This is a genomic window from Rhodococcus sp. 14C212, from assembly GCF_011058195.1.
Taxonomy (GTDB): Bacteria; Actinomycetota; Actinomycetes; order Mycobacteriales; family Mycobacteriaceae; genus Rhodococcus; species Rhodococcus aetherivorans.
The window spans coordinates 1-56,806 of the sequence record NZ_JAALEH010000003.1 but is presented as its reverse complement, the minus strand read 5'-3'; the positions used below and the strand labels follow the sequence as shown (position 1 = coordinate 56,806).

Annotated in this window: 54 protein-coding genes and 1 pseudogene (1 of these 55 cut by a window edge); 37 read left to right on the top strand and 18 right to left on the bottom strand. The window is 70.9% G+C overall.

Annotation, left to right across the window (positions count from 1 at the left end):
- The 3 genes from G6038_RS02375 to G6038_RS02365 form a co-directional block, all read right to left on the bottom strand.
- Nucleotides 1–272, bottom strand: the 5' portion of a protein-coding gene (locus G6038_RS02375) for an SDR family NAD(P)-dependent oxidoreductase (protein WP_165035740.1). 493 nt of this gene lie to the left of the window's left edge; the window shows 272 of its 765 coding nt (coding positions 1–272); it begins with the start codon at nt 270–272; the stop codon falls past the left edge of the window.
- 37 nt (nt 273–309) lie between these two features.
- Nucleotides 310–1,440, bottom strand: a complete 1,131-nt coding sequence (locus G6038_RS02370; protein ID WP_165035739.1) for an acetyl-CoA C-acyltransferase — start codon at nt 1,438–1,440, stop codon at nt 310–312.
- A 128-nt stretch (nt 1,441–1,568) separates the two neighbouring features.
- Nucleotides 1,569–2,909: an MFS transporter gene (locus tag G6038_RS02365; RefSeq protein WP_165035738.1), complete on the bottom strand. Its 1,341-nt coding sequence runs from the start codon at nt 2,907–2,909 to the stop codon at nt 1,569–1,571.
- 313 nt (nt 2,910–3,222) lie between these two features.
- Between G6038_RS02365 and G6038_RS02360 the strand changes: the two genes are divergently transcribed.
- The 3 genes from G6038_RS02360 to G6038_RS02350 are packed head-to-tail and all read left to right on the top strand — an operon-like array spanning nt 3,223 to nt 6,873.
- Nucleotides 3,223–4,491, top strand: a complete 1,269-nt coding sequence (locus tag G6038_RS02360; RefSeq protein WP_165035737.1) for a CoA transferase — start codon at nt 3,223–3,225, stop codon at nt 4,489–4,491.
- Nucleotides 4,488–5,681 carry an acyl-CoA dehydrogenase family protein gene (locus tag G6038_RS02355; RefSeq protein ID WP_165035736.1) on the top strand — a complete coding sequence of 398 codons (1,194 nt, stop codon included), beginning with the start codon at nt 4,488–4,490 and terminating at the stop codon, nt 5,679–5,681. Before G6038_RS02360 ends, G6038_RS02355 begins: the two co-directional genes overlap by 4 nt.
- 34 nt (nt 5,682–5,715) lie before the next feature.
- Nucleotides 5,716–6,873 carry an acyl-CoA dehydrogenase family protein gene (locus G6038_RS02350; RefSeq protein ID WP_165035735.1) on the top strand — a complete coding sequence of 386 codons (1,158 nt, stop codon included), beginning with the start codon at nt 5,716–5,718 and terminating at the stop codon, nt 6,871–6,873.
- A 98-nt stretch (nt 6,874–6,971) separates the two neighbouring features.
- Here G6038_RS02350 and G6038_RS02345 read toward each other — a convergent pair whose 3' ends face one another.
- The 8 genes from G6038_RS02345 to G6038_RS02310 form a co-directional block, all read right to left on the bottom strand.
- Nucleotides 6,972–7,802 carry a TIM barrel protein gene (locus G6038_RS02345; RefSeq protein WP_165035734.1) on the bottom strand — a complete coding sequence of 277 codons (831 nt, stop codon included), beginning with the start codon at nt 7,800–7,802 and terminating at the stop codon, nt 6,972–6,974.
- Nucleotides 7,799–9,529, bottom strand: coding sequence for an FAD-dependent oxidoreductase (locus tag G6038_RS02340; protein WP_165035733.1), 1,731 nt, complete (start codon nt 9,527–9,529; stop codon nt 7,799–7,801). Before G6038_RS02340 ends, G6038_RS02345 begins: the two co-directional genes overlap by 4 nt.
- Nucleotides 9,526–10,620: a Gfo/Idh/MocA family oxidoreductase gene (locus G6038_RS02335; protein WP_165035732.1), complete on the bottom strand. Its 1,095-nt coding sequence runs from the start codon at nt 10,618–10,620 to the stop codon at nt 9,526–9,528. Before G6038_RS02335 ends, G6038_RS02340 begins: the two co-directional genes overlap by 4 nt.
- Nucleotides 10,620–11,456 (bottom strand): aldo/keto reductase, encoded by an 837-nt coding sequence (locus G6038_RS02330; protein WP_165035731.1) that lies wholly within the window; start codon nt 11,454–11,456, stop codon nt 10,620–10,622. Before G6038_RS02330 ends, G6038_RS02335 begins: the two co-directional genes overlap by 1 nt.
- Nucleotides 11,453–13,405 carry an FAD-dependent oxidoreductase gene (locus G6038_RS02325; RefSeq protein ID WP_165035730.1) on the bottom strand — a complete coding sequence of 651 codons (1,953 nt, stop codon included), beginning with the start codon at nt 13,403–13,405 and terminating at the stop codon, nt 11,453–11,455. Before G6038_RS02325 ends, G6038_RS02330 begins: the two co-directional genes overlap by 4 nt.
- Nucleotides 13,402–14,340, bottom strand: coding sequence for a shikimate dehydrogenase (locus tag G6038_RS02320; protein WP_165035729.1), 939 nt, complete (start codon nt 14,338–14,340; stop codon nt 13,402–13,404). Before G6038_RS02320 ends, G6038_RS02325 begins: the two co-directional genes overlap by 4 nt.
- Before the next feature lie 66 nt (nt 14,341–14,406).
- Nucleotides 14,407–15,771, bottom strand: a complete 1,365-nt coding sequence (locus tag G6038_RS02315; protein ID WP_165035728.1) for an MFS transporter — start codon at nt 15,769–15,771, stop codon at nt 14,407–14,409.
- Between the two features lie 146 nt (nt 15,772–15,917).
- Nucleotides 15,918–16,811 carry a LysR family transcriptional regulator gene (locus G6038_RS02310; RefSeq protein WP_165035727.1) on the bottom strand — a complete coding sequence of 298 codons (894 nt, stop codon included), beginning with the start codon at nt 16,809–16,811 and terminating at the stop codon, nt 15,918–15,920.
- A 132-nt stretch (nt 16,812–16,943) separates the two neighbouring features.
- Here G6038_RS02310 and G6038_RS02305 point away from each other — a divergent pair, with 132 nt between their 5' ends.
- On the top strand, nt 16,944–17,636 hold the full coding sequence (locus G6038_RS02305) for an SDR family NAD(P)-dependent oxidoreductase (protein ID WP_165035726.1): 693 nt from the start codon (nt 16,944–16,946) through the stop codon (nt 17,634–17,636).
- A gap of 153 nt (nt 17,637–17,789) precedes the next feature.
- On the opposite strand, the gene G6038_RS02300 is transcribed toward G6038_RS02305, so the two are convergent.
- Entirely contained in the window at nt 17,790–18,974 is a 1,185-nt protein-coding gene (locus tag G6038_RS02300) for a 4-hydroxybenzoate 3-monooxygenase (protein ID WP_165035725.1), read from the bottom strand.
- Between the two features lie 98 nt (nt 18,975–19,072).
- Nucleotides 19,073–19,813, bottom strand: coding sequence for an IclR family transcriptional regulator (locus G6038_RS02295; protein WP_346772727.1), 741 nt, complete (start codon nt 19,811–19,813; stop codon nt 19,073–19,075).
- Between the two features lie 81 nt (nt 19,814–19,894).
- Between G6038_RS02295 and G6038_RS02290 the strand changes: the two genes are divergently transcribed.
- From G6038_RS02290 to G6038_RS02250, 9 genes are all read left to right on the top strand, one after another.
- Nucleotides 19,895–20,515, top strand: coding sequence for an AIM24 family protein (locus tag G6038_RS02290; protein WP_006944059.1), 621 nt, complete (start codon nt 19,895–19,897; stop codon nt 20,513–20,515).
- An 11-nt stretch (nt 20,516–20,526) separates the two neighbouring features.
- On the top strand, nt 20,527–21,243 hold the full coding sequence (locus G6038_RS02285; RefSeq protein WP_206024179.1) for an AIM24 family protein: 717 nt from the start codon (nt 20,527–20,529) through the stop codon (nt 21,241–21,243).
- Nucleotides 21,240–21,995 carry an AIM24 family protein gene (locus G6038_RS02280; protein ID WP_165035723.1) on the top strand — a complete coding sequence of 252 codons (756 nt, stop codon included), beginning with the start codon at nt 21,240–21,242 and terminating at the stop codon, nt 21,993–21,995. Before G6038_RS02285 ends, G6038_RS02280 begins: the two co-directional genes overlap by 4 nt.
- Before the next feature lie 195 nt (nt 21,996–22,190).
- Nucleotides 22,191–22,388: a (2Fe-2S)-binding protein gene (locus G6038_RS02275; RefSeq protein WP_003938724.1), complete on the top strand. Its 198-nt coding sequence runs from the start codon at nt 22,191–22,193 to the stop codon at nt 22,386–22,388.
- 45 nt (nt 22,389–22,433) lie between these two features.
- Nucleotides 22,434–22,910, top strand: a complete 477-nt coding sequence (gene bfr / locus G6038_RS02270; protein WP_165035722.1) for a bacterioferritin — start codon at nt 22,434–22,436, stop codon at nt 22,908–22,910.
- A complete protein-coding gene (locus tag G6038_RS02265; protein ID WP_165035721.1) occupies nt 22,907–23,371 on the top strand; it encodes a carboxymuconolactone decarboxylase family protein in 465 nt (154 codons plus the stop codon). The genes bfr and G6038_RS02265 overlap by 4 nt, the downstream gene beginning before the upstream one ends.
- Nucleotides 23,372–23,416: 45 nt before the next feature.
- Nucleotides 23,417–23,878 carry a MarR family transcriptional regulator gene (locus G6038_RS02260; protein ID WP_165035720.1) on the top strand — a complete coding sequence of 154 codons (462 nt, stop codon included), beginning with the start codon at nt 23,417–23,419 and terminating at the stop codon, nt 23,876–23,878.
- 17 nt (nt 23,879–23,895) lie between these two features.
- The gene (locus G6038_RS02255) at nt 23,896–24,186 is read left to right on the top strand and encodes a GNAT family N-acetyltransferase (protein ID WP_165035719.1); all 291 of its coding nucleotides are present in this window, start codon (nt 23,896–23,898) and stop codon (nt 24,184–24,186) included.
- A 17-nt stretch (nt 24,187–24,203) separates the two neighbouring features.
- Entirely contained in the window at nt 24,204–24,986 is a 783-nt protein-coding gene (locus G6038_RS02250; protein WP_165035718.1) for a putative protein N(5)-glutamine methyltransferase, read from the top strand.
- Nucleotides 24,987–24,996: 10 nt separating this feature from the next.
- Here G6038_RS02250 and G6038_RS02245 read toward each other — a convergent pair whose 3' ends face one another.
- On the bottom strand, nt 24,997–25,518 hold the full coding sequence (locus tag G6038_RS02245) for a CGNR zinc finger domain-containing protein (RefSeq protein WP_165035717.1): 522 nt from the start codon (nt 25,516–25,518) through the stop codon (nt 24,997–24,999).
- A 26-nt stretch (nt 25,519–25,544) separates the two neighbouring features.
- Between G6038_RS02245 and G6038_RS02240 the strand changes: the two genes are divergently transcribed.
- The 4 genes from G6038_RS02240 to G6038_RS31775 all read left to right on the top strand — a co-directional run bounded on the left by G6038_RS02240 (nt 25,545) and on the right by G6038_RS31775 (nt 27,800).
- On the top strand, nt 25,545–25,715 hold the full coding sequence (locus tag G6038_RS02240; protein WP_165035716.1) for a hypothetical protein: 171 nt from the start codon (nt 25,545–25,547) through the stop codon (nt 25,713–25,715).
- Between the two features lie 32 nt (nt 25,716–25,747).
- Nucleotides 25,748–26,269, top strand: coding sequence for a DUF1992 domain-containing protein (locus G6038_RS02235; protein WP_165035715.1), 522 nt, complete (start codon nt 25,748–25,750; stop codon nt 26,267–26,269).
- Between the two features lie 369 nt (nt 26,270–26,638).
- On the top strand, nt 26,639–27,220 hold the full coding sequence (locus tag G6038_RS02230; RefSeq protein WP_165035714.1) for an AAA family ATPase: 582 nt from the start codon (nt 26,639–26,641) through the stop codon (nt 27,218–27,220).
- 187 nt (nt 27,221–27,407) lie between these two features.
- A complete protein-coding gene (locus G6038_RS31775) occupies nt 27,408–27,800 on the top strand; it encodes a sigma factor-like helix-turn-helix DNA-binding protein (protein ID WP_276613793.1) in 393 nt (130 codons plus the stop codon).
- Here G6038_RS31775 and G6038_RS02220 read toward each other — a convergent pair.
- Both G6038_RS02220 and G6038_RS02215 read right to left on the bottom strand, forming a co-directional pair.
- Nucleotides 27,724–29,352, bottom strand: a complete 1,629-nt coding sequence (locus G6038_RS02220) for an MDR family MFS transporter (protein WP_165035712.1) — start codon at nt 29,350–29,352, stop codon at nt 27,724–27,726. The genes G6038_RS31775 and G6038_RS02220 overlap by 77 nt on opposite strands.
- A complete protein-coding gene (locus tag G6038_RS02215) occupies nt 29,349–29,963 on the bottom strand; it encodes a TetR family transcriptional regulator (protein ID WP_165035711.1) in 615 nt (204 codons plus the stop codon). The genes G6038_RS02220 and G6038_RS02215 overlap by 4 nt, the downstream gene beginning before the upstream one ends.
- 171 nt (nt 29,964–30,134) lie before the next feature.
- Between G6038_RS02215 and G6038_RS02210 the strand changes: the two genes are divergently transcribed.
- Nucleotides 30,135–31,310 carry an ATP-binding protein gene (locus G6038_RS02210; protein ID WP_165035710.1) on the top strand — a complete coding sequence of 392 codons (1,176 nt, stop codon included), beginning with the start codon at nt 30,135–30,137 and terminating at the stop codon, nt 31,308–31,310.
- A gap of 5 nt (nt 31,311–31,315) precedes the next feature.
- Here the strand turns inward: G6038_RS02210 and G6038_RS02205 are convergent, their stop codons facing one another.
- Entirely contained in the window at nt 31,316–32,500 is a 1,185-nt protein-coding gene (locus tag G6038_RS02205) for an ROK family protein (protein WP_165035709.1), read from the bottom strand.
- A 168-nt stretch (nt 32,501–32,668) separates the two neighbouring features.
- Here G6038_RS02205 and zwf point away from each other — a divergent pair, with 168 nt between their 5' ends.
- The 15 genes and pseudogenes from zwf to G6038_RS02130 all read left to right on the top strand — a co-directional run bounded on the left by zwf (nt 32,669) and on the right by G6038_RS02130 (nt 50,911).
- Nucleotides 32,669–34,132 (top strand): glucose-6-phosphate dehydrogenase, encoded by a 1,464-nt coding sequence (gene zwf / locus G6038_RS02200; RefSeq protein WP_165035708.1) that lies wholly within the window; start codon nt 32,669–32,671, stop codon nt 34,130–34,132.
- Entirely contained in the window at nt 34,129–35,961 is a 1,833-nt protein-coding gene (gene edd, locus G6038_RS02195) for a phosphogluconate dehydratase (protein ID WP_165035707.1), read from the top strand. Before zwf ends, edd begins: the two co-directional genes overlap by 4 nt.
- 12 nt (nt 35,962–35,973) lie before the next feature.
- Nucleotides 35,974–36,597 carry a bifunctional 4-hydroxy-2-oxoglutarate aldolase/2-dehydro-3-deoxy-phosphogluconate aldolase gene (eda, locus tag G6038_RS02190; RefSeq protein WP_165035706.1) on the top strand — a complete coding sequence of 208 codons (624 nt, stop codon included), beginning with the start codon at nt 35,974–35,976 and terminating at the stop codon, nt 36,595–36,597.
- Between the two features lie 179 nt (nt 36,598–36,776).
- Nucleotides 36,777–37,943 (top strand): ROK family transcriptional regulator, encoded by a 1,167-nt coding sequence (locus tag G6038_RS02185; protein ID WP_165035705.1) that lies wholly within the window; start codon nt 36,777–36,779, stop codon nt 37,941–37,943.
- Between the two features lie 213 nt (nt 37,944–38,156).
- Nucleotides 38,157–39,599: a sugar porter family MFS transporter gene (locus tag G6038_RS02180; protein WP_165035704.1), complete on the top strand. Its 1,443-nt coding sequence runs from the start codon at nt 38,157–38,159 to the stop codon at nt 39,597–39,599.
- 44 nt (nt 39,600–39,643) lie between these two features.
- Nucleotides 39,644–40,630, top strand: coding sequence for an ROK family glucokinase (locus tag G6038_RS02175; RefSeq protein WP_165035703.1), 987 nt, complete (start codon nt 39,644–39,646; stop codon nt 40,628–40,630).
- Nucleotides 40,631–40,828: 198 nt separating this feature from the next.
- Nucleotides 40,829–42,100 (top strand): aldolase, encoded by a 1,272-nt coding sequence (locus G6038_RS02170; protein WP_165035702.1) that lies wholly within the window; start codon nt 40,829–40,831, stop codon nt 42,098–42,100.
- Nucleotides 42,097–43,431: an allantoinase AllB gene (gene allB / locus G6038_RS02165; protein ID WP_165035701.1), complete on the top strand. Its 1,335-nt coding sequence runs from the start codon at nt 42,097–42,099 to the stop codon at nt 43,429–43,431. Before G6038_RS02170 ends, allB begins: the two co-directional genes overlap by 4 nt.
- A complete protein-coding gene (gene alc, locus G6038_RS02160) occupies nt 43,428–44,396 on the top strand; it encodes an allantoicase (protein WP_165035700.1) in 969 nt (322 codons plus the stop codon). Before allB ends, alc begins: the two co-directional genes overlap by 4 nt.
- A gap of 175 nt (nt 44,397–44,571) precedes the next feature.
- Nucleotides 44,572–45,954 carry a nucleobase:cation symporter-2 family protein gene (locus G6038_RS02155; RefSeq protein ID WP_165035699.1) on the top strand — a complete coding sequence of 461 codons (1,383 nt, stop codon included), beginning with the start codon at nt 44,572–44,574 and terminating at the stop codon, nt 45,952–45,954.
- Complete coding sequence (locus G6038_RS02150; RefSeq protein ID WP_165035698.1) at nt 45,935–46,990, top strand: isopenicillin N synthase family oxygenase; 1,056 nt, start codon at nt 45,935–45,937, stop codon at nt 46,988–46,990. The genes G6038_RS02155 and G6038_RS02150 overlap by 20 nt, the downstream gene beginning before the upstream one ends.
- A pseudogene (locus tag G6038_RS02145) lies at nt 46,987–47,756 on the top strand (alpha/beta fold hydrolase). Before G6038_RS02150 ends, G6038_RS02145 begins: the two are co-directional and overlap by 4 nt.
- A gap of 9 nt (nt 47,757–47,765) precedes the next feature.
- Nucleotides 47,766–48,656: a MoxR family ATPase gene (locus tag G6038_RS02140; protein ID WP_100057199.1), complete on the top strand. Its 891-nt coding sequence runs from the start codon at nt 47,766–47,768 to the stop codon at nt 48,654–48,656.
- Between the two features lie 7 nt (nt 48,657–48,663).
- Nucleotides 48,664–49,779 (top strand): VWA domain-containing protein, encoded by a 1,116-nt coding sequence (locus tag G6038_RS02135; protein ID WP_165035697.1) that lies wholly within the window; start codon nt 48,664–48,666, stop codon nt 49,777–49,779.
- Nucleotides 49,772–50,911 (top strand): XdhC/CoxI family protein, encoded by a 1,140-nt coding sequence (locus G6038_RS02130; RefSeq protein WP_165035696.1) that lies wholly within the window; start codon nt 49,772–49,774, stop codon nt 50,909–50,911. The genes G6038_RS02135 and G6038_RS02130 overlap by 8 nt, the downstream gene beginning before the upstream one ends.
- A 20-nt stretch (nt 50,912–50,931) precedes the next feature.
- On the opposite strand, the gene G6038_RS02125 is transcribed toward G6038_RS02130, so the two are convergent.
- Nucleotides 50,932–52,398, bottom strand: coding sequence for an ornithine decarboxylase (locus tag G6038_RS02125; protein WP_165035695.1), 1,467 nt, complete (start codon nt 52,396–52,398; stop codon nt 50,932–50,934).
- 203 nt (nt 52,399–52,601) lie between these two features.
- Here G6038_RS02125 and G6038_RS02120 point away from each other — a divergent pair, with 203 nt between their 5' ends.
- From G6038_RS02120 to G6038_RS02105, 4 genes are all read left to right on the top strand, one after another.
- A complete protein-coding gene (locus G6038_RS02120) occupies nt 52,602–53,108 on the top strand; it encodes a (2Fe-2S)-binding protein (protein WP_165035694.1) in 507 nt (168 codons plus the stop codon).
- Entirely contained in the window at nt 53,105–55,492 is a 2,388-nt protein-coding gene (locus tag G6038_RS02115) for a xanthine dehydrogenase family protein molybdopterin-binding subunit (protein WP_165035693.1), read from the top strand. Before G6038_RS02120 ends, G6038_RS02115 begins: the two co-directional genes overlap by 4 nt.
- A complete protein-coding gene (locus G6038_RS02110; RefSeq protein ID WP_165035692.1) occupies nt 55,489–56,346 on the top strand; it encodes a xanthine dehydrogenase family protein subunit M in 858 nt (285 codons plus the stop codon). The genes G6038_RS02115 and G6038_RS02110 overlap by 4 nt, the downstream gene beginning before the upstream one ends.
- 20 nt (nt 56,347–56,366) lie before the next feature.
- Nucleotides 56,367–56,806 (top strand): SRPBCC family protein (locus tag G6038_RS02105; RefSeq protein ID WP_165035691.1); only part of this gene is annotated, 440 nt, incomplete at its 3' end.

Here is a 56,806-nt window from a genome sequence, read left to right as displayed (position 1 = left end):
TTCCGGCCGGCGCCGGCGCAGTGCACGAGTCCGCGCAGGCCGCCGCGCTCGTGCGCGACGTCCAGGGCGGCGGCGAACTGCTCGGCGTCGGTGACGTCGGCGGCGGCGAAGGCCGCGCCCTCACCCAGGGAGCTCGCGACGTCGGCACCCGGCGAGCCGGGCAGGTCGATGAGGGTGACGGTGCCGCCGGCGTCGAGGACGCGGCGGGCGGTGGCCAGGCCGAGACCGGAGGCGCCGCCGGTGATCGCGACGGAAAGACCCTTCAGTTCCATATTTTTCGTTCCTTTTCGTGAAATGCGAAGCGGGATGTCAGAGCAGTTCGAGGATGGTGGCGTTCGCCATGCCGCCGGCCTCGCACATCGACTGCAGGCCGTAACGGATGCCGTTGTCGCGCATGTGGTGCACGAGGCGGGTCATGAGGATCGCGCCGGAGCCGCCGAGCGGGTGGCCGACGCCGATGGCGCCACCGAGCGGGTTGAGCCGGTCCATCGCGGCGCCGGTCTCGATCTGCCACGCGAGCGGCACCGGGGCGAACGCCTCGTTGATCTCGAAGGCGCCGATCTCGTCGATGGACAGGCCCGACCGCTTCAGCGCCTTCTCGGTGGCCGCGATGGGACCGGTGAGCATGATGACCGGATCGTCGGCGGCGACGACGACGGTGTGGATGCGGGCCATCGGGGTCCATCCCTGCACCGCGGCGTACTCGCTCGTGGTGATCAGCAGGGCACCGGTGCCGTCGGAGATCTGCGAGGAGTTGCCGGCGTGGATCACGCCGTCCTCCTTGAACACGGTCTTCAGCTTGGCCAGGGACTCGAGGCTGCCTCCGCGGCGGATGCCCTCGTCGGCGCTCAGGCCGGCGATCGGGGCGAGCTGCCCGGCGAAGGCGCCGGCGTCGGTCGCGGCCGCGGACAGCTCGTGTGAGCGCAGCGAGTACTCGTCGAGCGCGGTGCGGGACAGGCCCCACTTCTCGGCCATCATCTCCGCGCCGGTGCCCTGGCTGAAGCCCTCGACACCGAACCGCTCGAGAACCTCGGCCGGGAAGTGCTCGCCGTTCTTGCTCGCGCTGCCCATCGGGACGCGGCTCATCGACTCCACGCCGCCGGCGACGACCACGTCGCTCTGGCCGGAGATCACGGTAGCCGCGGCGAACGAGACGGCCTGCTGGCTCGAGCCGCATGCGCGGTTCACGGTGGTGGCCGGAACCGTCTCGGGCCAGCCGGCGGCGAACACGGCACTGCGTGAGACGATTCCGGCCTGCTCGCCGACCTGGCTCACGCAGCCCCACACGACATCCTCGACCGACGCGGGATCGAGGCCGGTGCGGTCGGCGAGGGCCCCGAGCACGTGCGCCGACAGGTTGGCGGGATGGATCTCGGACAGGGCACCGCCACGGCGCCCGATCGGAGTACGGACGGCATCGACGATCACGGCATCGCGCATGGGGATTCCTAACTGCAGTAGAAGAGCGAAGACGACGACCGGCCGGGTGGTGGTCCTCGATATCGAGTCGATCACGCACCCGGCCGGTGGGGAAAGGACATTCGGTGGATGGCTCCGTTAGGCGGAAGCTATGCCTTCGCGGGGACGTCCGACTCGCCCCGGATGACGGCGCGGTCGCGCTCCGGGTTCGCGAAGACCAGGACGAGGATCGCCGCGACGATGCCGAGTGCACCGATGACCTGGAAGGCGGTCGCGTAGCCCTCGGCCGGGGTGGCCGCGTTGTCGACGAGCACGCCGGTGCCGTAGGGGGCGACCAGGCCGCCGACGGCCATCAGCGCCAGGAACACGCCCATCGTGCCGGCGGTCTGCTGCGGCGGGCACAGCTCCGAGATGGCGGCGTTGATCAGGGGGAAGACGATCGCGCCGAAGCCGTAGCCGATGGACACGGCCGCGACGGCGAGGCCGGGGGTGCCGATGCTGGGCAGGAAGACCAGGACCGAACCGCAGACGAGGACGCCGATGCCGGGAACGATGATCCGCACGACCCGGGAGCGGTAGCCCCGCTGCGCCAGCCGGTCGGTGACGGAACCGGACGTGACCATGAGGATCAGACCGACGATCGACGGCAGGGCGAACATCGAACCGGCCTGCAGGGCGCTGTAGCCGAGGCCCACCTCGAAGTAGGAGGGCAGCCAGGTCAGCACGACGGTGGTGAGCGCGTAGACGACCATGATCAGGACAGCGCAGCTGATGAACGTGCGGGTGAGGAAGATCCTCTTCCACGGCACCGACGGTTCGGTGGATGCGGTGCCGGTGCCCTTCTTCACGGCCGTCGCGGTGAACGGGCCTTCCTTCCAGCCGGTCAGCCACGAGACCATCCACACGGCGCCGAGGATCGACAGGGAGACCAGGGCGGCGCGCCAGCCCCACTCGACCGTGATGTAGGCGAGGATCGGGGCGAGAGCGATCTTGGCGACCGAAGCCGAGCCCGCGAGGAAGGCGCCGGGCAGGCCGCGCTTGGCCGGGGGATGCCAGGAGTACGCGGCGGTGTGCATGAGCGCCGAGCTGGGGCCTTCGGCCAGGCCGAGCAGCATGCGGGTGACGATCAGCATCACCAGGCTCGCCGAGACGACCAGCGGCAGCATGACCACCGACCACATCGCGGCCAGCGCCAGCAGCGCCCACCGCAGGGTGAGGTACTTGTTGAGCGGACCGGCCAGGAAGCCGCCGAGCGTGAAGGTCACGAAGAACAGGGATCCGACGAGGCCGATCTGGGAAGAGGACAGTCCCAGCTCGCGAGCCAGCGGCTGCGCGATGATGCCCAGCACCGCCTTGTCGGCGTAGTTGACGACGTACAGGAAGATCACGAGGCCGGTCATGCCCCACGCCTGCTTGCCGCTGACCAGTGATGACGCCCCCTTGGGCGGGGCGCCGTGCGCTGTGTCGTGCGAGATTTCGCCAGTGGTCACCGGAGTGTCCCCTTAATGGCTCGAAGGGATATATCGATCGGACGGTGCGTCGTCGATCGAAGGAGATGCACCGATCAGGCGCTCGGGATCCATTCAACGTGGTGTAGGTCACTGAGGCAATGTCCCGTCGACGAATCGATCGATCGTCGAAACCTATGGACTTCCGGCCCCCCCACCGCGAGGGCCATTGATCGGCGCTAACCGACCTATAGCCGAACGGTGTTGGCCCTGCGGCCCGCCGGTGCTGCATATTTGGCCGGACAGATTCGCCGGCGCCTCCTGCGCCCGGCGTCCGGCCGGGAGGACAGGCGACATGCACCCCACCGTTTCCATCGACGAGCTCCCCTCGTCCACCGCGCCGTTGGCCGGTGTGCGGGTCATCGAGGTGTCGAGCTTCATCGCCGCCCCTTTGTGCGGCATGACGCTCGCGCAGCTCGGCGCCGAGGTCGTCCGCGTCGACCCGATCGGCGGAGCTGCCGACTACCACCGGTGGCCCGTCACCGAGAGCGGCGAGTCCATCTACTGGGCGGGCCTGAACAAGGGCAAGCGTTCCCTCGCGGCGGATTTCCGGGATCCGAACGCGCACAAGCTGATCCGGGATCTGATCACCGACGCCGGGGTACTCGTCACCAACGCCGCGGGACGCGACTGGCTCGACTACGACGAGCTCGCCACGATCCGTCCCGACCTGATCCACGTGCAGGTCCTGGGCCGTGCGGACGGCGGTTCCGCCGTCGACTACACCGTCAACGCCGCCGCGGGCTTCCCGCTCGCCACCGGCCCCGTCGGCCACGGCGGCCCGGTCAATCACCTGTTGCCGGCGTGGGACGTCGCGTGCGGTCTCTACGCCGCGCTGTCGGTCGCGTCCGCGGTGCACCGCCGCGAGGTCACCGGTGCGGGCGCGAAGATCGTGCTCCCCCTCGAAGACGTCGCCCTCGCCACCGTCGGCAACCTCGGTTACCTCGCCGAGGCCCAGCTCGGCGGGCCCGACCGCGACCGCATCGGCAACGCCGTCTACGGCACCTACGGTCGCGACTTCACCACCTCCGACGGCGCGTCCTTCATGGTCGTCGCGCTGACCCCGCGACACTTCCGCGACCTGACCGAACTGACCGGCACGGCGGCCGCGGTCGACGCGCTCGAATCCGCCCTGGGCGCCGACTTCCGCGACGAGGGCGCCCGCTACCGCCACCGCGAGGTACTCGACGCGTTGTTCGCCGTGTGGTTCCGCGAGCACACCGCCGCCGAGGTGGAGGCCGCACTGGCGAGCACCTCGATCCTGCACGAGCGGTACCGCACCTTCGCCGAGATCGCGAAAGACCCTCGCGTCACCGCCAATCCGATGTTCCAGTACGTCGAGCAGCCCCGCGTCGGCGGGCACCTGGCCCCCAGCCTGCCGATGTCGTTCGACGGCCTCCACCCCGCGCCCCGGCCGGCGCCGGCCAACGGCGACGACACCGCCGCCGTCCTCAGCGAACACCTCGGCCTGACGCCCGAGGAGATCGATCGTCTCGCCACCGACGGGACCGTCGGCGTCCCCGCCGGAACCCTCCCCGCCCTCGAGAAGGACTTCGCCGTATGACCCGCCTCGCCCAGACCCTCGGCCTCACCGAGTTCCAGACCGAGATCCTCGCCACCGTCCGGCAGTTCGTCGACCGGGAGATCATCCCGAACGCGCAGGAACTCGAACACTCGGACACCTACCCGCAGGCCATCGTCGACCAGATGCGGGAGATGGGCCTGTTCGGGCTGATGATCCCCGAGGAGTACGGCGGGCTCGGCGAGTCGCTGCTCACCTACGCCCTGTGCGTCGAGGAACTCGCCCGCGGCTGGATGAGCGTGTCCGGGGTGATCAACACGCACTTCATCGTCGCCTACATGCTGCGCCAGCACGGCACCGACGAGCAGAAGAACTACTACCTGCCGAAGATGGCGACCGGCGAGACCCGAGGCGCCTTCTCGATGTCCGAGCCGGAGCTGGGCTCGGACGTCGCCGCGATCCGCACGAAGGCCAAGCGTGACGCCGACGGCGACTACGTGATCAACGGGCAGAAGATGTGGCTGACCAACGGCGGCAGCTCGACCCTCGTGGCCGCCCTGGTGCGCACCGAGGAGGGTGCCGCCAAGCCGCACGAGAATCTCACCACGTTCCTCGTGGAGAAGCCCGCCGGCTTCGGCGAGGTCGTCCCCGGCCTCACCATCCCCGGCAAGATCGACAAGATGGGCTACAAGGGGATCGACACCACCGAGCTGATCTTCGACAACTACCGCGCGAAGGCGGCCGACGTCCTCGGTGGCACTCCCGGGCGCGGCTTCTACCAGATGATGGACGGCGTCGAGGTCGGCCGCGTCAACGTCTCCGCCCGCGCCTGCGGCGTCGCCATCCGCGCGTTCGAGCTCGCCGCCCGGTATGCGCAGCAGCGCACCACCTTCGGCAAGCCCATCGCGCAGCACCAGGCGATCTCCTTCTCCCTCGCGGAGATGGCGACGAAGGTCGAGGCCGCTCATCTGATGATGGTCAACGCCGCGCGGCTGAAGGACTCCGGCGAGCGCAACGACGTCGCCGCCGGCATGGCGAAGTACCTCACCAGCGAGTACTGCTCGGAGGTCACCCAGGCCAGCTTCCGTATCCACGGCGGCTACGGCTATTCCAAGGAGTACGAGATCGAGCGGCTCATGCGCGAGGCACCGTTCCTGCTCATCGGCGAGGGCACCAGCGAGATCCAGAAGACGATCATCAGCAAGGGCGTACTGCGCAGCTACGCACTCTGATCCGCATCGACCCCATTCGAAGGAGAACCTTTCCGTGCAGCGAACCGTGTTCAACGAGGACCACGAGGCCTTCCGCAAGCTCGTCCGCGACTTCATCGCCAAGGAGGTCGCGCCGGTCCACCACGACTGGGAGATCGAGGGTCATCCCCCGCGCGACTTCTACCGCCGTCTCGGTGAGCTCGGCGTGCTCGGCATCCAGGCACCCGAGGAGTTCGGCGGAGGCGGCGAGAAGTCCATCAAGTTCAACGCCGTCGTCGCCGAGGAGACGGCCGCCGCGGGCGTGTCCTTCGGCAGCTACTCGGTGCACTCCAACCTGATCCTGCCGTACCTGCTCGAGTACGCCTCCGAGGAGCAGAAGCAGCGCTGGCTGCCCGGATTCGCCTCGGGCGACCTGATGTTCGCGATCGCGATGACCGAGCCCGGCACCGGGTCGGACCTGGCGAACATCTCGACGACGGCGAAGCTGTCGGCCGACGGCAGCCATTACGTCGTCAACGGCGCGAAGACCTTCATCACCGGTGGTGCGCTTGCCGACCGCATCCTCGTGGTGTGCCGCACGGCGCCCGCCACGCCGGAGGACCGCCGCGCGGGGCTGAGCATTCTCGTCGTCGACACCACCTCCGAGGGCTTTGCCGTGGGCCGCAAGATCGAGAAGATCGGCCTCAAGGCGTCCGACACCGCCGAGCTGTCGTTCACCGACGTGAAGGTGCCCGTGACGGACCGGCTCGGCGAGGAGGGTGCCGGATTCTCCTACCTGACGCACAATCTCGCGCAGGAGCGGCTGACCATCGCGTTCGGCGCGTCGGCATCCTCGGCCGCGGCGCTGTCGCACGCGATCGCGTACGTCAAGGACCGCAAGGTGTTCGGCAAACCGGTCGCGTCGTTCCAGAACACCAAGTTCGTCCTCGCCGAGTGCGCCACCGAGGTCGAGGCGATCCGGCTCATGGTCGACCGTGCCCTCGACCTGCACGACGCCGGCGAACTGACCGTCGCGGACGCGGCGAAGGCCAAGCTGTTCTGCACTGAGGCCGCCGGCCGGGTCATCGACAAGTGCCTGCAGCTGCACGGCGGCTACGGCTACATCACCGAGTACCCGATCGCGCGGCTCTACGCCGACACCCGCGTCAGCCGCATCTACGGCGGCACCAGCGAGGTCATGAAGACGATCATCGCCAAGGATCTCGGCCTCTGACGCCACGCACACCGGATCCGTGCAGTGAACCGGAATCCGCCCACGTCACGGCGTGGGCGGATTCCGATGTTCCGAGCGAATTCAGCTGTGCGACGCAGCTACTCGACGTCCGTGGCCACCGGGACCCGGCCCAGCACGGCCTTGGTCGCCGTGACCAGCTGCTCGAGCCAGGCGTCCGTGCCGACCGCGCGGCGCAGCGGCTCGTTCGGCAGCTCGATGCTCACCGGCAGCCCCTCCGGCAGGGTGGACCAGATCGCCGGCAGGTCGATGCCCCCCGAACCCGGCACCAGGCGTTCCTCGCGGGCGTGCCGGATCAGCTCCGCGTGATCGCGCGGGGCCGGGGTGGAGCCGTCGCACATCTGGGCATAGTGCAGCCACTCGCGCGGAATCGCGGCCAGGTCCTCGAGGGCCGTCGCCGAGCGCGCGACGTGCAGCGCGTCGACGAGGACGCTGCGGGCCGGTCCGTCGGCCTGCCCGACGATCTCCACCGCGGCCTTCGCATCGGGAACCGCTGTCCACGGCATGAATTCGAGGCTCGCGACGATGCCGTAGGAGGCGCACAGCTCCGCCAGCCGCGCGTAGGAGTCGGTGAGACGGGCTCGGTCGGGGTCGTCGCCGCCGACCAGGACGGCCCGCGCCCCGAGCTGCGCCCCCGCCTCGAGCAGCGGAGCGTAGTCGGACGGATCGAAATCGGGACCGAGACGGATGATCTCGAGATCGAACACCTCGACCGGGGAATCGGCGAGACGGCGGACGAGCGCGGAGAGCGCGGCGTCGTCCTCATGCAGCGGGTAGGCCGTGGTGCCGGGTGCCGCGGGCAGCAGACGCAGTCCGATCGTGTCGAATCCGTGCCGTTCGGCGAGGTCGACGTGCTGCAGCGGCGGTGTGTCGAGGACGGTGAGGGCGGCGAGGCCGAGCGGGGTGCTCATCGGGTGGCTCCTGTGGTCGAGGCGAGGCGGCGTCCGGTCAGGTACCCGAAGGTCATGGCCGGACCCAGATTGATTCCGCCGGAGGGATAATGGCCGCCCATCACGCTGGACTGGTCGACGCCGACCGCGAACAGCCCGTCGATCGGCCGGTCGTCGCCGTTCAGCACCCGGGACGACGAGTCGGTGACCAGGCCGGCGAACGTGCCGAAACTGCCGGGGACGACCTTGACCGCGTAGAAGGGTCCGCGCTCGAGCGGTGCGAGGGACGGGTTGGGCCACGGGTTGTCCGCGTCGCCGGACTTGACGTTGAACGGTGTGGTGCCGCGGCCGAATTCGGGATCCTCCCCGAGGCGTGCGCTCTCGTTGAACGCGGTGACGGTCTTCTCGAGCCCGTCCGGGTCGACGCCGATCCGCTCCGCGAGTTCGCGGATCGTCCGGCCCTTCGAGAGGTATCCGGATCGCAGGTAGGGCCACGTCGGGATCGGGAAGGGCTTGGCCATACCGAGCGGGAAGTACCGCAGGTACTGCTGGTCGGCGATCAGCCAGGAGCAGACCTCCTCGCCGTCCGGCACCTGTTCGACCATTGCCAGTGTGTAGTCGTGATATCCGAGCGCCTCGTTGACGAAACGGCGCCCGTCGGCCAGCACCCCGATGACCCCGGGCTTTCCGCGGTCCAGGATGTGCGGGAACACGCCTTGCCTGCCGTTGCGGTACCGGACGAGGGAGACGGGACAGTAGGCCACCGGCGAGGCGAGCGAGCGGTCGAGGCGGCCACCGACGGATTCGCCCAGCGAGATGCCGTCACCGGTCGTCGTCGACGGCGTGAGCGTCCAGTGTTCGCGTCCGGTCGGGGTGCGGGGGAACAGCTCTCGCCGCCGGTCGATGTCGCGGGTGAACCCGCCGGTCGCGAGGACGACACCCCGGCGGGCGGACACCGTGTAGGCGCCGTCGGGGCCCTCGAGCCGGACACCGATGACACGGCCGGACGGGTCGGTGACGAGTGCGGTGGCGGCGGTGGCGACGCGGATGTCGGCGCCGGCATCGAGTGCGGAGCGCAGCAGCCGGCCCACGAGCGCCGTCCCGTTGACCAGTTGCTGGCCCCGACGCCTGGTGGCGAGGTCGAACATGTGGGTCGAGACCCGGCGCGCGCAGTGCAGGAACGCCCGGCCCGAGCGGGTCGAGTGCAGGAACGCCTGCAGGTCCGGGCCGGCCATGATGCCCATGCCGAGGAACGAGGTCTCGTACAGTTGCCGCCGCAGCAGCCCGGCGACGTCGGGTCCGAGGCGGCGCAGGCTCACGGGCTTCGGCGCGACGGAGCGGTGGCCCGTGCCCGCGCCGGGGGTGTCACCGTGGATGTCGGCGATGGCGGCGCCGGGGACGAACTGCAGCGCCGTGTGACGTTCGAAGAACTCGACCATCTCGGGGGCGCCGTCGAGGAGCGCGTCCACCTTGGCGGCATCGAAGTGCTCCCCGAGCCGGTGCTCGAGGTAGCGGCGCGGCTGGGCCCGGTCCTCGTGCACCCCATCGGCGTGGGCGAACAGGTTGCGCGGCGCCCACATCCACCCGCCCGACCAGGCGGTGGCGCCGCCGCACACGTCCGCCTTCTCGACGACGAGCACGGAGGCGCCCCCGTGGGCGGCAGCCACGGCCGTGGACAGCCCGCCCGCACCGGACCCGACGACGACCACGTCGTAGGTGAGGGATTCGGACACTGTGTCGGGGGTCATCGGAGCTCCTTGCCGGACGAGACGAGGGTGGGTGCGGGCGCGAGTTCGACGACCCTGCCGGTGCGGGAGGATTCGTAGATCGCGGCGACGACGGCCAGGGAGGCGCGGGCGTCCCGTCCGGTCACCGCGGGTCGGCGGCCGGTCAGCACGGACTCGGCGAAGTCCTGGACCTGGAGGGTGTGGAAGTCGGTGAGCCCGGCGTTGATGTCCCGGACGTCGAGGTTGGCGTCGACATCGGGGGAATACGGCGTTCGCAGCTCCACCTCGCCCGGCGCGGTCCACAGCTCGTTGACGCCCTCACGCCCCTCGGGGAACTCGAGGACGCTCGCGATCGCCCCGGTTGCGCCGATCACTGTGACGCGGTTGCCGAGGTTGTGGTTGGCGCCGGTGGTGGCGGTGATCGTCGCGGTGCCACCGGAGGCGAACGAGACGACGGCCGAGGCGCTGTCCTCGGTTTCGATGTGCTCGCCGTGGAAGCGGGTGCCGACGAACCCGCCGACGCGGACCGGCGCGCCCATGAACCACTGCAGCATGTCGATCTGGTGTACGGCCTGCGTCATGAGGACGCCCCCGCCGTCGCTGTCCCACCGCCCGCGCCACGCGTCGGCCGAGTAGTAGGTCGACGGGCGGTGCAGGATCACCGACACCTCCCCGAGGACGGGAACGCCGAGGCGGCCGTCCTCGATCGCCGCCTTGATGCGGCGCGCCGCGGGCCAGAATCGGCGCTGGAACAACACCCCGAAGGTGATGCCTGCGCGGTCGGCGGCCGCGATCATCCGGTCGGCTGCGACCACGTCCACCGCGATCGGCTTCTCGCACAGCACGTGGATCCCGGCCTCGGCGGCGGCGAGAACGATCTGTTCGTGCACGGGGTGCGGTGTGCAGACGGTGCAGGCGTCGAGGCCGAGAGCGAACAACTCCGCCACCGATCCGACGGCGTGGGCGATGCCGTGCCGGGCGGCGAAGGCGCGAGCGCGCTCCAGGTCGGGGTCGCAGCACGCGACGACGTCGACGCCGGGCACCTGCTGCAGCGCGTGCGCATGGTTGCCCGCGATCCTTCCGCATCCGACGATGCCTGCGCGAAGGGGCATCACAAGTGTTCCTCTCGTTCGACGTCCCGGGCTGCGGCTTCGCCGCGGTCGAGACGGTTCAGCGCGGCGACGTCCGCCGCCGTGAGTTCCACGTCGACGGCGGCCAGATTCTCGGCCTGGCGTGCCGGGTTCGCCGACCGCGTGACCGGCACGACGCCCTGCGCGAGGTGCCAGGCCAGCACGACCTGCGCGCGCGTGCAGCCGACGCGGTCCGCGATCGAGGCGACGACGGGGGCGCCCAGCACCTCGCCGCGACCGAGCGGGCTCCACGACTGGGTGAACACCCCCAGCTCGTCGTTCGCGCGGCGGACGGGCAGACGGGCCAGCGACGGGTCCATCTGGATCTGGTTGACGGCGGGAGCCTCCCCGGTCTCGGCCACCACCTTGCGCAGATGGTGGCCGAGGAAGTTGGAGACCCCCACGTAGCGGACGAGCCCGGCGTCGCGGCACTCGAGCATGGCCTCGAACGCCGCGGCGTACCGGTCGAACCGCGGCAGCGGCCAGTGGATGAGGAACAGGTCGAGCCGCTCGAGGCCGAGGCGCTCGAGGCTCCGCTCCACGGCACCGCGAACGTCGCCGGACACATGGTCGCTGCCGCGGAGTTTGGTGGTGACGAACAGGTCGTCGCGGGGCACGCCGCAGGTGGCGAGGGCGGCGCCGACGGCGTCCTCGTTCCCGTAGATCGCGGCCGTGTCGATCAGCCGGTATCCGGCCTCGATGCCGGCGAGCACGGCGCGCGTGGCGTCGAGCCCGACGAGGGGCCAGGTGCCCAGGCCGAGGCGCGGCAGCGCGGTGCGCACGGAGTCCGCCGCCGGCGCGGTGGTCTCCGGGTTCATGCGTCGGCCCCCACGCGCGAATCGGCGGCCGCGGTGATCCGGACGGCGACGTCGGCGGCGGTGACGAGCGCGGCATGAAGGGAGCCGCCGTCGCCGCTCGCGTCCCCGACGCAGTGGACGCCGAGCCGCGGCGCGAGCCGCCGCAGATCGGTCAGCAGGTCGGCGCGTGGTTCGATGCCGTGCGAGACGAGCAGTTCCCCGGGCGCGGGCACGGTGCGCTGTTGCCCCTCCGTCGAGATGACCACCCGGTCGGCCTCGATGTGCGTGACGACGGACGACAGGTACGCGGTGAGGTTCTCGCTCGCCGCCAGCCGGGGCAGCAGGACGATCTTGCCGCGGCGGCCGACGTCGTGCGCGATCGTCTCCTGCGGACCGATCATCACGACCTTCGTGCCGTGCCGGAGCAGGTCGTCGGCCACCGCCGCGGCCTCCCGGTCGGCACCGAAGATCGTGATCGACTCGGGCGCGGGGTCTCCGGAGGCGAGGAACTCCCGCACGTCGCGGATCCGTCGCGTGCCGGCGCCGGGAAGGTCGATCGCCGGTCCGCACCCGCCGGTCGCGAGGACGATCGCGTCGAAGTCGAGCGGGGCCAGCGTGGCGGCATCGACTCTCGTACCGGTGTGGCAGGTGACGTTCAGGTCCGCGAGTTCGTCGCGGTACCAGTCGACGATCCGGTGGTATTCCGGGTACTCGTGCAGCCGGGAGGCCAACGCGAAATCGCCGCCCAGACTGCCGCGTTCGTCGTACAGGTCGACGCTGTGGCCCGCCAGGGCCAGGTCGCGCGCGGCCGCGATGCCGGCCGGTCCGCCGCCCACGACGGCGACGCGCACCGCGGTCCCGGCCGGCTTCGAGGGCTGCTCGAGTTCGCGACCGACCCAGGGGTTGACCGAACACGGAATCGGCCCGGCCGCCAGGCTGTCGATGCAGTAGTTGCAGGCGATGCAGGGCCGGTACCGGCCCCCGTCGAGGGCGCGGTTCGGGAAATCCGGGTCGGCGTGCAGGGTCCGGGCCATGCTCACGAAGTCGGCCCGGCCGGAGGCGATGATCTGCTCCGCCGTCTCGGGTGAGCTGATCCGGCCGGCGACGCCCACCGGGATGTCGAAGTCGCGGGCATACGGTTCGGCGTACGGGGCGAGCAGACCGCGCTGCCACTCCCCCGGCTGGATGATCCACTGCCCCGACTCGTAGTTGCCCGCCGAGACGTCGAGGAAGTCCAGCCGGTGCGTGTCGATCGCGTCGATGCGCTCGCGGGTCGTCTCCGCGTCGAGCCCCCCGTCGACCGCCTCGAAGGCCGAGAAACGCAGTCCCAGCGTGATACCCGGCGCCATGGTGCGGACCGCGTCGATGACCCGGTTGAGGAACAGCGTCGGCTCGGCCCACTCGTCGTCGCGGTGGTTGTATGCGGGCGAGAGGAACTGGTGGATGAGATAACCGTGCCCGCCGTGCAGGGAGATCACGTCGACGCCGGCCTCCGCGCAACGAGCCGCGGCCGCACCGAAGCACTCGACGAGGTGCTCGATGTCGTCGCTGTCGAGCTGCTCGGGCATCTCGCCGCCGACGACCGCGCACGGGATCGGGGTGGGGGCGACGGGGACGAATCCGCTCACCGCGCCCTGCGCGGTGCGACCACCGTGGTTGAGTTCGACACCGACGAGCGCGCCGTGGGCGTGCACCGCCTCCGCCATTCGGGCGATGCCGGGGATGCGTTCGTCGACGTCCACACCCATCTGGCGGATGCGGCCCTTACCGTCGGCCCGCACGTAGCTCGCCTCGGTGAAGACGAGCGCGGCGCCTCCGGCGGCACGTCGCTCGAGGTAGGCGATGTAGCGGTCGGTCATCGTGCCGTCGAGCTCGCAGTAGTTGCGTTCCATGGGCGCGGACACGAAGCGGTTGCGCAAGCGGACCGAACCCATGTCCAGCGGCCGGGCGAAGGACGCGGTGGTGTTCATTCCATCTCCTGGTGGGCATCGGAACGTCCGGCCGGCGCGCGGTCCACCGGCGCGGCCACGAGAACCCGGTCCGAGATCAGCTCGTCGAGGTGCGCCCGCATGCGGTCGACGTCGGGACGGATCCCGGTCAGCAGCGCGAACGTGTCGGCGGCCTGAGCGACGAGCATCTGCCCGCCGTCGAGCACGTCGCAGCCGAGAGCCGCTGCGGCCGCGATCAGTTCGGTTCGGATCGGCCGGTAGACGATGTCCGCGACCCACAGGCCGGGGTGCAGGGCGCCGGTGTCGAACGGCGTTCCGGGGTGGCCGACCATGCCGATCGGCGAGGCGTTGACCACCCCGGCGCACGTGCGCAGGGCGGCGGGGATCGCGTCCGCCGGCAGAGCCGTGGCGCGTGTCGCGGGGAAGGCGGCGGACAGTCGTGCGCAGACGTCCGCGGCGCGGGCGGCGTCCACGTCGGCGATCCGCAGGTCCGCCACACCCGCGGCGGCGAGCGCGTAGGCCACCGCCGAGCCCGCACCGCCCGCACCGACCAGTAGGACCGCATCCAGGGCGGCATCGGGCAACCCGCGGCGCAGCGCCGTGAGGAATCCGCTGTGGTCCGTGTTGTGGCCGATCAGGCGCCCGTCCCGGACGACGACGGTGTTGACCGCGCCGAGCAGGCGGGCGTTGTCGGACAGGCCGTCGAGGGCCGGGACGACGACCTGCTTGCACGGGTGGGTGATGTTCAGGCCGGTGCAGCCGCCGGCGACGACGGAGCGCACCAGATCGCCGGTGCGTTCGACGGGAACGTTCCCCGCCTCGAGGTCGAGCAGTTCGTAGCGGTAGTCGCTCAGACCGAGTGCGGCGGCCTCACGCTCGTGGAGGGCCGGCGACAGGGACGAGGCGATGCCTGCCCCCACGAGCCGGATGCGGTGGCGGGCGGTGGACGGGGTCACGGTTACTCCTACGGGGTGGGACGGGCCGTGGCCCCGGCGCGTCGGGCGCCGGGGCTCGGGGGCCGGTCAGACGTCGCTGCGGACGAGTTCCTGCGCCGGTCGCGCCACCGGCGCCGAGCGACGCTCGCCCAGGTCCTCGGTGGGCGTGCGGTAGGTCTCCGGCCCGGTGAGGGCGGCGATCGACGACAGCACCGCGAAGCCCAGGCACATCCAGGCGACCGGGGCCCAGTTGCTGGTGTCCCCCGCCGAGAGCAGCTGCGCGACGGCGGGCGTGAATCCGGCGACGAGCAGACCGAGCATGAGGCTCACGGCCATGCCCGTGTACCGGACCCGCGCCGGGAACTGCTCCGGGAAGTAGGCCGGGTAGACACCGTTCGGCATGGCGTAGAAGAAGCCGATCAGGACGAGGCCGGACGCGAACACCAGGGGGGCGCTGCCGGTTCCGATCGCGTGGAAGAAGGCGAACACCATCGCGCCCGAGCCGAGGGCACCGAACACGAACACCGGCTTGCGGCCGATCCGGTCCGCGAGGAGCCCGGCCACGGGCTGGCTGAGCACCGCGACGAAGTTGGCGGCGGCGATCGCCCACAGCATCGTGGAGCGCTCGAAGCCTTCGACCTGCACGGCGTAGGCGAGTGCGAAGACGTTGACGATCGTGTTGATCATGGCGAACGTGGCGCTGAGGCTGATCCGCAGGACGGTGCGCCAGTGCGAGCGGAACATCTCGACGACCGGCAGGGCGGCGGTCTCGCCGTTCTCCTGCAGTTCCTCGAACACCTCGGGCTCGTCGAGCTTGCGGCGCAGCCACACCGCGACCACCGTGACGACGATGCTGAGCCAGAACGGCACCCGCCAACCCCACGAGTACAGCGCCTCGTCGGGCAGCGACGCCACGGGGATGAACACGAGGCTCGAGATGACGATGCCGAACATGATGCCGCTCATGGTGAACGACGTGAAGAACGAGCGCCGGTGCGCCGGGGCGTGCTCGAGCGTCAGGGACGACGAGCCCGGGGATTCACCGCCGGCCGACAGCCCCTGCAGCAGGCGCAGCAGCACCAGGATCACCGGCGCGGCGATGCCGATCTGCTCGTAGGTGGGCAGGCAGCCGATGACGAACGTGGCGATGCCCATCAGCAGCAGGCAGGCCAGGAGGGCGTTGCGCCGGCCGAACTTGTCGCCCCAGTGCCCCCACAGCACGGCGCCGAGCGGGCGGGCGATGTATGCGACGCCGAGGGTGCTGATCGACAGCAGCGTCGAGGTGGCTCCGTCGCCGGGAAAGAAGATCTTCCCGAAGACGAGGGCTGCGGCGGAGCCGTAGATGAAGAAGTCGTAGTACTCCAGGGTGCTGCCCAGGAAACCGGAGATGGCCGCCCGGCGGGCGTTCTCGTTCGGTCGTCCGTCGGGGCCGGCAGCGTGCGTGTTCGCCATGGCGTTCCTTTCGTCCCAGGCTCCGACGGACGCCGAGTCGGCCATTCGGTGATGGCCCTCACAGTCGCCGGAACGAGACGAGCGTGGCACGCCGCACTATGCAGCGTCCAACACTGAAAAAGTCTCAGATAAAGACGTTTATCGTCTCAATCGGGCGTGGGAAGGATCTCCTCGGCGACCTTCAGGGCCACCTCGAGCGCCGGCGACACACGCCGGGGCGACCAGCCGATCCCGTGGTGCATGTAGTCGGACTCGCCGGCGAGGGGGACGAAGACGGTGCCCGGCGGCGTGATCGTCGCGATGCTCGACGTCATCAGCGCCACTCCCACGCCGGCCGAGACGAGCACCAGGATCATGTACGGGTCGGTGATCTCCTGAACCACGCGCGGACGGAAGCCCGCGTCGAGGCACGCGCGCATGGCGCTCTCCTGCAGGGCCGACCCCGCCGACAACGGTGTGGTGATGAAGCCGTCGTCCGCGAGGTCGTGCAGGTCGATCTCCGGCTCCCCGGCGAGCGGGTGGTCGGAGGGCAGCACGGCACCGAACGACTCGCGGCGGATCAGCCGGGTGGCCACCGCCGCGGACTGGACCGGCAGCCCGACGAACGCGAGATCCAGTGCGCCACTCTCCAATTGGGTGACCGCCTCCCGGGTCATGATGCGACCGACGAGGTCGAGTTCGATGTCCGGGTAACGCTGCCGCAGCGCCCGGGTCAGCGGCGGGAGCGAAAGATGGTTCAGCACACCGGTGAACCCGATCTTGATGCGGCCGTACACACCGCCGGCGGACGCGCGCGTGGCCTGCCGTGCCGTCTCGACGCTTTCGAGGATGTGGTAGGCGTGGGGCAGGAAGGCGTGCCCACCCGCCGTGAGGGCGACGCTGCGCGTATTGCGCTCGAACAACGGCACACCGAGGTCCTTCTCGAGCTTGCGCACCGTCTGGCTCAGGGGTGACTGCGCCATCTGCAGGCGGGCGGCGGCCCGCCCGAAGTGCAGTTCCTCCGCGACGGCAACGAAGGCCTGAAGCCAGCGGATCTCCATGTCGATCCCTTCGGGGACTTGACGACTGCATCTACAGCCGTATATCCAGATTCATACATGGTGCGTCGCCGATTGTTTCGATTTCGCACATGGATTCAGACTACTATCCACACACCGGCGAGGAGCAGCCGTATGGTGACCTATCCCTCGGGCGTGACCGCGCTCGTCACCGGCGGGGCGAGCGGGATCGGCGCGGCCTGCGCGAGGCGGCTGTCCGCCGCGGGCGTCCGGGTCGTCACCGCCGACATCGCGGACGGCGCCGCCGAACGCGTCGACGTCACCGACCCCGCCGCCGTCGAACGGCTGCGTACGCGCCTGGGCCGGGTCGACATCCTCGTCAACAGCGCCGGCGTCGTGGGACCGTCGGCGCCGCTGGTCGACACCGAACTGTCCGACTGGCACCGGACGTTCCGCATCAACGTCGACGGCACGTTCCTCACGTGCCGCGCCTTCGTTCCCGCGATGGTCGACGCCGGCTGGGGCCGGGTGGTGAACCTGGCGAGCATCGCGGCCAAGGACGGCAATCCGAACCAGAGCGCCTACTCGGCGTCCAAGGCCGCGGTGATCGCGCTGACGAAGTCGCTCGGCAAGGAGATCGCGACGACCGGGGTGCTCGCCAACGTGGTGGCGCCCGCGGCGGTGGAGAGCCCGATGAACGCCGGGACGGATCCGGCGATCCTGGCGCGGTCGCAGAGCCTGACGCCGATGGCCCGGATGGGCCGGCCGGACGAGATCGCCGAACTCGTCGCCTGGCTCTCCTCGGACGCGCTGAGCTTCTCGACCGGCGCCGTGTACGACGCGAGCGGCGGCCGCGCGTCGTACTGAAGGTCCGCACCCGGCGGACGAGCGGGAGGTTCTCGCATCCGGCGGGAACCTGTCGTCGGAGTTGCTCGGCCGATGCCGCCGTCACGGCCCGCCCGGCGCGACAAGCTCCCGTTCGACTCGGAGCAGGCTGCGCGCGCGGACGGCGTCGACGTGTCAGACCAGGGGCCAGCCGGTGTACTGCTCGGCGATCAGGGTGCGCCCGGCGACGGAACGGGTGATCGCGTCGAGTTCGGCGTCCTGGCGCTTGTTGTCGAACGGGCTGCTGTCCGGGTGGGTGTGCAGCATCGACGACATCCACCACGAGAAGTGCTGTGCCCGCCACACGCGCGGCAGGACTTCCGCGGTGTAACCGTCGAGCCGGCCGCGTTCGCCGCGGGTGAGGTACTCGTCCATCGAACGGGCCAGCACGAACACGTCCGCGACGGCGAGGTTGAGCCCCTTGGCGCCGGTCGGCGGGACGGTGTGCGCGGCGTCGCCGGCGAGGAACAGGTTGCCGTGCTGCATGGGCTCGCACACGAAGCTGCGGAACTGCAGGATCGACTTCTCGAAGATCCGCCCGTCCTTGATCTCGGCCCCCTCCCCGTCGACCCGGGCGTGCAGTTCGCTCCAGATGCGGTCGTCGGACCAGTTGGCGACGTCGTCGTCCGGATCCACCTGGAGGTAGTGCCGCTGCACGTCGGCGGTGCGGGTGGAGATCAGCGCGAAGCCCCGCTCGTGCCGGGCGTAGATCAGTTCCTCCGACGAGCGCGGCGCCTCGGCGAGGATGCCGAGCCAGGCGAACGGGTACTGCCGGAAGTGGTCGGTGCGCACCTGCGGTGCCGGAATCAGACCGCGGGTGCCGGTGCGCGAGCCGTCGCAGCCGGCGACGAGCAGCGCGTCGAGGCGCTGCGGGTTGCCCTGCGCATCGATGTAGGTCAGGTACGGCCGCTCGGTGCGGTGGTCGTGGACCTGCACGTCGGAGACGCCGAACCGGATGTCGCCACCGTCGGCGAGACGGCGGGCGATGAGGTCCTTGTTGACCTCGTGCTGCGGGTAGACGGTGACCGCGCGCCCGACGAGTTCGTCGAACGCGATGCGGTGCCCCCTGCCGCCGAAGCGGAGCTCCACGCCGTGGTGCTCGTAGCCCTCGGCCTTCAGGCGGTCGCCGACGCCGGTCTCGACCATGAGGTCGACGGTGTTCTGCTCGAGCACGCCGGCGCGGATGGTGGCCTCGATGTCCTCCCGCGAGCGCGCCTCGAGCACGACGGACTCGATGCCGCGCAGGTGCAGCAGGTGCGACAGCATCAGCCCGGCGGGGCCGGCGCCGACGACGGCGACCTGGGTGCGGGATTCGCTCATGGGGGACTCCTCGAGATTCGGAAGCGGTGACGACCCTCACTGTCCCGGAGGAACGTCCACGTCGTCACCCCCCACTTTCGCTCAGTGAAAGAGGGCCTTCAGGTCAGTCGCCGGGAGATGCCGCTCGCCGCCGCCCGCATGGCCGGGATCAGCGGCGCGGGATCCGCATCGATCGACACCACCACCGATATCGCCGCGACGACCCGGCCGGAGTGCTCCCGGACGGGCGCCGCCATCGCCATCGTGCCCACGTTCAGGTGTTCGCGGCAGATCACGATGCCGGTGCGGCGGACGTCGTCGAGCACGCGCCGCAGCCGGGACTCCTCGGTGATCGTGGCGGGAGTGAACCGTTCGAGCCCGGCATCGAGCACCTCCCGCAGCAGCTCGGGCCCGCCGTGGGCGAGCAGCACCAGCCCACCGCTCGACGCGTGCAGCGGCAGCCGGCCGCCGGCCCGGCCGACCACGGCCACGGCACCGCGCGCCGACAACCGCTCGACGTAGAGCGCCTCGAGCCCCTCCCGAACGACCAGCTGCACGTTCTCCCGGGTCGCGTCGAACAGGTCCTCGAGATAGGGCATCGCCACCTGGCGCAGGCCGTGCGCGCGGGGCGCGAGGGCACCGAGCTCCCAGACCCGGACCCCGACCTGATAGCTGCCGTCCGCACGGCGTTCGAGTGCCCCGACGTCGACGAGCCGGCCGCACAGCCGGAACACCGTCGGCAGGGGAAGCCCGGTCCGGCGGCTCAGTTCCGACTGGGTCAGGCGGGGCCGCTCGGCGGTGAACGCGCCCAGTACGGCGAAGGCGCGGCCGAGCAGGGTCCGGTCGGGAACATCGGGCACGCACCCATTGTGGGGTGTCCGCATCGGGCGGGAACGAGCCGGAAGGGCGCACCGGCGGGCGAGCGTCTATCGTGTTCGCGCATGCGACTGGTCGAGAGATCGAAACGGGTCATAGAGGCGCACCTGAACAACACCAGCATCCGGGCACTCTCGGGGTCGATGGTGGCGTACGAGGGCCAGGTGCAGTTCAAGTCGGCCGGGTTCGGCGGCGGCGAGGGCGTGCTGGCCGGCCTGCGCCAGCGCGCCACGGGTGAGGGCCTGTCGCTGATGGAGTGCGCCGGCAACGGCGTGGTCTATCTCGCCCACCAGGGGCAGGACGTCACGGTGCTCGAGTTGAACAACGAGACGCTGCAGGTCGAGTCGGAGCAACTGCTCGCCCTGAACGGCAACCTCACCACGAACGTCACGTTCGCCGGGGTGCGCGGCAACATGAGCGGCCAGGGTCTGTTCACCACGACGGTCACCGGCAGCGGGCAGGTCGCGCTGTTGTCGGCCGGTGGCCCACTGATCCACCTCGAGGTCTCCCCGCAGTACCCGCTCGTCGTCGACCCGGACGCGTTCGTGTGCGCGAAGGGACAGTTGAGCCAGTCGTTCGTCACCGACGTCTCGTGGCGCACGTTCGTCGGTCAGGGCAGCGGCGAGGCATTCTCGCTGCGGTGGGACGGCATGGGCGTCGTGTCCATCCAGCCGGCGGAGCGGTGAGGGAGGCAGTGATGACGGAGACAGCGGTGTTCTCGAAGATCAACGGCAAGGTCGTCAAGGTCGATCTGAACCAGTCCGGGCCGGTCGTCGCCCGCCGGGGCGCGATGCTGTTCTACACGGGCATGGTGCAGTTCGCTCCGCACCACGTGCCCGGGGCCGGTGGGATGCCGGGCACGGGCGGGATCGCCGGGATGGCGGGACGGATGATGCAGGGCGAGCACGAACGCACGATGCTCGCGCAGGGCAACGGCGTGGTGCACTACGGCTTCCGCGGTCTCGAGGTGCACGTGGTGGACCTGTCCGCGGGTGGCGAGCTGCGCGTGGAGGCGTCGCGGCTGCTGGGATACACCGCGAGCCTGCAGAGCTCGGTGGTGTCGATGTCGGCGCCCCCGGCCGGAGGCGGCGGTGGCGGTGGCGGCTTCCTGGGCGCGCTGCGCAGCGCCGCCACCGGCATGGTGAGCGGCACCGGCATGTTCACCACCCAGCTGTCCGGGCGCGGGGCCGCGGTGCTGCTCGGGCACGGTGGGTTCCTCGAGCTGCAGGTCGGCGGGCCGGCCCCGGTCGTCGTCGACCCGCAGTCCTTCATCGCCGCCCACGGACCGGTGCGGACGGAACTGAAGTCCGCCATGAGCTGGCGCACCGCGGGGCGCAGCGGCGGCGAGGGCCTCCAGCTCGAATGCACCGGTCAGGGCATCGTCTACGTGCAAGCCTCGGAGGAGAAACTGTGAGCGTCGTCCTGAACCCGTCCCACCTCGTCGGCAGCGACAACCTGCCCGGCAACCACTACGCCTTCTGCATCGACCTGCAGAGCCCGTGGTTCCTGTCCAAGGGCGCGATGATCGCCTACTACGGGCAGGTGCAGTTCACCTCGCTCACCCACGGACTGCAGGGGCAGCTGCTGCAGATGGTGGCGCACCAGTTCTCGGCCCCGCTGTACATGGGCGACTACGTCGTCGCCGAGGGGTACGGGAAACTGATCCTCGGTGACCGTGGATACGACATCAACTCCTACGACCTCGACGACGGCAACCTCACCATCCGGGCCGCGAACCTGCTCGCGTTCGAGCCCGGGCTGTCGCTGAACCAGTCGATCGTGCCGGGCTTCCTCACGCTGATCGGCACGGGCAAGTTCCTCGCGTCGTCGAACGGACCCGTGATGTTCGCCGAGCCGCCGCTGCGGGTCGATCCCGAGGCGCTCGTCGGGTGGGCGGACTGCCCGTCGCCGAGCCATCACTACGACGAGGCGTGGGTCAACGGCTTCGTGGCGGCGGGGGCGCGCATGTTCGGCGTGCAGTCCGGGGAGGAGCGGCAGTTCGACTTCACGGGCGCCGGGACCGTGCTCGTCCAGTCCAGCGAGAAGGTGATCGACGACAGCGCGATCGTCCGGACCATCGAGGGACAGCTGCCCGGTCTGACCCCCGGCGGCCTGCAGCGGATCAACCAGGTGGTGGCGTCGCAGTTGCAGACCCAGCAGCATTGAACCCGCAGCCCTGAACCCGGCAGCCCTGAACCCGGCAGCCCTGAACCCGGCAGCACCGATTTCGAGGCACCCCGGGCCGGGACTGGGCACTTGCCCGGGGCGCCCGAGGACGAATTGTGACTACGATCACAGGTAAGCCACACCTCATTGAGGTAAGGTTTGGTGAACCTAAGTAATACGTCCAGGAGGGTCTCGATGATCGTCTGCAGCTGCCACGCTCTCTCGCACCGGCACATCGAGGCCCACATCGCTGCCGGCGCACGCTGCACACGCGAGATCGGCGCGGCCTGCCGCGCCGGCACCGACTGCGGACGTTGCGTCCGAAATATCTCGGCGATCGTTCGCGCATCCCGCGACCGGGATGAGAGGATCGAACTCGAGACCGCCGTCTAGACCCCTACCCGGCGGTCGATCCGCGTTCGGTCCCCGGGAGGCGCCATGAAGGGCGACAAGAAGGTCATCGAGTACCTCAACGAGCAGCTCACTGCCGAGCTCACGGCGATCAACCAGTATTTCCTGCACTCGAAGATGCAGGACAACAACGGCTGGACGAAGCTCGCCGCGCACACCCGCGCCGAATCCTTCGAGGAGATGCGGCACGCCGAAACCCTCACCGACCGGATCCTGTTCCTCGAGGGCCTGCCCAACTACCAGCGGCTCGGCACGCTGCGGCTCGGCGAGACGGTCAAGGAAATGTTCCAGGCCGACCTGCAGGTCGAGATCGAGGCCCGCGACCGGCTCCGCAAGGGCTCCGAGTACATGCGCTCGGTCAGCGACATCACCTCGGCCCGCATCTTCGAGGAGATCCTCGCGAACGAGGAAGAGCACATCGACTACCTGGAGACCCAGCTGGGCCTGCTCGAGCAGCTCGGCGAACCCCTCTACATCTCCGTGCACGTATCGCCGCCGGAGTGAGCGAGCAGCGCATCCCGATCGACAAGCAGACCCGCCCGGTGTACCGGGCACAGATCGAGGTTGCCAAAGCAATCCGCCAGGCCACGGCCGACGCCGGACTCGAGCGTCGGCTCGTGGAGCTGGTGAACATACGCGTCTCCCAGATCAACGGCTGCGCCTACTGCCTGGACGTGCACGTCCGGGACGCCCTGCGCGAGGGCGAGACCACCCAGCGGCTCGCGGTGCTGCGGGCCTGGCGGGAAACGGACCTGTACACCGAGCAGGAGCAGGCCGCACTCGCCCTCGCCGAGTCGATCACCACGCTGCCCGACAGTCACCTGCAGGACCGGGACTACGACTTCGCGCGCGCCCGGCTCACCGAGGACGAGCTCTCCGCGATCGCGTGGGTTGCCGTGGCGATGAACGCGTTCAACCGGATCTCCATCGTCAGCCGCCACCCGGTACGTCCCCCGCAACAGTGACGGCCGAATTGATTTCCTGAGCAACCACCCGGTTATTCTCGACGGATGACGAAGACCCGGTGGCTCAGCGACGACGAGCAGCGCACCTGGCGCGCCTACCTCGACAGCACCCGGCTGCTGATGAGCGCCCTGGACAAGCAGCTCACCCACGACTCCGGGATGTCCCTCACCGACTACGAACTGCTGGTCGCCCTCTCGGAGGCCCCCGGCCGGCGGCTGCGCATGCGCGCCCTCGCCGACGCCGTCGTCACGACCCGCAGCGGCGTCACCCGCGCGATCAGCCGCCTCGTCGACGCCGGCTGGGTGCAACGCGTCGAATGCGACGAGGACAAGCGCGGCATGCTGGCCGAACTCACCGCGGCCGGCGCTGCGAAGCTGGCCCAGGCCAGTCCCGGACACGTCGAGGCCGTACGCTCCTACGTGTTCGATCTGCTCAGCCCGCAGGACGTGACCCGCTTCGGTGACACGTACACCGCGATGCGCGCGCACCTGCTCGAAAACACCTGAACAGCCGGAGGAATGCCATGAGCGACCCGTCCGTCATCGCCGTCCACAATCCGCAGCACCAGCGCTACGAACTGCGCGACGGCGACACCGTCGTCGGCTACACCCAGTACCACCCCGACGGCGACGTTCAACTCGTGTTCGACCACACCGAGGTCGACCCCGCCTATTCGGGTCAGGGCCTGTCGAGCACGCTGGTGCGGTTCGCGCTCGACGACGTGCGCGCCCGCGGCAAGCGGGTGGTGGCGATCTGCCCGTTCGTCGACGGCTTCATCGACAAGCACCCCGAATACAAGGACCTCGCCGACTGAGACCGGGACACGGCCGCATGCCGACCCCGCCGGATCCCTCCGCCGTCGCGGCCACCCTGCGGCGCGCGGGTTGCGTGTTCGCGGAGGAGGAGGCGCGGCTGCTCGTCGAGGCCGCCGGCACGCCCGGCGACCTCGCCGGCATGGTGGACCGGCGCGCCGCCGGCGAGCCGCTCGAGCACGTCCTCGGCTGGACCGAGTTCCACGGCCTGCGCATCGTTCTGGACCCCCGGGTGTTCGTCCCACGCCGGCGCAGCGAGTTCCTCGTCGATCGCGCCGTCGCTCTCGCCCTGCCCGGCGCCGTCGTCGTCGACCTGTGCTGCGGCTCGGGGGCCCTGGGTGCCGCGGTGACGACGGCCGTTGCCGGGGTGGAACTGCATGCGACGGACCTCGATCCCGCCGCGGTGCGGTGCGCGGGCCGCAACGTCGCCGCGCTCGGCGGCCGGGTGTACGAGGGCGACCTCTACGACCCGCTCCCCGAGGTGCTGCGCGGGCGCGTCCACCTCCTGCTCGCGAACGTGCCGTACGTACCGACCGCGGACCTGACGCTGCTGCCTGCCGAGGCCCGGGACCACGAGGCCCGCATCGCCCTCGACGGGGGCGCCGACGGCCTCGACGTGCTGCGGCGGGTGGCCACGGCGGCCGGGCGATGGCTGGCGCCGGGCGGGCACCTGCTGGTCGAGTCGAGCGAGCGGCAGGCCGCCGGGATCGCCGAGTGCTTCGCCCGGAACGGGCTGATCCCGCGGGTGGTGCACAGCGACGACGCGTTCGCGACCGTCGTCGTCGGCACCGCTCCGCGCTGATCGTCCCGGCTCACCCGACGTGCGCGGCCCGGTGCCGGCGCACGGCGTCGCGGTTTGCGCACCGCGGCGAGCAGTACCGCTGCCGCCCGTTGCGGGAGGTGTCCGCGTAGACGTGGTCGCACTCGTCGAGGGCGCAGCGGCCGAGGCGGCGCATGCCCCGGCCCACCAGGTGCAGGGCCGTACCGACGGCGATCAGAGCCTCGAGCACGCCGGCGAGCGAGTGCTGATCGTCCCGGTAGTGCAGGTGCCACCCGTCGCCGGCGTGGTTCGTCATGCGCGGATACGCCGATGCGGCGGCGAGCATCTCGTTGACCAGCGCGGCGCGCTCGGCGTCCCCGGTCGCGTCGACGACGGCACACCAGCGTTCGAGCATCGCGCCGACGCCGAGCAGGTCGTCGGCACCGACCGGGAAGTCGATCACCAGGCCCGCCTCGACGCAGCGGTGCACCAGCGCGTCGACGGTCACGGGCGGGTCGTTCACCAGATCCGCGGCGAGCCGCACGGCATACTCGCCGTAAGGGTTGAGATGCACAATGCCATTACATCACACTGGGGGGCATGCAGACGTCCCACCGCCACCACTGGACCGAGGTCTCCCGCCACCCGACGAGCGAAGGCGTGGTGCACTACCAGCGCTGCGCGTGCGGCCGCTGGCGCATGGTCGCGACGGCCCTCGTCGCCGATCCGATCGGCGTGTCGGCGACGGTCCCGGTCCCCCGGCGACCGTGAAACCCGGCGCCCCGCGGAGGACAATCGCCTCCATGACCGAGCGCAAGCGGCCGGACATCACCTTCGAGTCGTGGATCGAACGGCAGATCCGCGTCGCGCAGGAGCGGGGCGACTTCGACAACCTCGACGGGGCCGGCAAACCCATCCCGCATCGCAGCGACGACGAGCTGTGGTGGGTGAAGGACTATCTGCGCCGGGAAGGGCTGTCGACCGAGGCGTTGCTGCCGCCCCCGCTGCAGCTGCGCAAGGAGATCGAGCGGTTGCGCAGCACCGTGCTCGACGTGCCCTCCGAGCCGGCGGTGCGGCAGATCGTCCGGGAGCTGAACCGGCGGATCGTGGACTGCCTGCGGGCACCGAGCGGCCCCCTGGTCCCCATCCACAGGGTCGACCCGGAGGAGGTCGTCCGGCAGTGGGCGGCGGACCGGGCGGAGCTGCGGTCGAAACGCGCCGAGCGGGCCGCGGCAGCGGCCGCCGTGCTGCGCGAGTACGCCCCCGAGCCGCCGCGCCGGCGCTGGTGGCACCGAGTCCTGGGGATCCGGCCCGCGGAAACCTGACGACGCTGCGGGGACGCGTCCTCGGCGCCGCACAGCCGCGCACTTCGCAGCCACACGCGACAGCCATCGTCGGTGCGCCTGTCGATTCGTGTCGCGGGTACCGATCCCCGCCCCGGCCGCTGCACTCGCTGAGCTGCGTGACAGTTGACCGGCCGAGGCGCGAGAGCCGGGCCGCGAGGTGCGGCCCGGTTTCACAGCCGGACCTCAGGAAGGACTCAGCGTCGGCCCAGTCCCTGCCGGCATCCTGAAGACACGGCAGCACCGATCACGAGCCTGCCCGCAGGGAAAGGAATCGTCATAACCACCTCAGCTCCGAGGGTCCCCCACCCGGGACATCCGTCCGGGCGCGACACCGGTGCCGTCTTCCTGATGGCCGGTGGCGTTCCCGGAGCGGGTAAGAGCACCCTGCTTCGCCGGATCGAGCACGACATCCCGGGTCTGACCGTTCTCGATCCGGAGCGCCGGGCCGAACGTCTCGCGGCCGCGCTTCCGCCGGGCCTGCCGTATCGCTGGTATCGGCCACTGGTCCATCTCATGCACACCCTCGACGTGGTGCGCACCCTCCTGGCCGGACCGCACCGGAGCGAAGGGCCTGTGGCCGTTCACGACACCGCCACGCGCAGGCGCCGACGCGACTGGACGGCCCGCCTGGCGCGGCGACGAGGCTGGACGCCGGTGCTGGTCTTCCTCGACGTGCCCCGCGAGGTCGCGCGGGCCGGACAGCACGCTCGCGGGCGCGTGGTGAACGAGTCGTCGTTCGCGCGGCACTGGCATCGATGGACGGCTCTGCGACCGCACCTCACCCGCGAGGACGACGCCACGGCCGGGAGTCCGTGGGACCACGTCGTCGTCACCACTCGCGACGATGCGAAGAGCCGGGTGTTCGGCGTGCTGACACAGGACGGGACGGACCGCTGCGCACCCGGCAGCGGATCCCCGTGCGCGCAGTGACGATCTCCCGGAGCGCAACGACATCGACACCTCGGTGACCGGTGTCCCCGACGCATGCCGGGTTCACCGAGGGCGCACTTCCCAGCAGATCCACGGCTCACTCCCATGGACGCCCGAGGGTCGTCCGGTTGTGTGGGTGCGTGAACGGACGCGATGCGTCATGCCACAGCAAGGAAGGCACGACTCGATGACAGCTCCCACCCAGGACCTCGACACCGCCGCCGCCGCGGCCGCACGCGGGAATCAGCCGGACGCCGTGTGCGAGAGGGACGGTCCGGAGTTGCGCGTGCTGCGGCGCTGCGGGCGGCAGCACGTCGACGCGCTGCTCTCGACGCTCACCCGCAGGCAACGCGAAATCCTGCGCCTGCGGGTGGTCGAGGGGTTGTCGGTGGAGGAGTCCGCCGCCGTCCTGCGGACGACGCCCGGGGCCGTCCGTGTGGGTCAGCATCGCGCGTTGTCCCGCCTTCGGGCGGCGCTGGCCGACCCCGCGCGTATGGACGCCGTCACGGGACCGGGCGACTCCCGGCCTCGGCGGGGTGCGGGTGCGCGCCTGCCGCGTGCGTCAGCTGTTCCTCCGTGACCGCCTCACCGCGGGCGACCATGCCCGCCTCGTGCGACAGCGGGATCTGCCGCAGGAAGCACGCGATGACGAAGGCCGCCAACAGGAACGGGATCAGGTACCAGAACACCGGGGCGAGGGAGTCGGCGTAGGCGTCGACCACACCGGTGCGCACGGAGTCCGGCAGCTGGCTCAGGGCCGCGGGATCGAGCGTCGCGGTCGCCTGGCCGGCCTGCTCCGGGGAGGCCCCGGCTCCGGTGAACACGGCGGTGAGCTGCTCGGCCAGCCGGTTGGTGAAGATCGTGCCGAAGACCGCCACGCCGAGGGACGCGCCCACCTCCCGGAAGTAGTTGTTGGTGCTGGTCGCGGTCCCGATCTCGGTGGGCGGCACGGCGTTCTGCACCACGAGAACGACCACCTGCATGATCAGACCCAGGCCGAAGCCGAGGGTGAACAGCATCGTGCAGATCAGCCACAGTGGCGTGCTGCCTTCGAGGGTGGTCAGCCACAACATCGCGGCGGCCGTGACGAGGGCACCGGCGATGGGATACGCCTTGTAGTGACCGGTTTTCGTGATCGCGATGCCGGAGGCGATCGAGGTGGCCATCAGGCCGGCCATCATCGGGATCATCAGCAGACCGGAGACCGCGGCCGAGGTTCCGGACGACATCTGCAGGAACGTCGGCATGAAGGCCAGTGCCGCGAACATGCCGAGGCCCACGGTGAAGCCGATCGCGGTGGCGTTGACGAAGATCGGGTTGCGGAACAGCGACAGCGGGATGATCGGATCCTCGGCGCGGGACTCGACGAGGACGAAAAGGCTTGCCGCGACGAGCACTCCGACGGCGAGCGCGAGGGTCAGCGGATCGGTCCAGCCCCGGTCGCCCCCGAAGTCCGTGAACAGGATCAGGCACGTGGTGGCGGCCGAGAGGGTGAGCACGCCGAGGAAGTCGACCTTCTTCTCGGGTCGCTTCGTGGGCAGCGTGAGGGTGAACCAGGCGATCGCGAAGGCGAGCACGCCGACGGGCAGGTTGATGTAGAAGGCCCAGTGCCAGGTCAGGTAGTCGACGAAGAAGCCGCCGAGCAGGGGGCCGGCGACGGCGGCCACACCGAAGACCGCACCGAGCGGGCCCAGGTACTTGCCACGCTGGTCGGCCGGGACGATGTCGGCGATGATGGCCTGGGAGAGGATCATCAGGCCGCCGCCGCCGAGTCCCTGCATCGCACGGAAGATCACGAACCACCAGAAGTCGGTGGCGAAGGCACAGCCGGCGGAGGCGAGGGTGAACACCGCGATGGCGACGAGGAAGAGGGTGCGGCGGCCGAACACGTCGCCGAACTTTCCGTAGATCGGCATCACGATGGTGGTCGCCAGCAGGTACGCGGTGGTGATCCAGGCCTGGTGTTCGACGCCGCCGAGCTGCCCGACGATGGTCGGCATCGCGGTGGAGACGATGGTCTGGTCGAGGCTCGACAGCAGCATGCCGGCGATCAGCGCGGAGAAGATGAGCCAGATCCGGCGCTGCGTGAGCACCAACGGTGGTGCCGCGGGACGGGACGACGTTGCGGTCACGGGTTTCCTGCCGTTTCGATGGGGTCGAGTCGCTGCCCGAACAGTCGCCGGACGATGTCGAGGTTGCGGAGCAGCAGCTCCGCGAAGGGGCGATCGGTGTCGTCGCCGAAGAACTCGTCGGCGGTGTGCCGGGTGATGTCGGCGAGCGCGTAGACGACGGTCCGCGGCAGCGGATCGTCGGGAGGCAGGTTCTCTCTCCGGGCGACGACCTCGGCGAACCGCCGGAGCTGGGCCTCGCCGTTGTGCAGGATGCGGGGCAGCAGCTGCGGCTCGCGGTGGATGATGTCGTGGTACTGCTTCGCGTGCTCGCGGGTGAAGTCGGTGCGCCCGATCTGGGCGAGGATCACCGCGACGAGGTCCTGGAGCAGCGTGGGGGAGATGCCGTCCCCGTCGTGCCGCCCGGCGGCCACGAAGGCGTCCTCCTCCTCGGAGGTCAGGCTGAGCGGGGGCTCGCCGAGGACCGCGTCCTCCTTGGACGGGAAGTAGTTGAAGAAGGTGCGCCGGGAGATCTCCACCCGCTCACAGAGTTCCTCCACGGTGAACCCGGCCAGACCATGACGGGCGGTCAGCGCGCGCGCCTCGCCGACGAGCGCGGCCCGGGTGCGCTCCATCCGGCGGTTCCGCCGCCCGGACGGAGTTGTTGCACTTTCATCCATAGAGTGCATGATTGCACCATCATTCCGAGAGTGCAAAGAGGTCTAGGACGTGCGGGCGGCTATGGGACGTTATGGTCAGTTATGGAGAAGTTCAGATAGATCCCCATAAGTCTCTATACTCGTCACATGGACCTCGAGCTCAATCCGTTCAAGCCCGGCTCCGGACTCCGGCCGCCGGCGCTCGAAGGACGCGACGAGCAGATCGGGGCGTTCGAACTCCTGGTCGCCCGCAGCAAACGGCAGAACTACGACCGTGGCCTGATCCTGTCGGGACTGCGCGGAGTCGGGAAGACGACCCTGCTCAACACCCTCGTCGAGCACGCCGACCGGCAGGGATGGCTCACCATCGCCATCGAGGCCCGCCCCAGCGAGGCCGGCACCACCGCGGTCCGCGCCAAGCTCTCCCAGGAACTGACGGTCGGACTGCGCCGCTACAGCCGCAAGCACCGGATCCAGCACGCGATCGACCCGCTCATCGACCTCGCCCGCGGCTTCTCCCTCGGCCTCGGCCTCGGCCCGGCGACCGCAAGCTTCTCCCTCGACCAGCGTCCGGCGGCCAGCGGCGACATCGATCTCGACCTCGAGGAACTCGTCGAAGCGATCACCGCCGAACTGCGGCCGAGATCCAGCGCATTCGGATTGTTCATCGACGAGATGCAGGACCTCGACTCCGATCTGCTGTCGGCGCTGCTCGCCGTCCAGCACCGGGCGAGCCAGCGCGAATGGCCGTTCTTCCTCATCGGCGCCGGACTACCCAATCTTCCCGCGGTGCTGGCCGGCAACCGCTCCTACGCGGAGCGACAGTTCCTCTACAGCACCATCGGCCCCCTCACCCCGACGGCCGCAGCCGACGCCCTGCGGATCCCGGTACGCCGCCAGGGCGGGGACTTCACCGACGACGCGCTCGCCGTGCTCGTCCAGGCCAGCGGCGGTTATCCGTACTTCCTCCAGGAGTACGGGAAGGCGATCTGGAACATCGCTCCGCACAGCCCCTTTCAGCTCGAGGATGCCGAACTTGCCGTCGAGGTGGGCCGGCGGCACCTCGACGAGGGATTCTTCCCGTCGCGCTGGAACCGGGCGACCGACCGCGAGCGCCGTTACCTCACCGCGCTCGCCGCCACCGGCGAGGAGACACCGCGGTCCGGGAAGGTCGCCCAGCTGATGGGCTCGACCGCCACCGGCGTCAGCGACGTCCGCAACTCGGCCATCCGCAAGGGCCTGATCTGGGCACCGGAGCACGGTCGCATCGCCTTCACCGTCCCGGGTATGGCCGACTTCATCCGCCGTCAACCGGCGGAGTAGCCGGATCAGCGGCCCCGCTCGGCCACCATCCGGTCCACGGCGCGCACGCTGAGCACCTGGTCGAGAGCCATGGAGGCGCAGCCGATCATCCCGGAGCGATCGCCGTGCGACCAGGGCAGGATCTGCAGGGCGCGGGTGGCCACGGACACCGCATCGCGATAGAGGGTTTCGCGCAGTCCGGCGACGAAGACGTCGTAGGCCTCGGCCATGTCGCCGCCTACGACGAGCACCGCCGGGTCGAGGAGGTTGACGGCACCGGCGATCACCTCGCCGATCCGCCGGCCGCTGTCCCGGATCATGCGGCGCGCCTCCGCATCCCCGCCGACGGCGAGAGCCACGACGTCGCGGACGTGGGTCACGTCCCGGCCCTGTTCCTGCAGGTCGCGGACCAGGGCCCAGCCCCCGGCGATCGCCTCGACGCAGCCGACGTCGCCGCAGCGGCACAGGACGCCCTGCGCCGCAGCGGTCTTGGTGTGCCCGATCTCGCCGGCCGCGCCCACCGCCCCGCGCTGCAGCACACCGCCCGACACGATGCCCGCGCCGAGGCCCGTGGACGCCTTGATGAGCAGCATGTCGTCGAATTTTCCTCGTTCGCCGCGCCTTTCGGCGAGCACCATGACATTCGCGTCGTTGTCGACGAAGACCGGCGCGCCACCGAGGCCGGCGAGGAAGGGCTGCAACTCGACACCGTCCCAGCCGGCCATCATCGGCGAGTCGAGGCTGCAGCCGCGGACCGTGTCCACCGTGCCCGGCAGGCTCACCCCGATGCCGACGGTGCGGGGCGCGCCGGGACCGAGCGCGTCGCGCAGGTCGGCGAGGTGCGCGGCGATCTTCGGCATCAGCTCGCCCGGGCTCGCCCCGATCTCCTGCTCGAGGTCCTCGGTCCGGAGCAGTTCCCCGGCGAGATCGCAGACGGCGAGCTGGGTGCGGCTGCGGCCGATCGCGACGACGAGCACGATGCCCGCGCCGGCCCCGAAGGTGAGGGTGAGCGGGGGACGCCCACCGGTGGAGGGTCCTTCCTCCGTTTCGACGACGAGGCCGAGGTCCTGGAGTGCCGCGACCCGGGCGGCGACGGCGGTGCGGGAGAGCCCGGTGTGGTGCCCGATCTCGCTTCGGGTGGTCGCGGCGCCGGCGCGGACGAGGGCGAAGACCTCGCCCGCGGTGGCAGGCGCGCTGGAGGATCGGCTCATACCGCCATTGAACCAAGGAACCGCACCCGAGAGCGCCTCGCGCAGCCGGGGCATGCTGCACCGGGCCGGACTTTGTTCTTAGAAATGCGTAAGTTTGTTGTTTCAGTGCCAAAGATGCTCTACGGTTGCCAGTGACAGCCCTCACCCCCTCATTCGGGAGGACAAGCCATGTCACCCGCCGCCCCCTGTACCGTCGTCGTCTTCGGCGGCACCGGCGACCTCGCCGTCCGTAAGCTCCTGCCCGCCCTCTACCTGCGCGATCACGACGGCCAGTTGCCGCCCGGCAGCCGGATCGTCGGCGCCGCGCGCGCCGGCCTCGACACCGACGGCTACCGCGACAAGGTCCGCGGGGAGCTCGCGCGCTTCGTGCCCGCCCACCTGCTGGACTCCGGCACCCTCACCCGGTTCCTGGACCGCCTCGACTACGTGAGCGTCGACTTCGCAGGCGGGGACGATTGGTCCTCCCTCCGCGACGTCCTGGCCCCGGACTCCGTGCGCGTGTACTACCTCGCTTGCGCCCCTTCGCTGTTCGGGCCGATCTCCCATCACCTCGACCGGCACGGCCTCGTCGAGCCGACGTCGCGGGTGGTGCTCGAGAAGCCCATCGGCCGCGACCTCGCGTCCGCCCGCGCGATCAACGACGCGGTCGGCGAGGTGTTCGACGAGTCGCAGATCTTCCGCATCGACCACTACCTCGGCAAGGAGAGCGTCCAGAACCTGCTCGTCACCCGGTTCGCCAACACCCTGCTCGAGCCGCTGTGGAACTCGACGTGGATCGACCACGTGCAGATCACCGTCTCCGAATCCCTCGGCGTGGGTACCCGCGGCGGCTACTACGACACCTCCGGGGCCCTGCGCGACATGCTGCAGAACCACCTGCTGCAGGTGCTGTGCCTGGTGGCGATGGAACCGCCGACGGTCGTCGATCGCGAGACCGTGCGCGACGAGAAACTCAAGGTGCTGCAGGCACTGCGGCCGATGACGCCCGACGACGTCGAAAGATTCACCGTCACCGGGCAATACGGACCCGGACTGGTCGACGGCGGTGCCGTGCCCGGGTATCGCGACGAGGTGGAGATCCCGGACAGCCGCACCGAGACCTTCGTCGCGGTGCGCGCGGAGGTGCGCAACTGGCGCTGGGCCGGCGTGCCGTTCTACCTGCGCACCGGCAAGCGCCTCGAGAAGCGCAGTTCCGAGATCGTGGTGCAGTTCAAGGACGTTCCGCACCCGATGTTCCCCCGTGCCGAGGGCGCCACCGAACCCAATCGCCTGGTGATCCGGCTGCAGCCCGACGAGGGCATCTGCCTGCACATGACCGCCAAGGAGCCCGGGCCCGGCGGGATCCGCCTGCGCCCGGTGTCGCTGGATCTGAACTACGTGGACGCGTTCGACCGTCCGTCCCCCGACGCGTACGAGCGGCTGCTGATGGACGTGGTGCGGGGTGACCCGACCCTGTTCATGCGCCGCGACGAGGTGGAGACCGCGTGGGCGTGGGTCGAGCCGATCCTGCAGACCTGGGACCGCACCGGCCGGGTGCCGCGCCGCTACCCGGCGGGTACGTCCGGCCCCACCGACGCGATCACCCTCATCGAGCGCGACGGCCGCGCCTGGTACGAAGGACCTTCCTCATGAGCCACGTCCATCCCGTTCTCGCCCGGGTCACCGACCGCATCGTCCGGCGCAGCCGGGCCGAGCGTGCCGCCTACCTCGAGCGGCTGCGCGCCGCCGCCGACAAGGGCCCCGCCCGCGGGCGCCTCGCGTGCGCCAACCTGGCCCACGGATTCGCCGCGGCCGAGCCCGCCGACAAGTCCGCGCTGCGCGGGCTGGTGAAGCCGAACATCGCGATCGTCTCGTCCTACAACGACATGCTCTCCGCACACCGGCCCTTCGAGGAGTACCCGGCACGGCTGAAGGCCGCGGTCCTCGAGGCGGGCGGCATCGCACAGTTCGCCGGCGGCGTCCCGGCCATGTGCGACGGCATCACCCAGGGCCGCGACGGCATGCAGCTGTCGCTGTTCAGCCGCGACGTCATCGCGATGTCCACCGCTATCGCGTTGTCGCACGACATGTTCGACGGCGCGCTCATGCTCGGGGTCTGCGACAAGATCGTCCCCGGCATGCTGATCGGCGCCCTGGGCTTCGGGCACCTGCCGACGGTGTTCGTCCCGGCCGGGCCGATGACGTCGGGGCTGCCCAACGGCGAGAAGGCCCGGGTGCGGCAGCTCTACGCGGAGGGCCGGGCCCGACGCGAAGACCTGCTCGAGGCCGAGGCCGCGTCCTATCACGGTGCCGGCACGTGCACCTTCTTCGGCACCGCCAACTCCAATCAGCTGCTGATGGAGGTGATGGGCCTGCACCTGCCCGGCGCGAGCTTCGTCAACCCCGGCACCGAGCTGCGGGACGCGCTCACCGACGAGGCCGCGCGCCGCATCACCGGCCTCACCGCGCTCGGCTCCGACTTCACCCCGGTCGGTGAGGTCGTCGACGAGCGGGCCGTCGTCAACGGCTGCGTCGCGCTGCTCGCCACCGGCGGCTCCACCAATCACACGATGCACCTCGTGGCGATCGCGCGGGCCGCGGGCATCACGCTCACGTGGCGCGACCTGGCGGACCTGTCGGCCGTCGTGCCGCTGCTCGCCCGGATCTACCCCAACGGCGCGGCCGACGTGAACCACTTCCACGCCGCCGGCGGGCTCGGTGTCGTCGTCGCGGAGCTGCTCTCGGCGGGCCTGCTGCACGACGACGTCACCACCGTCGCCGGCCCCGGGCTGCATCGGTACACGCAGGAGCCGCGGCTGCGCGACGGGGCGCTGCAGTGGGAGGCCGGACCGTCCGAGAGCCTGGACCGCACCGTCCTGCGCGGCGTCGTGGACCCGTTCGCCGTCGACGGCGGGCTCAAGGTGCTCGACGGCAATCTCGGCGAGGCCGTGCTCAAGGTGTCCGCGGTCGCCCCGGAGCACCACATCGTCACCGCGCCGGCCCGGGTGTTCGACGACCAGGCCGACTTCCTCACGGCGTTCGAGGCGGGCGAACTCGACCGCGACATCGTGGCGGTGCTGCGCTACCAGGGCCCGCGCGCGAACGGAATGCCGGAGCTGCACAAGCTCACCCCCGCGCTGGGGGTGCTGCAGGACCGCGGGCGCCGGGTCGCGCTGGTGACCGACGGCCGGATGTCGGGCGCGTCCGGCAAGGTTCCCGCCGCCATCCACGTCACGCCCGAGGCCGCGGCCGGCGGCCCGCTCGCCCGCGTCCGCGACGGCGACCTGATCACCGTCGACGCCGTCGCCGGCTCGCTGTGCGTGCACCTGTCCGACGTCACGCTCGCCGACCGCGTGGCGACCGGCCACGCCCCCACCGACGACGCCTGGACGGGCACGGGCCGGGAACTGTTCGCGGGCCTGCGGGCCGCCGTGGGCCCGGCCACCCTCGGCGCCAGCGTCTTCCAACCCAACCCCGCGTGAAGGAGACCCCCGATGAGCCTGCTGGACGTGACCCCTGTCGTTCCCGTCGTCGTGATCGACGATGCCGCGGACGCGGTCCCGATCGCCCGGGCCCTCGTCGACGGCGGCGTGCCGATGATCGAGCTGACCCTGCGCACCGCGTGCGCCCTCGAGGCGATCGAGCGGATCGCCGCCGAGGTTCCCGAGATCACCGTCGGTGCCGGCACGATCGTCGAACCCGGCCAGGCCGCGCAGGCCGCGGCGGCCGGCGCGCGCTTCCTGGTGTCGCCGGGCGCGACGGAGTCGCTGCTGAAGGCCATGACCGACACGGGACTGCCGCACCTGCCGGGTGCCGCGACCGTCTCGGAGGTGCTGCTGCTCCTCGAACGCGGCTACCGCGAGATGAAGTTCTTTCCCGCGGAGGCCGCGGGGGGCACCCGGTTCCTCGCGTCCGTCCACTCCCCCGTGCCCGCGGCCCGGTTCTGCCCCACCGGCGGGATCTCGGTCGCGACCGCCCCCGACTACCTCGCGCTGCCCAACGTCGGCTGCGTGGGGGGCTCGTGGCTCACCCCCGCCGATGCGGTGCAGACCCGGGACTGGGCCCGGATCACCCGCCTCGCGCAGGTGACCACGAAACTGCGCCTGGCCGAGGCGTAGGCGGACCGGCTCGCCCCCGTCCTACTCGGACACGACGGGGGCGAGCCCTCGACGTCCCTGGATCCGCGCGTTTCGCCGTCAGCCGCGACCGTCGTGCCGCGCACGTCCGACCGGGCCGGTCGCGGATCTTCCGCGCCGGCCGGGACGAGCGGATGGCTGCGGGACGGTACCCTGGGCGGATGCGTGAGGACACCGACCACCCCGGCTCGCAGTCGTCGCTGCGTTCGGCCAATCAGCAACGGGTGGTTCGGGTTCTGCAGTCCGGCGGCGAACTCACCCAGGCGGAGATCGCCCGGCGCACCGGTCTGGCCCCGGCCACGGTGTCGAACCTGGTGCGGGAACTGACCACCAGCGGCCTGGTGGAGGTGGCGGCGGCCGAGCGCCCAGGCCAGCGAGGGCGGGCCGTGAAGCTCACCCGGTCGGCGGGCCTGGCGGTCGGAATCGACTTCGGGCACCGGCATCTCACCGTCGCCGTCGCCGACCTGTCGCACGAGATCCTCGCCGAGAAGCGGGTCGAGCTGGCGACCGGACATCGCGCCGAGGACGGGATAACAAGGGCCGAAGCACTTCTCGACGACGCCCTCGTCGAACTCGGCTGCGGCCGCGACGCCGTCGCGGCCGTCGGCATGGGCCTGCCCGCACCGGTCGAATCCGCCACGCACCGGATCGGCGGGCCGTCGATCCTGCCGGGCTGGGTGGGCGTCGACCCGGCCGCACTGGCCGCCGAGCGGCTCGCGCTTCCCGTCCATGTCGACAACGACGCCAATCTCGGTGCGCTGGCCGAGCACATCTGGGGTGCCGGGCGCGGCGTCGACGACCTGGCCTACATCAAGCTGTCCGACGGCGTCGGCGCCGGACTGGTGCTGGACGGGCGGCTGTACCGGGGCCGCGCCGGCACGGCCGGCGAGATCGGCCACACCTCCCTCGACGAGTTCGGCCAGGTGTGCCGGTGCGGCAACCGCGGCTGCCTCGAGACGATGGTGGCCTCGCACGTGGTGATCGGGCTGCTCGAGCCGAGCCGGGGGCCCGGCCTGACGATCGCGGACGTGGTGGCCCTCGCCGAGGCCGGCGACGCCGGGTGCGCCCGGGTGCTCGCGGACACCGGTCGCCACGTCGGGGTCGCGGCGGCGAGCCTGTGCAACCTGCTCAATCCGCAGCTGCTCCTGATCGGCGGCGAACTCGCCCTGGCGGGAGAGCTGCTGCTCGAGCCCCTCCGTCGCGCGATCGAGCGGTATGCGGTGCCCAGCGCCGCGCGCACCGTACAGGTACGGACGGCGGCGCTCGGGGCCCGGGCCCAGGTGCTCGGGGCGGTCGCGCTGGGACTGCGGGCGGCCAGCCCCCGCTGAAGATCATATTCGAGGCTTCGTCGCCGATTCACGTCCACAGCTAGGTTCAGATTCGAACATAGATAGCGTCTCGGAACATTCTTTTCATTCATTTCTTGACGACTGACGCCGCTTCGTCCTACTGTGGTCCAGCACACAGTCCGCGTGACCGCCGCCACTCGCCTCCCGGAACGGGACCGCCGCGGCCGGGTCCCGCCGCCCACGAGGAGTCCCATGAGCAACCACGTCGCGCTCCCGACCGTCCCCGACACCGGACCGGACACCGCCGGCACCCCGGTGCCGGTCCGTATCGCCGCCATCGCCGCGCTCGGCGGCCTGTTGTTCGGCTTCGACAGCGCCGTCATCAACGGTGCCGTCTCGGCCATCGAATCCCGGTTCGCCGTCTCGTCCGCCGTCCTCGGCTTCGCGGTCGCCTCGGCCCTGCTCGGCGCGGCCGGCGGCGCCGTCCTCGCCGGCCGCATCGCGGACCGCTACGGCCGGCTCACCACCATGCAGGTCGCCGCCGCGATGTTCCTGGTCAGCGCGCTGGGCACCGGATTCGCCTTCAACGTCGAAACTCTCGTCGTGTTCCGCATCGTCGGCGGTGTCGGCGTCGGACTCGCCTCCGTCATCGCCCCCGCCTACATCGCCGAGATCTCCCCCGCCCGGGTGCGCGGTCGCCTGGGATCGCTGCAGCAGCTCGCGATCGTCGTCGGCATCTTTGCCGCCCTGCTCGTCGACTACGCCCTCGCCGCCCTCGCCGGTGGCTCCCGCGAGGAACTGTGGTTCGGGCTCGAGGCGTGGCGCTGGATGTTCCTGTCCATGATCGTTCCCGCGCTCGTGTACGGATTCCTGACGCTCACCATCCCGGAGTCCCCGCGCTATCTCGTCGCGAAGGGCCGCATCGGTGAAGCCCGCGGCATCCTCGGCATGCTGCTCGGCGAGCAGGGCATCGACCTGCGCATCGAATCGATCCGCGCCACCCTCGGCAACGAGCGCACCCCGTCGCTGCGCGACCTGAGGGGTCCCGCGCTGGGCCTGCTTCCCATCGTGTGGATCGGCATCGGGCTGTCGGTGTTCCAGCAGTTCGTCGGCATCAACGTGATCTTCTACTACTCCAGCATCCTTTGGCAGGCAGTGGGATTCGACGAGAACAGCTCTCTCGTCATCACCGTCGTCACCTCCGTCGTCAACATCGCCACCACCCTCGTGGCCATCGCGTTCGTCGACCGCATCGGACGCCGGCCCCTGCTAATCATCGGGTCGGCAGGCATGGCCGTCACCCTCACCACGATGGCCGTCGTCTTCGCCACCGCCTCCACCACCGTCGTCGACGGCGTGACCACCCCGCACCTGACCGGACTGCAGGGTCCGATCGCACTGATCGCCGCGAACCTGTTCGTCGTCGCGTTCGGCATGTCGTGGGGACCGGTCGTGTGGGTCCTGCTCGGCGAGGCCTTCCCCAACCGGATCCGCGCGGCGGCACTGTCGCTCGCCGCCGGCGCGCAGTGGGCGGCCAACTGGGTCATCACCGTGAGCTTCCCCGCCATGAAGGAACTGTCCCTGGGGATCTCGTACGGCTTCTACGCCGTGTGCGCGGTGCTGTCGCTGCTGTTCGTCCTGCGCTGGGTCAAGGAGACCAAGGGCCGCGAGCTCGAGGACATGGACGCCGCCTGAACCCCGGGCACCCCGGTCACAGAACAGTCAGGGAGAGAACAGACATGGCACTGACCATCGGAATCGACGTGGGCGGCACCAAGGTCGCCGCCGGCGTGGTCGACGAGCACGGCACCCTGCACGCCCGGCTGCGCCGCGCCACCCCGTCGGACGACCCCGCCCGCACCGAGGACGTCGTCGCCGACGTGGTCCGCGAACTCCGCGCCGCGCACGACGTGTGCGCGGTGGGCATCGGCGCCGCCGGATTCGTCGCGTCCGACCGTCGTACCGTGCTGTTCGCCCCCAACCTCGCGTGGCGCGGCGAACCGCTCGGGGAGGCCGTCGAGGCCGCGTGCGGGCTGCCGACCGTCGTCGAGAACGACGCCAACGCCGCCGCCTGGGGCGAGGCACGCTTCGGCGCCGGCCGGGGTGCCCGCACCGCGATCGTGCTCACCGTCGGCACCGGCATCGGCGGCGGGCTGATCATCGACGGCGCCCTGCACCGCGGATCCTCGGGGCTGGCCGCGGAGCTCGGCCATCTCAACGTCGAGCCGCACGGCCGTCGCTGCGGGTGCGGCAACCACGGCTGCTGGGAGCGGTACGCCAGCGGACGGGCCCTGGTGCGGGAGGCGCAGGAGATCGCGAGCGTCTCGCCCGCGCTCGCCGGCCGGCTGCTCGAGCTGGCCGGCGAGCGCGCCGAGCAGATCACCGGGCACCACGTCACCACCGCCGCCCGCGAGGGCGACGCCGCCGCGCTCGAGTGCTTCCGCACGATCGGCACCTGGCTCGGGCACGGCATGGCCGACCTCGCCGCGTTTCTCGACCCGGAGGTGTTCGTCCTGGGCGGCGGTGTGTGCGAGGCCGGCGAACTGCTGCGCGGGCCCGCCGTCGCCACGTTCGCCCAGCGGCTGACCGGACGCGGGCACCGCCCGGCCGCCCCGGTGCGCCTGGCCGAGCTCGGCCCCGACGCCGGGATCGTCGGCGCCGCGGACCTGGCCCGGCGCCGCACGGATCTGTCGGCCACACGCCTCGATCTCTCGGCCGTCGGCTGAGCAGCCGTCCGTGTGTGGGGCGAGCGAATGTATCACCGAGTCGGACTGAGGAGATGAGCGATACATTCGCTCGCCGCACGCGGGCCACCGCGTAACACCGTCGTTACCGCGGTTAACCGTTCGCATGACACGACGCCACTACCGTCGGCGGAGCCACGCGTATACAGCCGTGGATACAGACGACGGGAGCGTGCAGCGGTGGACGGACTCGAACGGCTCCTCGCCTCGCTCGACGCGACGCTCGGGCCCGTCGACACCGCTTACGCCACCGCCTATCCCGGGACGACACCGGCGCGGCAACCCGTGCACACCGTGTACGTGCCGGCCCACCGGTACGACGCGACGACCGTCGCGCAGTGGGGCGCCCACGCCCGCCGGGCGCTCGACGAGAACTGCGCCGGTCCCGGCGACCTGGCCACCGTGACAGGGATCGAACCGGAACTCGCCGAGCAGGTCCTACCGCTCGTGCGGGCCAAGCTCGGCACCGAACCGATCGAGGATCTGCGCATCGACTTCGAGGACGGCTTCCCCCAGACGGGCGTGCCCGGCCCGCACCGCGACGCCGACGAGGACGCCCACGTCGCCCGGACCGCCACGGTTCTCGCCGGCAATCCCTCCGCCACCCCGTTCGTGGGGCTGCGCTTCAAGTGCCTCGAGCCGGCCACCCGCCGTCGCGGGATCCGCACGCTCGACGCCTTCGTCGGTGCCCTCGCCGAGAACACTCCCACTCCGGACGGTTTCGTCGTCACACTGCCCAAGGTGACTGCACCCGAGCAGGTCTCCGCGATGGTCACCGTGTGCGAGCACCTCGAGCGTGCCCACGGGCTCGCCGCTCCCCTGCGGTTCGAGATCCAGATCGAGACCCCGCAGGCGATCTGCGGTCCCGACGGCACCGCACAGGTGGCGCGGATGCTGCACGCCGCCGCGGGCCGCTGCGCGGGACTGCACTACGGTACCTACGACTACTCCGCCGCGTGCGACATCGCCGCCGAGTACCAGGCCATGGACCACCCCGTCGCCGACCACGCCAAGGCCACCATGCAGGTGGCCGCCGCCGGCACCGGTGTACCCCTGTCCGACGGATCCACCAACCGTCTCCCCGTCGGCACCCGGGAACAGATCCGGGCCGCGTGGGGCCTGCACGCCCGGCTGGTGGAACGGTCGCTGCGCCGCGGGTTCTACCAGGGCTGGGACCTGCACCCCGCGCAACTGCCCACCCGCTATGCCGCGACCTTCGCGTTCTACCGCCGTTCGTTCCCCACCGCGGCGGCCCGCCTCGCCGCCTACCTGTCTCCGGGTCGCGACTCCGGCTACCTCGACGAACCCGCGACGGCTCGCGCCCTGGCCACGTTCCTGCTCCGCGGCCTCGCCTGCGGAGCCCTCACCGAGACCGAGGTCCGCGATCGCGCGGAGACCACGCCGGACCGGCTGGCGCAGCTCGCGGGTCGACAGGAAGGACCCACGAGATGACCACCGTGATCCGCACGCGACGCGCCGTCGTCGGCGACCGCGAACACTCCTGCTCGGTCGTGCTCCGGGACGGGCGCATCGCCGCGATCGGGGCCTACGACGACCCCCGCCCAGCGGGCGCCGAGGAGGTCGTCCTCGCCGACGACGAGGCCCTGCTGCCCGGCCTGGTCGACACGCACGTGCACATCAACGATCCCGGACGCACCGAGTGGGAGGGCTTCGCGACCGCGACCCGCGCGGCCGCCGCGGGCGGCGTCACCACCGTCGTGGACATGCCGCTCAACTCCGTGCCGGCCACCGTCGACGTCGCTGCGCTGGCGGTCAAGAAGAAGGTTGCCGCCGAACAGATCTCGGTCGACGTCGGATTCTGGGGCGGCGCCGTGCCGGGCAACCTCGCCGAACTCGAACCGCTCTGGGACGCGGGCGTGTACGGCTTCAAGTGCTTCCTCGCCCATTCCGGACTGGACGAGTATCCACCGCTCGACCGGGAGCAGATGCTCGCCGCGATGCACACGATCGCGGGCTTCGGGGGCCTGCTCATCGTGCACGCCGAGGACGGGCCCACCCTCGCCGCCCAGCCGCCGGCCGCGGGTCGCCGGTATACCGGCTTCCTGCGGTCGCGTCCGCCGGCCGCGGAGTCTCGGGCCGTCGCACAGGTGCTCGAGGGCGCCCGGGAAACGGGTTGCCGCACCCACATTCTGCACCTGTCCGACTCCGGGAGCCTGCCGCTGATCGCGCAGGCCAAGGCCGACGGCGTGCCCGTCACCGTCGAGACGTGCCCCCACTACCTGGCTCTGTTCAGCGAGGAGATCCTGGACGGCGCAACTCATTTCAAGTGCTGCCCGCCGATCCGCGAGGCGAGCAACCGGGAAGGCCTGTGGCGCGGGCTCGCCGACGGCACGATCGACGCGGTGGTCTCGGACCACTCGCCGTGCGTGCCGGAACTGAAGACGTTCGCGACCGGAGACTTCGGCGAGGCGTGGGGCGGCATCTCGTCGCTGCAGCTCGGCCTGCCGATCGTGTGGTCCCAGGCCCGGCGTCGCGGCCACACCCTGGCGGAGGTGACCCGGTGGATGGCCCGGGGCCCCCGCGACCTGGTGGGCATGACCGACCGGGGCGAGATCGCGATCGGCAACGTCGCGGACTTCTGCGTCCTCGCCCCCGACGACGCGTTCGTCGTCTTCCCCGAACGCCTGCACCACCGCAACGCCGTCACCCCCTATGCCGAGACCGCGCTGGCCGGGGTGGTCCGCGGGACGTGGCTCGGCGGCCGCCCCGTGGACCGGACGCCGCGTGGCCGCCTGCTCGACCGTGAGAGGACGAACCCGTGACCGCCCCCGCCTTCCTGCAACTGCCCGACCTCGCGTCCCGGACCCTCGCCGGATCCGTGGTGTACGCCAACGACGAGCTGTTCGCCCAGCGGGAGAATCTCGTCACCCCGGAACCGCCGGCCTTCGATACCGGGGACTTCGGGCACAAGGGCAAGGTGTACGACGGCTGGGAGACCCGGCGGCGCCGCGAACCCGGCCACGACGTCGCGATCGTCCGGCTCGGGGTGCCCGGAGTCGTGCGCGGCGTGGTGATCGACACCGCGTGGTTCACCGGCAACTATCCACCGTTCGCCTCGGTGGACGCCGTCGAGACGGAGGGGTATCCGACTCCGGACCAGCTGCTCGCGGCGCCGTGGCAGCCGATCCTCGACAGGGTGGCCCTCGCCGGGGACGCCGCCAACACCTTCGCGGTCGACAGCGAATCCCGATGGACACACCTGCGGCTCAACATCTTTCCCGACGGCGGCGTGGCCCGGCTGCGGGTGCACGGCGAGCCCCGGCCCGACCCGGCGTTCCTCACCGGGACGATCGACCTCGCCGCCCTCGAGCACGGTGCCGACGTGGTGGACTGCTCGAACCGCTTCTACTCGTCTCCGCGCAACATCATCGCTCCCGGCCGGGCGCGGCACATGGGCGAGGGCTGGGAGAACGCCCGCCGCCGCGACGGCGGCAACGACCATGTGGTGGTGCGCCTGGCCGGGGAGGGCCTCGTCGACCACGTCGAAATCGACACCTCGTACTTCGTCGGCAACGCCCCCGGATGGGCTCGACTGATCGGAATCCCGGACGGCGCAGCGCTCTCCGACGAATCCGCGTGGGTCGAGCTCGTGCCGCGGACGGCGCTGCTGCCCGACTGCCGGCACCGGTTCCGCGTCGACGCGGCCGTGCCGCTGCGGCACGTGCGGCTCGACGTCTACCCCGACGGCGGCATCGCCCGGCTGCGCGTGCACGGGCGGCTGACGTAGGCGGTGCGTCCTTTGGGCGGCGGCAACAGCCCAAAGGGCACACCGGCGACGTCAGTCGCCCGCGGTGAGAAATTGATTACCTGCGCGAAACATGGTGGCCGTCGCCCGTAAAGGCGCTGGGCTAGAACTGTATTCACCACCGTATACAGCCTTGTGTCCCCGGACGGAGCCCTCCATGGCAACAGCCCATCCCGTCGACACCCGACTGCCCTTCGGGCGGCAGTTGGCGTTCGGCATCCAGCACGTCCTGATCATGTACACCGGATGCATCACCGTCCCGCTGGTCTTCGGCGCCGCCGTGGGTCTCGACCGCGGGACCGTCGCGATGCTCATCAATGCCGACCTGCTGATCGCCGGCCTGATCACGATCATCCAGAGCCTCGGCGTCGGCAAACTCGCCGGCGTCCGGCTGCCCATCGTCTGCGGCGCCACCTTCGCCGGGCTGACCCCGATGATCCTCATCGCCGAGGAGTACGGCCTGCAGGCGGTGTACGGGTCGATGCTCGTCGGTGGCATCGTCGGCCTGGCCCTGGCGTGGCCGTTCGCGAAGGTGATCAAGTTCTTCCCGCCGCTGGTGACCGGCGCCGTGCTCACCGTCGTCGGCATCTCCCTCATCGGTGTCGCCGGTGGGCTCATCGTCGGCACCGACCCCACCGCACCCACGTTCGCCGATCCCGCGAACATCGCTCTCGCCGTGGCGGTCATGGCCGTCGCCATCGGATTCATCTGCCTCGGCCGCGGGATCTGGACGCAGCTCGGCGTGCTGATCGCCTTGCTCGTGGGCACCCTCGCCGCGCTGCCGATGGGCCTGATCGACCTCGGTGGTGTTTCCGGCTCCGCGTGGCTCGGTGTGCCCACCCCCTTCCACTTCGGTGGGCCCGAATTCCCGATCACCGCCGTCGTCGCCATGAGCATCGTGATGGCCGTCGTGTTCGCCGAGTCGACGGCGAGCATGCTCGCCGTCAGCGAGATCACCGGCAAGCCCGTCACCAAATCCGACATCGCCCGCGGCCTCGCCGGCGACGGCCTGTCCGGCATCTTCGGCGGCATCTTCAACGCGTTCGTCGACACGGTGTTCACGCAGAATGTCGGTGCCGTCGCCACCACCCGCGTCTACAGCCGCTACGTCACCGCCACCAGCGGCGTCATCCTCGTCGTGCTGGGTGCGCTGCCCAAGGTCGGCTCGGTCGTCGCCGCACTGCCCAAGCCCGTCGTCGGCGGGGTGGGCCTGATCCTGTTCGCCACCGTCGCCGTCGTCGGCATCAACACCCTGCGCAAGGTGGACCTCTCCGACCGGATCAACACCACCATCGCCGCGGTCGCCGTGGGCATCGGCCTCGTCCCCGAACTCGCGGAGGGCATGTTCGACAAGTTCCCGTCCGCCGCGCAGATCCTGCTCGGTAGCGGCATCACCCTCGCGGCGATCACCGCGTTCTCGCTCAACCTGCTGTTCAACCACACCAAGCTCGGCGCAACGGCCCGGCGACCCGCCGACGGCACCACCGCCACCGAAAGCGACCAGATCACAGGAGAATCCGTTGTCCCTGCCCACGCGTGAACCCTTCGAGGTCCCGACGATCGACATCGGTCCGTATGTGACCGGCGGCCGGGACTCCGACCGGGTCCGGATCGCCGAACAGATGGACGAGGCCTGCAGCCGCGTCGGATTCGTGCAGATCCTCGGTCACGGCATTCCCGGGACGATCCTCGACGACTTCACCACCGCCCTCGACGACTTCTTCGCCCTCCCGCTCGAGACGAAGAACCGCTACCGCGTCGCCGGCGCCAACCGCGGCTACAGTCCTCCGAAGAGCGAGTCGCTGAGCCTGAGCCTCGGGGTGGAATCCGCCGGGCGGATGAACGACTTCTTCGAAGCGTTCAACATCGGCACCGAAGCCCGCTCGTTCCCCGAACTGTCGCTGTCCGAGGAGGACTACGGTCTCAACGTGTGGCCGGACGTGCCCGGATTCCGGGCGGCGGTGCAGAACTACCGGTCGCACGCCGCGCGGGTGGCCCGCACCCTCACCCGCATCTTCGCCGACGCCCTGGGCCGGGACCCGGACCTCTTCGACGCGCTCACCGACCACTCCGTCGACGTGCTGCGGATGAACAACTACGCCCTGCCCGAAGGCACCGTCCGGCTCGACGGCGAACTCACCGGCATGGGAGAGCACACCGACTTCGGTCTGGTGACGGTGCTGTGGGCCGACCGCGTCGCCGGACTGCAGGTGCTCGGCGGTGACGGCGCCTGGCACGACGTCGCCCCGATCGAGGGCGGCCTGCTCGTCAACCTCGGCGACCTGACGGCGCGGCTGACGGGCGACCGCTGGATGTCGACACTGCACCGCGTCAAGCCGCCGATCGTCGACGGCACGATCGTGCGCCGCCGCTCGGCCGCGTTCTTCCACGACGGCAACGTCGACGCGGTGATCGCCACGCTCCCCGAGTTCGCCGGCGACGAGTGCTACGAGCCCGTCACCGTGCGCGAGCACATCAGGGCCAAGCTGGCCGGGTCGCGGCAGGGCCGGGCCAACACCGCTGCCGCCCGTGAGGCGGCCCGCGTGCTCGCCGCCGCCGGGCGGGACCTGCCGTGACACACGTCGTGCTGGTGCACGGAGCCTGGGCGGGGGCCTGGGTGTGGGACACCGTGCTGGGTCCGCTGCGCGCCGCGGGGTTCACTCCGCACGCGCTGGATCTGCCGGGCGCCGGCACGTGGGGCGCGGCGGACGTCACCCTCGACGACGTCGCCGGCCACGTCGCCGCGCACGTCACCACGCTCGACGGCCTGGTGTTCCTCGTCGGGCACTCCGGCGGCGGCATCGTCGTCACCCAGGTCGCCGAGCTCCTCGGCGAGCGTATCGCCGGGGTGGTGTACGTCGCGGGCATGATGCTGCCCTCGGGCACCGACTTCGGGCAGCTGTGCGACGACCTGGGCCTCGCACCACCGGTGGGGATCTCGCGGTGGCTGCGGCCCACGGCCGACGGGCGGGGCACCGTGGTGCCCCGGAAGCCGGGGCGACGGTGTTCTTCCACGAGGCCGCCCCGGCCGACGCCGTCGCCGCCGCGCGCCGGCTCGTCCCAGAGCTCGAGACGGCCCGGCTCATGGCGTCGGCCTGGACACCGGAGCGGTTCGGAACCGTGCCCCGGCTGTACGTCGAGGCCACCCTCGACCGCACCGTCCCGCTGGTCGCCCAGCGCGAGATGCAGCGGCTCGTGCCCGGGGCCCGGGTGATCACTCTGGACACCGATCACGCGCCGCAGTTGTCGGCCCGCGACGAGCTGGTGGACGGTATTCGCCAATGGTGCCTTTCCGGACTTCCGGAGCCCCGAAAGGACGCCACGGCAGCGGCACTGCCATAGGCTCGCACCATGACGGCATCGGCGACGATCGGCTCACCGGAGGAGCTGGCGCGGGCGCTGGACACGACGGGCTACCTCGCCGACGACGGCCTCGCGACGGTCGCCTTCCTGGCTCTGCGCATGGGCCGCCCGCTGTTCTGCGAGGGGGAACCCGGCACCGGCAAGACATCGCTGGCCATTGCGCTCGCCGACGCGCTGGGCCTGCCGCTGATCCGCTTGCAGTGTCACGAGGGCATCGATGCGTCCCAGGCCCTCTACGACTGGGACTTCCCCCGGCAGTTGCTGCACCTGCGCACCCTCGAGGCCGCGAGCGGCGGCCACCTGGAGGCCGAGGAGGCGGAACGCTCGCTGTACACCGAGCGTTTCCTGCTGGCGCGGCCCCTGCTGCAGGCGCTCACCGACGCGCCGTGCGTGCTGCTCGTCGACGAGATCGACCGGGCCGACGACGAGTTCGAGGCGTTCCTGCTGCAGGTGCTGGACGAGAACGCCGTCACCATCCCCGAGCTCGGGCAGGTGCGGGCGCAGACGCCGCCGCTGGTGGTCCTCACCTCCAACCGCACCCGCGAGGTGCACGACGCCCTCAAACGCCGCTGCCTGTACCACTGGCTCGAACATCCCGACCTCGCGCGGGAGGTGGAGATCCTGCGCCGCCGCATCCCGGGCATCGCCGAACACCTCGCGGAACAGGTCGCCCACGCCGTGCAGACCATGCGCGGGATGGATCTGCTCAAGCCGCCCGGCGTCGCCGAGTCGCTGGACTGGGCACGAGCGCTGCGCGAACTCGACCGCGACGTGCTCGACGCGACGACCGCGGCCGCGACGCTGGGCGCTGTCCTCAAGTACCGGGAGGACCTCGACCGGGTGGTCCGCACCGGGCTCGACCGGCTCCTGACGGGGTGAGCCCGCGATGACGACGGCCGCGGACGTCGGAGGTCCCCTCGTCGGGATCGCCGGGTTCACCCGCGCCCTCGCCGCGGCCGGCCTGCCCGTCGCCTCGGACGCCGCGGAGGCCTACGTGCGCGCCCTGCGCGAGATCGACCTCGGCGACCGCCGGCAGGTGTACTGGACCGGGCGCGCCACCCTGTGCCACGACCCCGACGACATCCCCCGCTACGACCTCGCGTTCGAAAGCTGGTTCGGCGGAACGGCGCCCGGCGTGACGTCGCCGCGGACCCGCACCCCGCGCCGGGCCCGCATCGCCGGACTCACGCCCGCGGGTGGCGACGAGACCGCCGGGGCGGGCCCGGAACTGCGGGTCGCCGCGGACGACGCCGACGTGCTCCGCCGGCGCGACATCGCGGAACTGTCCGACGCCGAGCGGGCGCACCTCGCCGAGCTGATCGCCACGCTGCATCCGCGACCGCCCACCCGCCCGGCGATGCGGCTGCGCCCGTCGCGCCGGGGCCGCATCGATCCGCGCCGCACGGTGCGCCGGATGCTCGCGGCCGGGGGCGAGCCCGTCCGGCCGAGCCGGCACGGTAAGGCGACCCGTGCGCGCCGGGTGGTGCTGCTGCTCGACGTCTCCGGATCGATGAGCCCCTACGCGGACGCGCTGCTGCGGTTCGCACACGTGGTGACCCGCGCCGATCCCGCCCACACCGAGGTGTTCTCCCTCGGCACCCGCCTGACGCGGCTGTCGCGCGCGCTGCGGGCCCGCGACCCGGAACTCGCCCTCGCCGCGGCGGGCCGGGCGGTCCCCGACTGGGCGGGCGGCACCCGGCTCGGCGAGACCCTGCGGGCGTTCCTGGACCGGTGGGGCCGTCGCGGGCTCGCGCGCGGTGCCGTCGTGGTGATCTTCTCGGACGGCTGGGAACGCGGCGATCCCGGTCTGCTCGCCGAGCAGCTCGCCCAGCTGCGCCGGCTCGCCCGCGCCGTGCTGTGGGTCAACCCGCACGCCGGGGCGGCCGGGTACGAGCCGGTGCAGTCCGGCATCGCGGCCGCCCTGCCGCATCTCGACCGTCTGCTCGCCGGGCACAGCCTCGCGACGCTGCAGGAACTGCTGGAGGAGGTCCACCGTGCGTGAGGTTCTCGACGAACTCGACCGTCGCTACCGGGCAGGTGACACCGTCGCCCTGGGAACCGTGGTCTCGACGTTCCGTTCCGCGCCGCGCGCACCGGGCGCGTCGATGCTCGTCGCCGGCGACGGCACCGTGACCGGCAGCGTCTCCGGCGGTTGCGTGGAGGGCGCCGTGTACGAACTCGCCCAGCAGGTGATCGAGGACGGTGTGCCCGTGTTGCAGCGGTACGGCGTGTCCGACGACGACGCCTTCGCCGTCGGCCTCACGTGCGGCGGCATCATCGACGTGTTCGTCGAACGGGTGGACGTCGCCGGATTCCCCGAACTGGGCGAGGTCGTCGCGTCGGTGCGGGCCGGGGAGCCCGTCGCGGTCGCCACCGTCACCGAGCATCCCGATCCGGCGTGGGTGGGTCGTCGCATGGCGGTGTGGCCGGAGCGCGCGCACGGGGCGCTGGGGTCGGCGCGGGCGGACGACGCCGTCGCCGACGACGCGCGGGGCCTGCTCGCCGCGGGCCGGACCGCGACGCTGCACTACGGGCCCGACGGGCAGCGCCGCGGCGAGGGCATGTCGGTGTTCGTCCACTCGTTCCAGCCACCGCCGCGGTTGCTGGTGTTCGGCGCCATCGACTTCGCGGCCGCCATGGCGCAACTCGGCTCGTTCCTCGGCTACCGCGTGACGGTGTGCGACGCGCGGGGCGTGTTCACCACCGCCGCCCGGTTCCCGGCCGCCGACGAGGTCGTCGTGGACTGGCCGCACCGCTACCTCGCGGCCGAGGCGGCCGCGGGGCGTGTCGACGCGCGCACGGTCGTCACGGTGCTCACCCACGACCCGAAGTTCGACGTGCCGCTGCTCGAGGTGGCGTTGCGGCTCGACCTGGCGTACGTCGGCGCCATGGGGTCGCGACGGACGCACGAGGACCGGTTGGCGCGCCTGCGCGAAGCGGGGATGACGGAGGACGAGCTGGCGCGGCTGTGCTCCCCGATCGGCCTGGATCTGGGGGCGCGCACCCCGGAGGAGACGGCGGTGTCGATCGCGGCGGAGGTCATCGCGCTGAAATGGGGTGGCCGGGGCGAGCACCTCGCCCGCACCGAGGGCCCGATCCACGCCCACGAGGACAGCGCGGTCCCCGGGCAGTAGGAGCTGCCCGGGGGCCGCGCTCAGCCCTCGGCGACGACCCGGAACTTCTCGAGCGAGGTGTCGGTCGCGTCGGGAATCACCATCCCGGCGTTCACGCCGCTGCGCAGGTAGTCGACGACGGCGTCGTCGAGCCGCTCACCCGGCACGACGGCGGGGATGCCGGGCGGATAGGGGGTGATCTGCTCGGCCGCGATGCGCCCGGCGGCCCGGCTCGCGTCGACCATCTCCGCCTTGCCGAAGAACGCGTCGCGTGGCGCCATCACCGAGTCGAGCTGCAGCTCGCCGGGGCTCGGCAGGTACATCCTCGGCGGCGGATCGAACGACTCCGCGGCCCGCGACAGCGCCTCGAGCGCCGCGACGAGCCGGTCCGTGGTGGCGTCGTCGTCCGCCATGGAGAGGGTGGCCAGGATGCGCCGGTGATCGGTCATGCCGAGATCGAGCCGGCAGTGCTCGCGCAGCCAGTCGCTGCACTGATAGCCGGACACGCCGAGTTCGCTCACATCGAGGAGGATCTGCAGCCGATCGAGATCGTGCGAGGCCTCCTCACCGAGCAACCGGTCCTCGAGGACGGTCAGCCCGTCGATCGCGGCGATCCGGTCGCGGGTACGCCGAGCCAGCTGCAGTGCGTCACCGAGCAACTCGGCGCCGTGCTCGACCATCTGCCGGCGCCACCCGTCGAGGGCCGAGTAGATCATCACGTTCGGACTCGTGGTCATCAGCAGGTCGGCACAGGCCGACAGGTGTGCGCCGTCCACCAGGTCGCCTTGTAGGTGGTACACCGATCCCTGCTCGAATCCGGCACCCATCTTGTGGACGCTGACCACGCAGATGTCGGCGCCGGCGTCCATGGCCCAGGTGGGCAGGTCGTCGTGGAACGGCAGGTGCGCGCCCCACGCCTCGTCGACGATGAGGGGCTTGCCCCGCTCGTGGCAGACCTTCGCGATGCCCTCGAGGTCCGCGCACGTGCCGTAGGGGCTCGGGCTGACGATCAGCGCACCGGCTGCATCCGGATACTTCTCCCACGTCTCGCGCACCTGTTGCGGCGACGGCGGATGGGAGAAGTGCATCTCCTCGTCCCATCGGGGGGTGATCCAGCGGGGCGTGACGCCGCTGAAGACCAGCCCGGCAACGATCGACTTGTGCGAGTCCCGGCCGACGAGCAGTCCCCCCGGATCGTTGCCCGCCACCGCCATCATCGCGGCCTTCACGGACAGGGAGCTGCCGCAGGTGGAGAAGAATGCCTGCTCCGCTCCCACCGCCTCGGCCATGAGCTGCTCGGCCCGCGACAGGTAGCCGTTGCTCGATTTCCGGTCGTCGAGGCCGCCCGAGGCGAGCACGTCCGAGCGGAACGTGTCGAGCCCGAGGACCTTCTTCACCCGCGGGTCGGTACCGCGGCCCTGGCGGTGGCCGGGCGGGGAGAAGCCGTAACGGTCGAGCCGGTGGTACTGATCCAATGCATCCAGCAGGGGGGTTTCGGACTGATCCATGCCCGAGGGGTACCCCGCATGCGGACCGGCAACGCCCCGCCGCGGGTCGGCTTCCCCGACCCCACCGCCACAAATGCGGGAACGAGGTTGTTCCGCCACCGATTCGGCGAATCGGCGTATTCGGTGCTCATCGTTGGAGCACAGTGTGAGTGAACACTTCTCGACGATCTTGGATCCCGGATGTTCCCGGCATTGGAGGCCCGATGCGCATCACTGTCACCGTCGACGGGATGACCTACACGGACGAGGTGGAACCGAGGCTGCTGCTCGTGCACTATCTGCGCGACCGGCTCGGCAAGGTCGGCACCGTGGTGGGCTGCGACACCAGCAACTGCGGTGCCTGCACCGTGCACCTCGACGGCCGCAGCGTCAAATCCTGCTCGGTGCTCGCCGTGCAGGCCGACGGCGCGGAGGTCACGACCGTCGAAGGCCTGTCCCGCGACGGCGTGCTGCACCCCGTCCAGCAGGCATTCCACGACAACCACGCACTGCAGTGCGGCTATTGCACGCCCGGCATGATCATGTCGACGATCGACCTGCTCGAGGAGAACCCCGATCCCGACGAGCACGAGGTGCGACTGGGTCTCGAGGGCAACCTGTGCCGCTGCACCGGCTACCAGAACATCGTGCGGGCGGCGCTGGACGCGGCGCAGAAGGCCCGGGCTGCCGAACTGCAGACGGACAACACGACGGCAGGAGGCGGGCGATGACCAGTACCGTCGAACCGGAGATCGGCCAGGCGCGGCGGCGCAAGGAGGACGAGCACCTCGTCACCGGACGCACCCGCTGGACCGACAACCTCGTCCTCCCCGGCATGCTGCACATGGCGATCCTGCGCAGCCCGTTCGCCCACGCCCGCATCACCTCGATCGACACGTCGGAAGCGCGGCAGCGGCCCGGCGTGGTGGCGGTGCTCACCGGCGCCGACGCCTCGCCGGAGCAGGGCAGCCTGCCGTGCGCGTGGGTGATCACCCCCGACATGAAGATTCCGCCCGCGCCGTCCCTGGCCGTCGACACGGTCAACTTCGCCGGGGAGGCCGTCGCCGTCGTCGTCGCGCGCAGCGCCTACGAGGCGCACGACGCTCTCGAGGCGATCGACGTGGACTACGACGACCTGCCCGTGGTCCTCGACCTGGCGACCGCCGCCCGCGACGGCGCCGACCTCGTGCACCCGGACCTCGGCACCAACGTCAGCGCCACCTGGACGTTCGACTCCGCCGAGGCCGGCACCGGCGGCGACGTCGAGCAGGCCATCCGCGACGCCGAGGTGGTCGTCGAGCGCACGTTCCGGCAGCAGCGGCTCATCCCGGCGTTCATGGAGCCGCGCTCCGTCGTCGTCGACCCGACCGGGCCGCAGATCACCGTGTGGTCGGCCACGCAGGTCCCGCACATCCTCAAGCTCATGCTGGCGATGACGCTGGGCATCCCCGAGCACAAGCTGCGGGTGATCGCACCGGACGTCGGCGGTGGTTTCGGCGGCAAGCTGCAGGTGACCCCGGAGGAACTGCTCGCACTGCTCGTCGCGCGCCGACTCGGGAAACCGGTGAAGTACACCGAGACCCGCAGCGAGTCGATGGTCGCGGCGCATCACGGCCGCGATCAGATCCAGAAGCTCACCCTCGCCGCGCGCCGCGACGGCACCGTCGTCGGCCTGAAGGTCGAGCTGCTCGCCGACATGGGCGCCTACCTGAGGCTCGTCACCCCGGGCGTGCCGATCCTGGGCGCGTTCATGTTCAACGGCATCTACAAGTTCGGCGCCTACCACTTCTCGTGCACCAACGTGTTCACCAACAAGGTGCCCACCGACGCCTACCGCGGGGCGGGCCGGCCGGAGGCGACGTTCGGGATCGAACGGATCATGGACGAGCTCGCCGCCGAGCTGTCGATGGATCCGCTCGAGCTGCGCGCCAAGAACTGGATCCGGCACGAGGAGTTCCCGTTCGACACCGTCGCGGGCCTGACGTACGACTCGGGCAACTACGAGGCGGCCACCGCGAAGGCCCGCGATCTGTTCCGGTACGACGAACTGCGCCGTGAGCAGGAGGAACGCCGCCGCCGGCAGGACCCGGTCCAGCTCGGCATCGGGGTGTCGACCTTCACCGAGATGTGCGGCCTGGCGCCGTCGCGGGTACTCGGCTCGCTCAACTACGGGGCGGGCGGCTGGGAGCACGCCGCGATCCGCATGTTGCCCACCGGCCGGGTGGAGGTGGTCACCGGTTCGTCGTCGCACGGACAGGGTCACGAGACGGCGTGGAGCCAGATCGTCGCCGACCGGCTCGGAGTGCCGTTCGAGGACATCGAGGTGCTGCACGGCGACACGCAGACCTCCCCCAAGGGGCTGGACACCTACGGATCCCGGTCCCTCGCCGTCGGCGGTGTGGCCGTGGTCAAGGCCGCGGAGAAGGTGATCGCGAAGGCCCGCCCGATCGCGGCGCACATGATGGAGTGCTCGGAGGACGATCTCGAGTTCACCGAGGGCCGGTTCCGGGTCCGGGGCACCGAGAAGGCCGTGGGCATGAGCGACATCGCGCTCGCGGTGTTCACCGCGGCCGACCTGCCCGAAGGCATCGAACCCAACCTGGATTCCGAGGCCACCTACGACCCGGAGAACTTTTCGTTCCCGCACGGCACGCACCTGTGCGCCACCGAGGTGGACACCGAGACCGGGCAGGTACGTATCCGCTCGTACGTGTGCGTCGACGATGTCGGGCACGTCGTCAACCCGCTCATCGTGGAGGGGCAGGTGCACGGCGGCCTCGCCCAGGGCATCGCGCAGGCCCTGTACGAGGAGGCCGTCCACGACGAGTCCGGCACCCTGCTCAGCGGTTCGTTCGCCGAGTACCTGCTGCCGTCGGCCGCGGACCTGCCGACGTTCACCACCGACCGCACCGAGACCCCGGCGACCGGAAACCCGCTGGGCGTCAAGGGGGTCGGCGAGTCCGGCACGATCGCCTCCACGCCGGCGGTGGTCAACGCCGTCCTCGACGCCGTGCGCCACCTCGGCGTGCGGGACATCGAGATGCCGTGTACCCCGATGCGGGTGTGGCACGCCGTCGAATCAGCTCGGCAATCGGCTCAGGGAGGCGCCCGATGATTCCGTCGACGTTCGACTACGTCGCGCCCACCACCGTCGACGAGGCCGTCGCCGCGCTCGCCGCGGCCGGGGAGGACGCCAAGATCATCGCCGGCGGGCAGAGCCTGATGCCGGTGCTGCGGCTGCGGCTGGCCGCCCCCACCACCCTCGTCGACCTCGGGCGCGTCCCCGACTTGCGGGGGGTGCGCGAGGACGGCGGCGACCTCGTGATCGGCGCGATGACCACCCACCACGACGTGATCCACGATCCGCTCGTGCGCGAACACGCGCGGCTGCTCGCCGAAGCCACGAGCACGGTGGCCGACCCGCAGATCCGGCACCGCGGCACCCTCGGTGGGGCCCTGGCCCACGCCGACCCGGCCGGGGATCTCGGCGCGCCGGTGCTCGCCCTGGGGGCGACCCTCGTCGCGGCCGGACCGTCGGGGCGGCGCAGCATCCCCGTCGCGGAGTTCTTCGACGACTACTTCACCACCACCCTGCGGCCCGAGGAGATCCTCGTCGAGGTGCGGATCCCCAAGCTCACGGGATGGGCGGCGCGGTACGAGAAGTTCAACCGGGTGGCCCACGCCTGGTCGATCGTCGCGGTCGCCGCCACCGTGCAGACGGACGGCGGCACGATCCGTCAGGCCCGGGTGGCGCTGACCAACATGGCGGCCGTGCCCGTGCGGGCGCACGCCGTCGAGCAGGCCCTCGTCGGGCAGCCCGCGACGGCGGACACCGTCCGTGCCGCCGCCGAGCAGGCCACCGAGGGCACCTCCCCCATCAGCGACGGCAACGCCGACGCCGACTACCGCCGCCAGCTCGCGCGGGTGCTCACGCGCCGTGCCGTGGCGACGGCAGCGGACGTCGCCTGAGCAAGCACTGGAGACGAACCATGCAACTCGAACACCACATGTCCGTGCCGGCACCCATCGACGAGGTGTGGACGGCACTGCTCGACCCCGAGAAGGTGGCACCCTGCATGCCCGGCGCCACCCTCACCGGCGTCGACGGCAACACCTTCACCGGCACGGTGAAGATCAAGATGGGACCGGTACAGCTGCTGTACAAGGGCACCGGGAAGTTCGTCGAGACCGACGAGCAGGCCCGCCGCGCGGTCATGGAGGCCGCCGCGAAGGACTCGCGCGGAAACGGCACCGTGAACGCGACGTTCACGATCACCCTCACCGGCGACGGCGACCGGACCGAGGGCACCGTCGTGACCGACCTGTCCATCACCGGCAAGCCCGCCCAGTTCGGCCGGGGGATGATCTCCGACGTCGGCGGCAAGATCATCGAGCAGTTCACGACGTGCCTGGCGGACAAGCTCGGCGG

Coding starts and splice junctions, on each gene's coding strand:
- bfr (WP_165035722.1), top strand. CDS start 22,434: ATGAAGGGCGACAAGAAGGTCATCGAGTACCTCAACGAGCAGCTCACT.
- G6038_RS31775 (WP_276613793.1), top strand. CDS start 27,408: ATGACAGCTCCCACCCAGGACCTCGACACCGCCGCCGCCGCGGCCGCA.
- G6038_RS02125 (WP_165035695.1), bottom strand. CDS start 52,398: ATGGATCAGTCCGAAACCCCCCTGCTGGATGCATTGGATCAGTACCAC.
- G6038_RS02345 (WP_165035734.1), bottom strand. CDS start 7,802: ATGAGCACCCCGCTCGGCCTCGCCGCCCTCACCGTCCTCGACACACCG.
- G6038_RS02360 (WP_165035737.1), top strand. CDS start 3,223: ATGCACCCCACCGTTTCCATCGACGAGCTCCCCTCGTCCACCGCGCCG.
- G6038_RS02315 (WP_165035728.1), bottom strand. CDS start 15,771: ATGGCGAACACGCACGCTGCCGGCCCCGACGGACGACCGAACGAGAAC.
- G6038_RS02290 (WP_006944059.1), top strand. CDS start 19,895: ATGCGACTGGTCGAGAGATCGAAACGGGTCATAGAGGCGCACCTGAAC.
- G6038_RS02155 (WP_165035699.1), top strand. CDS start 44,572: ATGGCAACAGCCCATCCCGTCGACACCCGACTGCCCTTCGGGCGGCAG.
- G6038_RS02285 (WP_206024179.1), top strand. CDS start 20,527: ATGACGGAGACAGCGGTGTTCTCGAAGATCAACGGCAAGGTCGTCAAG.
- G6038_RS02250 (WP_165035718.1), top strand. CDS start 24,204: ATGCCGACCCCGCCGGATCCCTCCGCCGTCGCGGCCACCCTGCGGCGC.
- G6038_RS02275 (WP_003938724.1), top strand. CDS start 22,191: ATGATCGTCTGCAGCTGCCACGCTCTCTCGCACCGGCACATCGAGGCC.
- edd (WP_165035707.1), top strand. CDS start 34,129: ATGAGCCACGTCCATCCCGTTCTCGCCCGGGTCACCGACCGCATCGTC.
- G6038_RS02135 (WP_165035697.1), top strand. CDS start 48,664: ATGACGACGGCCGCGGACGTCGGAGGTCCCCTCGTCGGGATCGCCGGG.
- G6038_RS02230 (WP_165035714.1), top strand. CDS start 26,639: ATGGCCGGTGGCGTTCCCGGAGCGGGTAAGAGCACCCTGCTTCGCCGG.
- G6038_RS02210 (WP_165035710.1), top strand. CDS start 30,135: ATGGACCTCGAGCTCAATCCGTTCAAGCCCGGCTCCGGACTCCGGCCG.
- G6038_RS02215 (WP_165035711.1), bottom strand. CDS start 29,963: ATGGAGCGCACCCGGGCCGCGCTCGTCGGCGAGGCGCGCGCGCTGACC.
- zwf (WP_165035708.1), top strand. CDS start 32,669: ATGTCACCCGCCGCCCCCTGTACCGTCGTCGTCTTCGGCGGCACCGGC.
- G6038_RS02305 (WP_165035726.1), top strand. CDS start 16,944: ATGGTGACCTATCCCTCGGGCGTGACCGCGCTCGTCACCGGCGGGGCG.
- G6038_RS02325 (WP_165035730.1), bottom strand. CDS start 13,405: ATGAACACCACCGCGTCCTTCGCCCGGCCGCTGGACATGGGTTCGGTC.
- G6038_RS02255 (WP_165035719.1), top strand. CDS start 23,896: ATGAGCGACCCGTCCGTCATCGCCGTCCACAATCCGCAGCACCAGCGC.
- G6038_RS02185 (WP_165035705.1), top strand. CDS start 36,777: ATGCGTGAGGACACCGACCACCCCGGCTCGCAGTCGTCGCTGCGTTCG.
- eda (WP_165035706.1), top strand. CDS start 35,974: ATGAGCCTGCTGGACGTGACCCCTGTCGTTCCCGTCGTCGTGATCGAC.
- G6038_RS02110 (WP_165035692.1), top strand. CDS start 55,489: ATGATTCCGTCGACGTTCGACTACGTCGCGCCCACCACCGTCGACGAG.
- G6038_RS02300 (WP_165035725.1), bottom strand. CDS start 18,974: ATGAGCGAATCCCGCACCCAGGTCGCCGTCGTCGGCGCCGGCCCCGCC.
- G6038_RS02120 (WP_165035694.1), top strand. CDS start 52,602: ATGCGCATCACTGTCACCGTCGACGGGATGACCTACACGGACGAGGTG.
- G6038_RS02115 (WP_165035693.1), top strand. CDS start 53,105: ATGACCAGTACCGTCGAACCGGAGATCGGCCAGGCGCGGCGGCGCAAG.
- G6038_RS02235 (WP_165035715.1), top strand. CDS start 25,748: ATGACCGAGCGCAAGCGGCCGGACATCACCTTCGAGTCGTGGATCGAA.
- G6038_RS02205 (WP_165035709.1), bottom strand. CDS start 32,500: ATGAGCCGATCCTCCAGCGCGCCTGCCACCGCGGGCGAGGTCTTCGCC.
- G6038_RS02310 (WP_165035727.1), bottom strand. CDS start 16,811: ATGGAGATCCGCTGGCTTCAGGCCTTCGTTGCCGTCGCGGAGGAACTG.
- G6038_RS02330 (WP_165035731.1), bottom strand. CDS start 11,456: ATGAACCCGGAGACCACCGCGCCGGCGGCGGACTCCGTGCGCACCGCG.
- G6038_RS02340 (WP_165035733.1), bottom strand. CDS start 9,529: ATGACCCCCGACACAGTGTCCGAATCCCTCACCTACGACGTGGTCGTC.
- G6038_RS02335 (WP_165035732.1), bottom strand. CDS start 10,620: ATGCCCCTTCGCGCAGGCATCGTCGGATGCGGAAGGATCGCGGGCAAC.
- G6038_RS02355 (WP_165035736.1), top strand. CDS start 4,488: ATGACCCGCCTCGCCCAGACCCTCGGCCTCACCGAGTTCCAGACCGAG.
- G6038_RS02260 (WP_165035720.1), top strand. CDS start 23,417: ATGACGAAGACCCGGTGGCTCAGCGACGACGAGCAGCGCACCTGGCGC.
- G6038_RS02175 (WP_165035703.1), top strand. CDS start 39,644: ATGGCACTGACCATCGGAATCGACGTGGGCGGCACCAAGGTCGCCGCC.
- allB (WP_165035701.1), top strand. CDS start 42,097: ATGACCACCGTGATCCGCACGCGACGCGCCGTCGTCGGCGACCGCGAA.
- G6038_RS02240 (WP_165035716.1), top strand. CDS start 25,545: ATGCAGACGTCCCACCGCCACCACTGGACCGAGGTCTCCCGCCACCCG.
- G6038_RS02140 (WP_100057199.1), top strand. CDS start 47,766: ATGACGGCATCGGCGACGATCGGCTCACCGGAGGAGCTGGCGCGGGCG.
- G6038_RS02180 (WP_165035704.1), top strand. CDS start 38,157: ATGAGCAACCACGTCGCGCTCCCGACCGTCCCCGACACCGGACCGGAC.
- G6038_RS02370 (WP_165035739.1), bottom strand. CDS start 1,440: ATGCGCGATGCCGTGATCGTCGATGCCGTCCGTACTCCGATCGGGCGC.